Source organism: Alkalibacterium putridalgicola (genome assembly GCF_040959045.1).
Lineage (GTDB): Bacteria > Bacillota > Bacilli > Lactobacillales > Carnobacteriaceae_A > Alkalibacterium > Alkalibacterium putridalgicola.
In genome coordinates this window covers 2306449-2364119 of record NZ_CP162615.1, presented here as the reverse complement: position 1 = coordinate 2364119, position 57671 = coordinate 2306449, and the positions used below count along the sequence as shown (strand labels likewise).

The window sequence follows — 57671 nt, the reverse complement described above, 5'->3', positions numbered from 1 at the left end:
CGCGAGATCAGGAAGTGTCTGAAGGTCACGCAAAGGGTCGTCGCGTGCCCTTCGCAAGCTCAGAAAGTGTCCGAAGGTCACGCAAAGGATCGGCGAGTGCCCTTCGCGTGTTCAAAAAGCAGCTGAAGGGCAAGCCCAAATTCAAAAGCTTAAAAAGGAAACAATCGCCGGGCGATTGTTGACCGTTCTCATTACATAAAGGGCTTATTTTGATATACTGAAGCTACGAGAAAACGACAGGAGGACAATCATGAGAATCTTACATACGGCAGACTGGCACATCGGGAAAATCGTCAATGAGTTTTCAATGCTTGAGGATCAGGAAGCGGTGCTGCATGCGCTGGTCGACCGGGTCAAAGAGCTGGATGTCGACGTGTTGATCATGGCGGGGGATCTGTATGACCGTGCGATTCCTCCAAAAGAAGCGGTGACCTTGGCCAATGATATTTTTAACCGACTGATCAGAGAAGCGGGGATCCCAGTCCTGGCGATCGCCGGGAACCACGACAGTAATGAACGCCTGGAATATGGCTCCGAACTGCTTGCTGGGAGCCAGCTGTATATCGAAGGAACTGTGAAAAAAGACATCAGAAAAGTCACGATCGGCGAGGTGAACTTCTACCTGCTGCCGTTCGCGGATCATGTCACGATCAGACAGCTGCTTGAAGACGATGAAATCAAGGATTTGCAGGATGCGACGCGTAAACAGATCGAGTCGATCAAAGAGGCAATAGATCCGGATGAAGTGAATATCCTGATCGCGCACGGTTATATCGTCAATGGTGCCAAGGATTCGGTGGAAGCTTCAGATTCCGAGCGGCCTTTGAGTATCGGGACAGCCGAGTACGTGGATGTGAACCTCTTTGATGACTTTGACTATGTGGCTTTGGGACACTTGCACAAGGCGCAGAAGGTCAAGACCGACCGGGTCCGTTACAGCGGTTCGCCACTCAAGTATTCAAAATCGGAAGTCCGTCATAAAAAACAGCATGTCCTTTTAGATATAACGAAAGACGACTTCAACTTTGAAATGATCGAAGTGAAACCGGAAAGAGATATGAAAGTCCTGAAAGGTACCTTTGACGAGCTGATGCAGGATGAATCGGATGATTATATCTTCTTTGAGCTGGAAGACCAGAATTATGTCATGGATGCGATGAATCAGCTGCGCCGCCGCTATCCGTATGCGATGGGACTGGAATACACTGCTCAGAAAGAACGCCAGAAGTCTAGTCAGGCAGCGAAACAGGAAGCCATAGAGAAAAGAAGTCTTTTAGATCTGTTCGATGATTTTTACTCTAAATTCAAGCAGAATCCGCTGGACGATAACCAGAAAGAAGCCATCCATGAAACGTGGGAACAGGCACTGAAAGGAGAGAAGTAAATGCGTCCGTTAAGACTAGTGATGAATGCCTTCGGGCCGTATAAAAATAAAGTGGAAATCGACTTTACCCAGTTTACCCAGTCTTCTCTCTTTTTAGTCAGCGGACCGACGGGGGCGGGGAAAACGACCATTTTCGATGCCATCGCCTATGCCTTGTTTGATTCGGCGAGCGGTGATGCCCGAGGGAAAGACACCTTCAAATCCGACCATGCGACCGATCTTGACTTATGCTATGTCGAGCTGGAATTTGAACTGGGGAAGAAAACCTATAAAGTGCGCCGCGAACCGGAACAGACAGGACCGGGGACCCGGACGAAGACCAAGCAAGTCAAGTCAAGCGTCGAGTTCCATAATGAAGACAGCGTGACCACGAAGATCGCCGAAGCGAATCAGGAGATAGAGGAACTGATTGGATTATCCTATGACCAGTTCCGTCAGATCGTGATGCTTCCGCAAGGGGCCTTCAAAAAGATGCTGGAGTCCAACAGCCGTGAAAAAGAAGCGATCTTCCGAAATATTTTCGAGACCGGCATTTACGAACGTTTTCAGGAAGAATTGAAGAAAAAGTCAAAAGAGCTGTCGGACCAGCGAAAGGAATATGAACTGGCGCTGCAGGAAGCCTTCAAGCGCATCGATGATGAAGAGAATGAAGTTTTAGTGAAAGCCATCGAACAGTTTGATGTCAAAACGGTTTTGAGTGAACTGGACCAGCTTATTCAGACTGAAACTGAAGAATTAAAAGCAGCGAAGACCAAGCTGTCCCATCTTCAGGATGAAAAAGTCAGACAGACCAAGCTTATTGAGATGCTGACGAAGCAGGAAGCCCTTCAAAAAGAGAAAAGTGAACTAGATGAAAAAGAAGGAAAAGTGGCTCAGTTTAAAACGCAGCTGGATCAGCACAAAAAAGCCGAAGCTTTAGTCCAGGCTGAGAAAAATGTAGAAGAAACCCGTGCCGAAAAAGAAGCGAATCAGAAACGGATCAAAGAACTCACTGAAAAGATCCAGCAGGTGAAAGACGACTTGGCAGCAGTAGAGGAACGCTATCAGGCTGTTTCAAAAGACTATGCCAAGCTTGATGACATAAGAAAAGAGATCCAAGACCTTAACGATGAACTGAATCGGTTTGAGACGATCAAAGAACAGAACGAGCGTCTGACTGCCCTTGATAAAGAGGCAAAAGAGACCGAGACTGAAAATAAACAATTGGCTGAGCAGCAAAAAGAACTCAACACGCGACTCGAAGACTTGAAAGAGACATTGCAGGAAATCACAAAGACACGCGAAGAATTGACGGCTGACTATAAAGTCTTGAGTACGAAAAAAGACGAGCAGTCTCAGTTGAATCAGCGCCTGAATGCCCTCACAGAAGTCTGTCAGTGGCGCGAACAGGGTGTGGAACTGAAACAAGACTTCCAGAAAGCCGAACGTCAGCTTAAAGAGACGAGAAATGACTGGCAGACAGCTAAATCGGCTTACTTCAGTCAGCTGTCCGTTGTGCTGGCCGGTGAACTGCTAGAAGGCGAGCCGTGTCCGGTCTGCGGATCTAAAGAACATCCCGAAAAAGCTCATGCCAAGGCCGAAGACGTGACGAAAGAACAGGTCGCCGAGCTGGAAGCGAAGAAAGAAGCGGCCGAGTCGACGTATAATCGCTTAGTCAGCCAGTCGGAACACCTTTTTGCTCAAGTGAGTGAACGGTGTGAAGCCTTGAGTGTTTCACCTGAAGACGCAAAGACAGAAAAAGAATACGTGGCAAGAAAGACTGACGAAGCCACAGAAACCATCACTGCCCTGCAGACGGAAATCGAAAAGAAAGAGAAAACCGTCAAGCAAGAAGCAGCCTATACCAAGCAGCTGAACGATGTAGAGAAACAGGAACGCGAAACATCTGAAGCGCTGTCGAAAAACATGTCTAAAATAGAAAATATAGAAACGCGTACAAAAGAAATCCGTACGGAAATCGCTGGGCTGGAAGAGAAACTGGCTTATGAATCGAAAGAACACGTTCAAGAGCTTATCCAGACGAAAGAAAAAGCGATCAAAGAAACAGAGAAGCAGGAGAAAACGGTCCGTGAAGAATTGAATACCTTGAAGAACACGCTGGCCACTTCTGAAACCGAACTGAACTTGACCGAAAAACGCGTCGGAGAACTGAGTGAAAAAGAAGAGAATCTTGAAGAGATGTTCAAAGAACAACTGGAAGCAAGCGAGCTCGGGGAAACCTTTGCAGAATGCGTGCTGGAAGAAAAAATCGTTTCAGAAATGCAGGAAGCGATCCAGACCTACGGCGAAGCGCGCGCGGTTTATCAGAGTGCAGAAAAAGAAGTGACAGCCTTTCTTGAAAAAGCAGACGATGTCCAAACGAAAGCAGAACACGAGACCCGCTTGTCTGAAATCGAAGCAGTCTTGCCTGAGTGGGAAGAGAAGCGCGATGCCTATGTCCGCTTGACGAGTCAGAACACCGAAGCCCAGAAAACGATTCTGCAGTATCAAAAACAAAGCGAACACATCGAGGCAGATTACCAGCTATACGGCGAACTGTCCCGCATGGCAAACGGCGCGAAAGAGACCGACTATGTCTCCTTTGAACGCTACGTTCTGGGGATCTATTTTGAAGAGATCCTTGAAGCGGCCAATATCCGTCTAGCACAGATGACCAACAACCGTTACGAAATGCACAAAAAAGTAGAAAAAGCCAAAGGAGCCGGGCCGCAGGGACTGGACATCGATGTCTTTGATCACCATACCGGGAAACCGCGCGGTGTCCATACCTTGTCCGGTGGCGAAACCTTTAAAGCTTCGCTGGCACTGGCATTGGGACTCAGCGACGTCATTCAAAGTCAGAACGGCGGGGTGAGTGTGGACACGCTCTTTGTGGATGAAGGCTTCGGGACGCTGGATTCAGATTCCTTAGACAACGCCATTCAAACCCTTCTGGACCTGCATGAGCGTGGGCGACTGGTCGGCATTATTTCCCATGTTGAGGAACTGAAGACCCGTATCCAGTCACACATCATTGTCGAGAAGAAAACAGACGGCAGTCACGCCTATATTCAGGCTTAAAACTTTAATAATACAGAAACCAAAGGAGAAATCATCATGACAGACTTCACTAAGCAGATCCTTAAATCAGACAAGGCCCCGGCAGCAATCGGACCTTATTCACAGGCGATCAAATTCGGCAACACCGTATACGTCTCAGGCCAGCTGCCGATCGACGCGGAAGCCGGGAAGATCACTGAAACGACTGCGGCAGGACAGACCCGTCAGTCGCTCAAAAATGTCGAATACATCTTAGCCGAAGAAGGCTTAGACTTATCAGACGTACTGAAAACGACTGTCCTCTTGAGTGACATCGGCAACTTCCAGGAAATGAACGGTGTCTACTCAGAATTCTTCAAAGAACCCTATCCGGCCCGTATCGCCTATAAAGTCGCGTCACTTCCGGCCGGTGCATTGGTGGAAATAGATGTTATCGCGGGAAAATTAGAGAATAAATAAGTCGTATTGTTTACTGCATTTTAAAGATAAAAGATGCCCCTTATAAAAAAGGAAACTGCTTCAGAAAGGGTAACCTTACTTAACTAATAGTCAAAAGGTTTTCGATAAGATGGCAATTTTTTTCTTTGTCGAATCAATTGTCTTTCCCTATGAGTTCTTAAATAAAGTCTTATATATAGAGGATGAATAATATGTTTTTTTTCGAAACAAGTAAATTATTTTTTGACAAAAATAGCCGTAAAGATTTATGGGGATTGATTGTAGGATTAGTAGTTCTCTTTACATTTGCAAATATTATGATGCCAGATTGGCCATTTATGTTTTTCTCTGCAGCTATGATGTTTTCAAGCGCCTTATATCGTTTTGTCATGGTAAATGATGACTTTGTGAAGAATGATATGAAAAAATTGACTAAAAATAATGTCACAGATTTTGTTATCAGTAAAAATATTTTTGTTGTATTATTTTCAATTAGCATATTTATAGGTGTAATATTAATTAGCAGCTTATTCGAAAATGAATTATTAAGTACTGATTCTTTAGTTAAGATACTAATATACACCTTTATAATATTAGGTTCTGAAAATATAATTTATATCTTCCATAACAAACCAGTTGAAGGTTATGCGAGTGGCTTCAAAAGAGATGAAATGGATGATATACAAGTTGGATTTAAAAATTTTAAAGATCAAATCCCATCCTTGATGGTTACTTTTTTCTTTATTATCCTATTCTTTGTAATTGGGTTTAATCCGAATGTATATCTCTCAATATACTATTATGTTATTTGCATAATTACGCTTATATATTTTAAGAAACTAAAATTAAAAAAGAAGGAATAGAATTTAATTATAGTTGTTGTTAAAGTGTGTTATATGGGATTTGCGTGACTTTAGTTGAGATCTACGTGATCGTCGGGAAATCAGATAATAAATAAATGATTCAAAATGAATGACCCTCTTAAGCAGAATTTCTGCATTAAGAGGGTCATTTCTATAGGGTTAAGTTGCTTTTCTGGTGTTGAAGCTGAACGGCGCAACTTCGTCATTCAAATTGCGGCTGTATCTGTAGACGATGAACAAGAAGACAGGTAAAGCTATGATGAATACAAGGAGAAAAATGAGTATAAAAAAAGGACGCCCTCTCCAAAGTTCGCTCGTAAAAAATGTATTATTTTCTAAAGGTGATTATACTTTATGACTACTAAAATTACAAAGGCTAGAAACTACATACATACATCTTTACCATATTATTTCGAACGTTTCCATTTTTTGTTATAGTTAATATATAAATAAAAAGAAGAGTGGTAATTTTGAAGAGCTACGTATGGATTAAGACAAGCATTTGGATAATCTAATGATTGGAAAGAGTTGTGTAATATGAAATATGGGAAAAAAATGAAATTTTCAAAGAATGGTTTTTTTTTAAGCTGTCTTTTATTTGTGGCGCATATTGTTGCATACCAGTTACTCATTGGAGATATATTTGAAAACTTCTCTACACGATTGCTTTTTGTGTATCTTGTTTCGTGTGTATGGCCTTTTTCATGTCTCATGAGTGTATTGTCTGACTTAGAGGATGATAGCAAGTTTATATTTAATAGAACATTACCTGGAATGTTTCTTTTTTCACCATTTGTATATTTTTGGGTGAAAAAAGAAAGATAACAAAATTTTTATTTTTTATTTTGAAACAGTGGGACATTTAGATGAAGAAGGAAACTATGTAGTCGATAATGAAGAAATTTTTGTTCAGCAATTCTAAAAAGACGCTGACGTAGATCAAGATGTTCTCGATACATACTAAAACCAACAGAACGCTGTATATAGTACAGCAGCTAGAGGTAGTATTACTGAATATGGTACATGCATTATTGTAAATTCCGTACCGTTTGGCGGTGTAGCATGGGAGTTAGCTAATGCTGTAACTGCGGATCAAGGATTCATTGATGCTGTGACAGCTCTAAATTATCAAGTGGCTGCTGATTTAATAATAGAAATTGGGAGAAGAGTTTTACCACAAGCTGCTTTCAAACAAAGAACACAACTCAACCTAGCTACAAGTATAGTAGCTGCTATATGGACATGCTCAACAGTATAGGAGGACTATGAATAATAAAATTAACACTTTAGAACAAGAAGAAGATACAGTTAAAAACATTTTAAAAGAGTTGGATATAACAATAAATAACAACTATTTTAGAGCAGAAAAAGGCGTTAGGCCTGCTCTTCATAAATTATTTTCCTACAGTATGATATATTTAGGATATATAATGAAATTTTATTATCTCACTTTTACTAATGACCAATTAATTTTGTTTGAAGCACCTGATTCACGAGACACAGTTAAAGAAAACATTACTAGGATAAAGTATGAAGACATAGAAAAATTTACTGTGGAGAAAAAATTCATAAAATACTGCATTCAATTTAAATACGACAGTAAACAATATTATTTTTATATTGATGCTGATGGAGCTTATTCCTTTACAGGCCTTAATACCTCAGATACCAACTTTCACTCATTAAAAGAAAGATATTTTATGGGGCTATTAAACAAGTAAGAATCTTCTATAAATAAAGATACACGCATAGAATAACATGTGTTTTTTTCAAAAGGAGCTTTATTTCATGAGAAAGAGTAACCTGTTCTGGGTCTTCTTAATTGCCTTGATTTTACTTCGAGTAATTTGGGTTTTACCCATAGGTCAATGGCTTGATCCTATTCTTGATTTGTCGATTGTAGATATGCTTGTCATATTAATTCTCACAATTCTATTCTGGGTTTTGCTCTATTGGTATTTGAGAAACCGACGTAATTAAAGTAAGTTTGTTATAAAACACTGACAAGGTAAGAGTAAGAAACTAAAAATAAAAAAGAAGGAATAGAATTTAATTATAGTGATTGTTAAAGTGTGTTATAGGGTATTTGCGTGACTTTATTGGAGATCGACGTGATCGCAGGGATATCAGATAAATAAACGATAAAAAATGAAGTGACCCTCTTAAGCAGAGTTCCTGCATTAAGAGGGTCATTTTTATACGATTATATTGCTTTTCTGGTGTTGAATTTGAAAGGTGCTACTTCGTCATTCAAATTACGGCTGTATCTGTAGACGATGAACAAGAAGACAGGTAAAGCTATAATGAAGACTAGACTTACGACATTCAGTACCGGCGTCAATTCTGCAATAAGTTGAGACACAGAGAAAGCTTCTGTGGATTCAGGCGCAGGAATCAACATTATACCGACCGGGATCAGATTGTTAAGGACGTGCATAAGTATCGGATAAATCAACTTTTTAGTTTTTATATAAACGATACCGTAAAGCAGGCCGCCAATAAATTGAGGAATTATGAAGGAACCGATATGCAAGAGCCCGAATAACAAAGAACTGATGATAAGTGCCCGGGTATTACTGCTTTTCTCAGCCCATTTATTTAAGATGATCCCTCTGAAAATAAATTCTTCTATAACGGGTGCCAGAACCACAGTACTGATGATCAGCCACCTGTTAAATTCTGGTGGGCTCGTGTCTTCCATAACTGACTGAGCGTCAGCCGCAAATTCCGGTTGAGTGATAAAAAAACGTAGAACTAGTCCCGCGAATAAGAAGTAAAGAATAAGTTTACCGATGGTCAGAGAAGATGAGAACAACAGCATCTTCTTACTGACAGAGGTGTCTCCGACAATCGATCGGAGTGAAACATCCTTCTTATTGAGATGTCTGACAATGAATAAAGAGACTGCCAGCACAATCCCTACTTCTGCCAGGAACCTCAGAAAATCATGGGCACTTTCGGGAAAGAAGGGCGTTATAAAAACGACAGTGATGACGCTAAGTACGAAAGCGAAGGCTGAATAGAGAGCTATCTTTATCAATGAAACAGTATGTAGAGAATCGTTCAATGGGTACACTCCTTTGGTTGAGTTGGATAATATACTATTTTAGCTTAACCTGATTATACTTATAAACAATGCGGAGGACAATATAAAGTTGGCTTTAAAACCTTATACTGAATAAAACTTGCATAAGTCTGTTGCTCATTTCCATTAATGAGAGTACACTAGTGAATAAATTATGCATAAGGGGAGAAAGCTATGACTCAAGACGGGGATAAGAAAATCAAGGCATTAATAAAAGAATTAAGACCAGAACTGCAGGAATTAAGTGAATATATTTATGAGCATCCGGAGCTGGGACATGAAGAAGTAAAGTCCTCAAAAGCGCATGTGGAGCTTTTAGAAAAGCACGGCTTTCAAGTGGAGTATCCGTACCTAGGTATCGAGACCGCTTTTAGAGCTGTTTACAAAGGAAAAAAAGAAGGGCCGAGTATCGCTTACTTGTCCGAATATGATGCACTGCCTGGCATCGGGCACGGCTGTGGCCATAATCTTTTAGGCGCAACAGATACCGGCGCCGGCATCGTTTTGTCGAAACTGGTGGATGACATCGGAGGAACGGTTATCGTCTTAGGCACACCGGCAGAAGAAACGAACGGGGACAAAGTGACGATGGCAGATGCCGATACCTTCGAAGCTGTCGATGTGGCCTTCTGCACGCATCCGTCTGACGGCTATTATGCCAGCGGGACATCGATGGCGATGGAAGCGATCGACTTCCGTTTCTACGGCCAAACGGCTCATGCGGCTGCGGCTCCGTTTGAAGGAAAAAACGCCCTTGATGCCTGTATCAACTTCTTCAATAACGTCAGCTCCTTGAGACAGCAGATCCACCCGACCGCTCGCGTGCATGGCGTGATCAAGGACGGCGGGGAAGCAGCCAATGTGATCCCGGACTATACGCGTGCTGAGTTTTACGTGCGTGCCATGGACATGCCCTACTTGAACGAACTGAAAGAAAAAGTCATCCGCTGCGCTGAAGCAGGGGCTCTAGCCGCTGACTGCAGGATGGAGTGGGGGCATTACGAAGCGAGCTACAAAAACCTCATCACCAACGAGACGCTTTCTTCACTGTATAACGAAAAGATGCAGGAAATGGGCATCGACATGATCACGGAGGAACGCGATTCCATGGGATCGATGGATATGGGGAACGTCAGTCAGGTCGTGCCGGCCATCAACCCGTATTTTGAGATCACTAATGGGAAAGCTGTTTCTGCCCACACTACGGAGTTCAGGGACTGCACCTTGACCGAAGAAGCCTATCAGGCGATGGAGAAAACGATTGAAGCACTGACCTTGACGGCGACAGAGCTTATCACAGATCCGGAAAAGCTTGCACAAGTGAAAGAAGAATTTGCTCAAAACATAAAATGATACAGAAAAAGGACGTGTACACCCACACGTCCTTTTTTCGCTCTATATCGTTGGTTTCCTCAGCTATCCTTTAATTCTTTCTTCCTTTTTAAGAGTTGTTTAAACTCATCGTCTTTTTCTTCTGAATAATCCAGTGACAAGGCACCAAGGACTTCAGCGATCTTGTTTTCCACCCGCATGAGTTCTTCTTCCTTAGCCGTTATGCTGCTGGCATGGGTTTTCGCTGCTTCCCACTCATCAAGATTCCCATCAAATTCACTGATTTGTTTATCTTCGATTTCCCAGATTTTTGAAGCAGTCGTGTTGATGAAGGAACGGTCGTGGGATACGACCAGTACACTGCCGGAGTACTCTTTTAGCAGGTCTTCCAGGGCTTCAACGGCCTGAATGTCCAGAAAGTTTGTCGGTTCATCAAGGATCAGCGTGTTATAGTTGCCGGCAAGCAGTTTGGCCAGCGAAACTTTGACACGTTCTCCACCGCTCAACACAGAAACAGGCTTGTAGACGTCATTTCCCTTGAAAAACAGCTGGGCCAGGATGATGCGAATGGTTGTTTCAGACTGCACCGCATCTTTCTTTACATTATCTAAAATCGATTCGTCAACGTTTAACGTACTCAAATTTTGAGAAAAGTAGCCGATCCTGAGTGAAGGGGACAGCTGAACCGCTTCATCTTCTCTCAGGAGTTTGTTGATCAGCGTGGTTTTTCCGCTGCCGTTGGGACCGATCAAAGCGACTTTCTCCCCGCCTTTAATTGACAGGGTCGTGCGCTTCCAGAGGGTTTTCCCCGGTACTTCGCCAGTACTGTCAGTTAATCGAATGATGAACCGCCTGTTCAATTTATCCATATCCGGAAGCTCGATTTTGATTGCGTGCGAGTCTGTGGGTTTCTCTACTTTATCAAGCTTTTCTAGTCGAGAGTCCATGGCTTTCTGAACCTGATGCAGTTTCTTTGATTTTTTCTGAAAATAAGGAGCTGAGCCTTTCAGATTATATTCAGAGTCGCCGACCGGAACGTTTCTTTTCGTCGCATTTACTGCCTGCCGCGTTTTTCTGTCTCGGGCTTCTATCAGCTGGTTTCGTTTGCTGATGTACTTTTCATACTCCGTCTCCTGATGCCGTCTTTCCTTAGCCTTCTGCTCTTTGTAGGATGAATAGTTTCCCTGATAGACAGTGATTTTCTGCTCATCCAGTTCCCAGATAGACGTACAAACCTTGTCAAGGAACGTGCGGTCATGAGAGACGACGATAAACGCACCACTAAACCGCTGGAAAGACTTTTCTACCCAGTTGATGTGAGAAATATCCAAGTGAGTTGTCGGTTCGTCTGCCAAAAGCAGTTTCGGCTGTTTGTTGAGTGCCTGAATAACGTATTCGGCCGTAGTTTCTCCGCCGCTTTTTGTTGCATGATTTTCTTTTAATTGAGGAAGCAGTTCGGTAGGATACTGCCTTTCGATCGAACCGGAGTCCGGCTCTTCCTGTCCAGTAATCAGACGGAAGAGGGTCGTCTTCCCGCTGCCGTTGGCTCCGACTAATCCAATACGGTCTTGTTCTTCCACTTGCAGATGATCGATTTCATAAAGCAGTCGATCACCGTAACTTTTTTTAATTTGATTTAATGTAACTAATGGCATACCAATCATTCCTTTATTTTTAATCTGTCGTTGGTTCATTTACTTACGCATACAAAAAACCTCCCATTCTGTTTTCAGACAGAATGAGAGGGATCAGACAGATCAAATAAAAGACTTGGATATACAGAAGTCTTGAATCCAGTGCCGAATCGTATAGCTATCTCATTTCAGTCTGAAAAAGTCATGACAAATAAGACCGGTCGATGATCTTATTCAGCTTCTTTTCGACTTATAAAAATGAGATTAGTTACGCATTGGCCCAGATAACACTCCAGTCCTGATTGATTAAGAGTAGAATAACGCAGCAAACGTTGGTTGTCAAGGGTTGTGGTAATTGTGGTGTGTTCTACTTGATTGTCTAAATCAGCATAGTCAATTATTTACTCATTCGAATTATATATGAAAATTGATTAAAAATAGTAAGAATGTATAATAACTATATTAATGATATAGATGGACTAGATAAAGTAAGCCAATAAGCGGTTTTCGTGGTAAACTTGAATCAGTTTAATATCTCCAGTAGCTATTCAAATAGGAGAACCGTAATTTTTTAAAATAATCAAGGAATTGACATTAAAATTACTGGTACTAGGGGGAAGACACATGTTTATGAATCAGCCATTTTACGCTATTTTATTAGGAATGATTTATATAGGGATCGTATATTTATTCGTCAGAAAAGAAAAAAAGGTTATCACATATAGTCTCACTATTTTATCTAGTCTTCTCCAGCTCTCCTTTCTCTATCTCTGGCTGGAAAAAGCAACGTTTTTAATGAGAAGTTCGAATCTAGGTTTTGAGGTTTATAATAGTTATCTGAGATTTATCCATATGTCCTATTTCATACTTATGATACCTCTTGTGCTCATATGTGTGTGGTTTGGTATTAAAAAGATTATATCGCTAGACTTCTTTTCATGGTTCAAAATATTATTTAGTTTAGCTTATATCGGTGCATTACTGGGAATATCGATCATTGGAGAATTTGTTTTTGTACTTTTATATTATGGATTTGCGCCTTAACAGTACGCAGATAAAAGAGAATTTACCATATAGCTAGAAACATCTCTCTGTTATGATTTGTCATATTCACTTATACTTATTACTAAATAACGTTCCAAGAAGATTACTAAGTGAAAATGTGTGGAGGATTCTAAATAAATGAAAAAATTTCTTGCTTATACAGCTATAGCCATCGGGTCACTAGCTGTGCTTGTTATCATCGGTTTCTTTGTTGTCTCGCTGTTTCAGGCACGACTGGAAACGTCCAATGAACGTCTGGAGTCCCGGGAAGAAGAACGCTCTTCTCTTGAAGATAGATGGCTGGATGCCCATGAAAACGATGAAAGTGTCACGCTGGTCATTGAAGATGTGAGTATCGACCAAAGCAGCGGGACTTTGGAATGGTCAGACTCGCAGGGAGAAGGTGGCATTGTTTATTTTTCGATCGCTTCCGATGATTCGATCACTTTTTCAGAAGCGGAAAGCACGTTTCCAGAGAATATGCCCAGTTACCCGCGGTACTTCCGGGAAGCCATTATAGAAGAGATGAATAAGTAGAGCCGATCACCTGAAAAATTTAAAGGATGGGTCAGCTTTTTTTAAATGACTTTACAGGAAGCTGTGTTATACTCAATTAAATCGATAAATATGAAGGAGTGGATGGATAGTGACTGAAAGATATCTGGATAAAGAAGTATTTGATGCTATCGAGTTAGAAAAGCAGCGTCAGGAAGAAAATATCGAACTAATCGCTTCAGAGAATTTCGTTTCTCAGGCAGTGATGGATGCACAGGGAAGTGTATTGACGAATAAGTATGCGGAAGGCTACCCAGGCAAACGTTACTATGGCGGATGTGAATTCGTCGATATCGTGGAGAATCTGGCGATCAATCGTGTGAAAGAACTGTTCGGAGCTGACTATGCCAATGTCCAGCCGCACTCCGGTTCCCAGGCCAATGCAGCAGTGTTCCAGACTTTTTTAAAGCCCGGTGATACATACATGGGGATGGCTCTGAGCCATGGGGGTCACTTGACGCACGGCTCTCCGGTAAACTTCAGCGGCAAGCTTTATAATGTTGTCCCTTATGAAGTGGACAAAGAAACAGAGACGATCGACTTCGATCAGGTCAGAGAACTTGCCATCAAGCACAAACCTAAAATGATCATTGCCGGCTACAGTGCCTATCCAAGAATGATCGACTTCAAAAAGTTCCGTGAAATCGCCGATGAAGTAGGGGCGATCTTAATGGTCGACATGGCCCATATTGCCGGACTGATCGCGGCAGGCGTGCATCCGTCACCCATCTCTTATGCCGACGTCGTCACGAGTACCACACATAAAACGCTTCGCGGGCCAAGAGGCGGTCTGATTTTAGCGAAGGAAGAATACGCCAAACAGCTGAACAGCGCCATCTTCCCGGGCACACAAGGCGGTCCGCTCGAACATGTCATCGCCGCAAAGGCCGTAGCATTCGGAGAAGCGCTTCAGCCTGAATTTAAAGACTATGCCAAACAGATCGTCAAGAATGCCAGGGCAATGGCCGAGGTATTTGCAGGGTCAGCCGGCCGCCTGATCAGTGGCGGGACGGATAATCACCTGCTGCTGATGGAAGTCACGGATTTTGGACTGAACGGCAAAGAGGCCGAAACGCTGCTGGATAAAGTCGGGATCACGGTGAACAAGAATTCGATCCCGTTTGAGACCCTGAGTCCATTTAAAACTAGCGGGATACGAGTCGGCACACCGGCGATCACGACGCGCGGATTTAAAGAAGACGAGTGCAGACGCGTTGCCGAACTGATCATCGATACCTTGAAAGCTAAAGATAACGAAGATAAACTGGCTGAAATCAAAGAGTCCGTTCGTGAGTTGACTAAACGTTTCCCGTTATATAAGTAAGTGTTGCGGGAAAATACAAATACATCTAAAAAGGCCAGCTTCGATATACCGGAGCTGGCCTTTTTATTGAAGTTTTATCTTAATGGTGTTAAGTGTCTGTCAACTTAACAGTTTTTCTCGATTGCATTTAAGGAGTATCTGGAGCATCCGTCTATCACGACTTAAAACGAATAATGTCTTCAGCCAGATCCACCAGATTTCCGCCGGCCAGGTCTGGTTCCAAGTAATAAGGGTTGTATAAATCTTTTTTGCGTTTGATATAAGCGGTAGTGAGCCCCGCTTTTTTGGCACCGTATAGATCCCAGTCGTGGGTGGCGACCATGACCGTCTCATCGGCTTTTATTTTTTCTTCGTTAAGCACATACTGATAAATCGCTTCAAAAGGCTTGTATCTCTTTACGGAATCGACAGAATAATACACATCAAACAGATCCTTGAGGCCGGAATTAGTCAACTGTTTCTCCAACATTTCATAAGAAGAATTCGTTACTGCAATCACTTTTATATCGTGTTCCTTCAGCAATTCAAGAGCTTCCGTCACATCATCATAGGCAGGAAGTTTTCTAAACGACCCTAAAATATCTGTTTTGATTTCATCGGTCAGTTCTTTGTCATCTTCTAAAAAGATGCTTTCTAATGCTGCTTCTGCAAGTTTTCCGAAATCAGTGTAGTCATCCATACCGCCGATGACCGTAGACGAATGAAGGAGTTTAGCAAACCAGTACTTAACGACATGTTTATCTTCAAAATGTTCAGCGAACTTTTCTTTTAATAAGCTTAAATCCAAAACTGTCTCGTTCATATCGAATAATACAGCGTTGACCATCTCTTCAGCTCCTCGTGTATTCTTATTTCTGATTTCTACTTATAGAATCATTTGCTAAAAAACCTTCCCGGGATTCAAGCGGTTATCCGGATCAAAGACACGTTTGATCTGGCGCATGTAGTCCAGATTGATGTCTTTGGTCATGGTATCCATGTAGTCTTTCTTGACGATACCGATGCCGTGTTCAGCTGAAGGCAGTCCACCCAGTTCGTCCACTTTCTGATAGAGATCTTTAAGCAGAGCGGCGCGTCGTTTTGTCCACTGGTCTTCGGTCAGGTCATCTTTCATGAGCAGGGTATGCACGTTGCCGTCACCGGCGTGCCCGAAATTCAGGACGTTCAAGCCGTGTTTGTCCTGCATGGCTTTCGTTGCCTCGATAAGCTCGGCGAACTTATTGATCGGCACGACTTCATCTAAGAGTTCAAATTCGGTAAATTTAGTCAGACCAAGCAGGATGTTGTCGCGCAAAGCCCAGTTTTTCTTCGCTTCGTCTGCTGTCAGAACGTGACTTTCCAAAGTCAGTGCACGTGTCACGGCTTCGGCCAGCTCGATGCGGTGATCGAGTTCGGCCTGGTCGTTTCCGTCCAGACTGATCATGAGATAAGCTTCACCGACTTGCGATTTCAACGGATACCCTAAGTTCTGTTCGGCGTAGTACAAGGCTGAACGTTCAAAAAGTTCCACACCTGACGGGTCTGCACCGCTTTTCAGAATTTCCAGGGTCGCCTCCGTTGCCTGCTGGGCAGTTTCGAAGGCTTGTAGGATCGTGACATTGGCTTTAGGAAGAGGAATCAGTTTCAGACGGATGTTTGTCGTGATCCCAAGTGTGCCTTCCGAGCCGATGAACAGATCCTTTAAATCATACCCGGAGCTGCTCTTGATATTCAAACTGCCTAGAGTCATGTCTTCACCATTCGGCAATACGACGGTCATCTCACGGATATAATCCCGGGTCGTGCCGTATTTTACTGCCCTTAAACCGCCGGCATTGGTTGCGACGTTCCCGCCAATAGTCGAGTGCTTGGAGGCAGGGTCAGGCGGATAAAAGTAGCCTTTTTTCTCAACATAGTCATGGATATCACCTACCAGTACACCAGGTTCCACGGTTAGAGTCAGTGTTTCTTCGTCGAGCTCAATGATTTTATCCATCAAGTGGACATCGATGATCAGTTCGTTTCCCTGAATCGGGACTTGAGCTCCAGCCACACCGGTCCCGGCACCGCGCGCAATGATCACCAGATCTTTTTCGATGGCAAACTGAACGAGTGCTTTGATTTCATCATGTGCTTTAGGCAAGGCGACGGCGTACACCGGTTTGATATTCTTTACATACGTATCATGGTAATAAAGGTCTGGCACAGTATCACCGACAAAAAGACGGGATGTGTCATTAATAATTTCTTTTAATTGTAGCATGTGATTCCTCCTGATATTAGAAAGCGTTTTATTCCTAATCCTATCTTAGCCTAATCACGTGCAGGATGTCTAATGGATAAGGCCATTCCGGCAATAAAGGTACAAATGACCACGAAGTGAAACTTTTTTGAAGTATGAAAAACACCCGACTGTCTTCTAATTCAGGCGGGTGTCGTTTAAAATATGATTGATAGGTTGCATATAAACAGATTATAAAGCCTCTAGGTCCAATTCTTCCAAAGTGGCATCGATGAACTCCCGACGCATTTTGAAGTCGCTGCCGTATTGTTTGACCGCGGCGATTTCGCCTTCATCGGAATAGAAACCGGCATATTTTTCAGGCTGCTGTACGGCTGAGACGATGGACTGTGCGCCTTCTTCCAGCGTTTTGAAGAAGGGATCCAGCAGCATAAACACAAAGGTACCGACACTTTGACTCACGTTGTTTTTGCCGATATTTGTAGAGACCATCCCCGGGTGGACCGCCGTTGTTTTGAGACCTTTGCGGGAATACTGTTCGTGCAGTTCCTGGGCCAGATAAAGGGTCCCCAGTTTTGAACGCCCGTATCCAGTGACAGGAGTATAGCGCTTCGGTTTAAAGAATGGTCGTTTCATCGGCGCAAACTTGTAGGCCCCGGAAGAGACGACAACCACTTGTTTACGTTCGCTGTTCATGACCAGCGGAAGCAATTCGTGTGTGAGTAGGAAAGGACCGAGATAATTGGTTGCCATCATCAGTTCGTATCCGTCAACGCTCTTTTCTTTTGACGTTGAGACCATGCCGGCGTTATTGACCAGACAGTCGATGTGATCGAATCTGTTTTTAATCGTTTCTGCCGCTTGTCTGACGGAAGCCAAGACACTCAAGTCGCATTCGATGAGATCTATGTGCAAATCTGGGTTCAGTTCGAGTAACTCTTCTTTCAAAACTGCCCCTTTTTCCAGATTACGGGCAAGCAACAGCATTCTGTCAAAGTCATTAACAAGGGCTTTGACAGCCCCGCGACCGATGCCAGACGTCGGACCAGTGATCGCTAGAATTGATTCAGTCATTTCTATTCCTCCTTGAATAATCAGTTAAAGTTAATCACTATCGTTTTCATTTCTTTTTTTATCTACTAACTGTCTCGTGAAATAAGCAACTGGTAAAGACGTCCAAATCAGACCATTTACAAGCTTAATAATGTTTGATGTGAGCAACCCATCAATTATGAGTGGTGAATATGGAGAAATAGAGAGATAAAAGTTAGCTATACCAATAAATAAGAAAATAACGGCATACATATTTGAATTTTGTTTTTTGGTAAAATAAGCGCCTTTATAAACATTCATCACTATGGAATAACCTGCAGCTAGAAAAATAAATAACATGAACTCAAGAGATTTCGTTTCAGCCCATTGGATGTCGTAAAAAAGTTCGAGGTTAAAATTTATAATTGATAAAGCGACTATAATAAAAAACGAATGATAACCATATTTATAACGCATAAGTTTCTGATATTCATCGAAGTTGTCCATTTTAATTTTCCTCCCAGAATAAGTCGTTGAGTGTCACGTTTAATGCTTTGCATATCCGTATGCATAAATTGATGGTTGGATTGTAATCGCCCCGTTCAATGGCACTGATCGTTTGCCGGGTGACATCTACTGCGTCTGCCAGATCTTGTTGGGACATATCCAGTCTTGCCCTGGCTGTCTTTAATCGCAAGTTTTTAGCCATTGTTTGCTCCTTTTAAGTAATCTATATTGTTCATTGTGTAAAGTATATCTTACATAGTAGGTGGTGTAAAGGATTATTCATTTATTAATTAATTTATCTTGAAGGACTGTGAGACATTAAATGGAAAGGTGGATAGTTTGAGGCGAAACAAAAAACAGATCATGTGAACCGTCCTGGTCTGCATGATCTGTATTATAATGTCTATGAAAGACATCATTCGGTTATTCGTTAATTGTAGTCGAATTATTTTTAATAACATCAACAATCTGTTCTTTTAATTCGTCAAATGGCTTGTCCCAAGTTGCCACCATCAGACACGTTTTGACAGCTTCATCAGTCGGTAGAGCAAGTTTCATCCCATTAATACGCAAAAAGTAAACGAGCGTCATGAAGGCTGTTCGTTTATTTGCATTATGGAAACAATGCTTTTTAACGAGATTGATGAACAGGATAGCTGCTTTTTCTTCTAAAGTTGGATAGACTTCTTCGCCGAAAGCAGTCTGATGTATGGACTGAAGGCACATGTTCAGAGCAGTGGGTTTTTTGACACCAATAAGTTCTTGTGGAGAATCCTTTTTTATCAAATAAACGTTAAAGAAAATGACTTGTTTCTCTGAGAGTGTAATCATTTGTCCACCAGTGATTTAAACGTTTCTTTATGTTCTTCATAAATAGAATCTACCATATTAATAAAGTCTTCGTTTACCACGTCCGGATCCTGTTTAACGAGTTCAGCACGCTTTTGATCGCTCGTAATTGAGACTGTATCTCCTTCTTTTAAATCAAGTGCTTCCATCACAGCGGGTGGAATAGTCAGTACATAACTGTTTCCGCTCTTTCGAATTTTTCGTACTTGTTTAGTAGTCATTACAATACCTCCTCTGTATATACATCTAATCTTGTAAATACATTATAGCATAATAAGACTTGGTTTGCTTCTTTTATGAAAGTTTATTCGGTACTTCATTATACGATAATATGCTATTGTATGGGTAAATACGGATACCAGAAAAACGGAAGGCAAGGTGACTTTAGAAATGGCAGAAAGAAAAGTAGTCTTATTCATTGCATCGAGTCTGGATGGTTATATTGCAGATGAAAATGAATCACTGGAATGGTTATTCAGTGTAGAGGGAGAAGGTGATAACGGGTATGCTGACTTTTATGAAACTGTAGATACAGTAGTGATGGGAAACAGGACTTACAAGTGGCTCTTAGATCAAAATCTCGAAGAGTTCCCTTACGAAAACAAGGCCTGTTATGTGTTTTCCAGGACTACAAAAGAAAATAATAAAAACGTAGAATTTATCGATCAAGACATTAAATCATTTGTTGAAGAGTTAAAAGAAAAACGAGGCAGGAATATCTGGCTCGTGGGCGGAGGCGATCTGCTGCGTTCATTTCTAGAAAATCAGTTAATTGATGAGATGATTGTGACCGTGGCACCCAGGATGCTGGGCAAAGGGACTCCGCTGTTCAAACAAAGTGATTACACATACGAGCTCTTACTGAAAAGTGTTCAAACATTCAATCAGTTCGTGGAACTGCATTATACAATCCTGTAATGTTTTGATGTTTTTTTATATAGAATAGTGTCAACGTCAGCTGTCTCTCTCTTTTTTACCAGAATTATTGTATGGTATAGTTTAATCAGGAATCAAAAGACTAAGCTTCTTTAAAATAAATATAGAAAGGGTAGCGACCATAATGACTAACAGAGAACAAATAGAAAAACTTATCGATGCAATGAGTGCCGCCTATTCTGATCCAGAAGTAAAAAAAGATAGTCATATGCACCAGTTATTGTTTGATTCTGCGAAACAATTAACTAACGGAAACGATCATCGTGTTATTTGTGTTCGCCTCAGCAAAGAAATTGGACGTTTTTCGTTGAGAAATAACTTGAAAGCTCCTCAATCTTTGAACGATTTATATGAACTGGTAAGAAAAGAGCATATGTCTTATAGAGGAACGATCGCTGCTACAACGTTATGGTGGCGGCGGTAACAGACAAGGCACATCCTCCTATTGGGTGGAACTAAACGGTAATGCCCTGCTCAGTCCTATAGGTTCGATTCCTGTATGCCCCATCGGTAATAGAGAGGCCAAACTACATAATGATCTAAGAATTTGATTTTTTCAAGTAAGCAGCTTTTCATCACTTTCGCTAGTAAACCACTAAACAACTAGATTGATAACGCATTTTATAACTCATAAATTATTCCGTGTAAAATATAGCAGCGGATCTTTTTGTATTTATTCACACTGATCTTTTTTCAATGGGCGAGTGAAAATAACATATAGCATCATATTTATTGCCCAGACGATTATAAGCACTCCAGAATGTGTGTCACCAGTAAGATAGAGTATTAAAGTTTGTATCAAAAATATTCCTATAAAGATGGGAGCCCACTTTATCTGTTTTTTTCTTACTTCACCCCAATCAAACTGATTTTCTATATTCCATAGTTTGCGTATTTTATAATCTCTGTTGATACTCAACATAGTACCCAAGCTTTTTTTTGCTGCGCGGTATTGGATTCCGCAAATAAGAATAGTCAAAAGTAGTATAGCCATTAACCCACTATAGCGATCTAGTTCAAAAAGATTAAACACGTCAGCTATAAAAGATAAAATAAGCAGGGCTGCAAGCAATAAATAAAATTTATTCTTAAATGTTAGATTAAACATAATCTCTCCCTTCAAAAAACTCGTGGCAAAGTAATTTTTCAAAATCATTCAAGTTAAATCACCACTTCAAATTTCTTATCCAAACTAATAGGTAATAGAATGAGGGTTTTTCTGTAGGAACAAATACATATCTGCTAATCAAACTAATTAAATTTCTGAAAACACCGATCATATCTGTCAGTTGGTGTTGAGAACCCCCCAAAACATTTACGCACTTTTTAAATGATTTTTTCTGTTCTATTATCTGCATTTTTTAAATAAAATTGTCCTTCGTCCGTTTCTCCAATGACATTTAAAACATGAGCGGGAATGCCTAGTCGTAATACACTTCATCCAAGAACAAGCCTTGCGAAGGGACTGCCATGCCGGCGTCGCTTCTTACACCGGTCTCAAATACTTCATCGATCGCATCCAACTCCAGAGTACCGGTACCGATTTCCAGAAGTGTCCCTGTCAGGATCCGGACCATTTTGTACAGAAAGCCTTCGCCGATAAAGGTAAAATGCACCATATCGCCTTCTTTTTCGATCGTGATTTTATCCAGTTTACGAACGGTCGATTTTTTTGACTTTTTAAGTGCTGAGAATCCAAGAAAGTCGTGGCGTCCAGTCAGTTTTCCTGCAGCCTTTCCCATCTTTTTCATATCCAGCTGTTCAGGGTAATGGAAGCTGTAGTTGCGCTCAAAGGCAGAAGGGATGGTCTGGTTCCAGACATAATAGCTGTACTGTTTCCCGCTGGCATGATAGCGCGAATGGAACCGTTCAGGCACTTCTTCCAGTTTTTTGACGATGATATCTTGAGGAAGGTTTTTGATCAGCACGTCCTGCATGGCCGAAAGATCCATATCGGACTCGGTCTTGAAGTTGGCAACTTGACCTTTAGCGTGGGTCCCGGCGTCTGTGCGGCCTGAACCGACGATCTCAACTTCTGTGCCGGTCAGCTGTGACAGCACGTTTTCGATTTTTCCCTGTATCGTCTTGTCTGTATCTCCAAGGCGCTGCCAGCCATGATAGCGGCCGCCGTCATATTCGATCGTCATTTTAATGTTTCGCATAGTATCCCTCTTTATCTTTATAGTTTATTCTTCGGTTTAAACTGAATCCATGTAATCTAACTTTCTTATCTTCTCATAGAAAAGCTAAAAAACCTAACGGATCCACTGTTCTTAACCATTATACCTTTTATAAGCCAAAGTCGCATACCTCTATGCTATACTGGACCTAAATCTTTTTAAATCAGAACGCTTAATAGAAATGAGGAGCTTAAATGAAAACACATGTCGGAAGCGAGAACTGGAACCGGGCGGCGGCTTTGTATGTACGTATGCAGGTATTCGTTTTAGAACGTGAGATATCACTAAAGGAAGAATTTGATACAGAAGACACAGACGGGACCGTTTATGTGGTTCTTTATGATGACGACAAACCTGTGGCCACCGGTCGTTATAAGGAGATCGATTCAGATACGATCAGACCAGGACGTATCGGAGTTTTGAAAGAGTACCGTAAGCAGGGATTAGGAGAACGTGTCGTTAAAGAACTGGAAAAACTCGGGCAAGAGAACGGCTGTACGACATCCGTCATACATGGTGAATTGACAGCGGCTGAGTTCTATGAAAAACTGGGATATTCACGCGTTTCGGATGTTTATTATGAAGACGGGGCCCCGTGCGTGACCATGAAGAAAAAGCTGAGCAATGAAAAATAAACCGAGATATTTACTCATACGATTCAAAGCAAACTGAATAAGCAGAACAGAGGGAGTGAACAAATGTCTAAAAGAGATTCTAATTTAATAGGACTGAAGGTAGGGATAACGGTATTCATTATTCTGATGCTGCCTCAAGCAGATACAGTGTGGTGGATGATACTCCTGATCGGGACGATTCAAGGCGTCGGTATTTTCACTATCCTCGACAAAGTTCTCGAACGGTTTCATACGGATGAATACAATGAGAAACAGAAATAGGGTTACTTAGCTGATATGAGTTTATTGAAGGCTCGAAGATACCAGAATAAACCAAATAATTAGAAGAGGAGATGATGAGCCAAGACTTATCATCTCCTTTTTAGAAAGTATCGTTAAATTTAAGCCGTCTATGTCTATCATTTAAATCAATCAGGAATGAATACCACTCAAAATGATTTGAACTCTTCTAAATTGATATATTCATAACTGAAATGTGATTTCCGATATTAAGACCATCATATTTTTGACGATCAAGCAAAGAATTTGAACGATATGTCTATCTATGTTATTATCATGCTTGTGCGTGTCTAAAAGGTATGTTTTTTCAAAAAGAAAAAATAAAAACGATCAAGTCGTTTACTTTTAAACAGGCTAAATAAATAGGAGGCAAAGAATGAAGAAATCAAAATATCGTAGACTGTTAACCGTGTTACCTGCAGCATTTTTACTGTTAGGCTGTGAAGCTGGAGAGTCTGAAGAAGAACCAGCTGACGTCGGAGAAGCGATGGATCATACCATCGTTGGGATCGAAGCCGGCTCCGGCACGACTGAAATGGCAGAAGACATGCTGAACGACTACGATAATTTAGAAGGCTGGGAGCTTCAAACAAGTTCCACAGCGGGGATGGTCACGGCACTTGAACAGGCCATTGAAAATGAAGAGCCGATCGTAGTGACTGGATGGACACCCCATTGGATTTTTGAGGAGTTTGATCTGAAGATATTAGATGATCCGAAGAACTCACTTGGAGAAGAAGAATTTATCCACACCATCGTCCGTCAAGGATTGGAAGAAGACATGCCTGGTGCCTATACTGTAATGGAGAATTTCAGCTGGGAAGTTGAAGACATGCAGGAAGTTATGTTTGCTGCGCAGGATATTCCTTTTGAAGAAGCTGCTACAAACTGGGTAGAAGATAATAGAGATATGGTGGATGAATGGACGGCAGGAGCCGAACCCGTAGACGGTCAAGAATTTAGATTAGTCTCTACACCATGGGACTCCGAACGTGCTTCCTCTCATGTGATGCAGATCGTATTAGAAGAACTGGGTTACACCGTAGATATCACGAGTGTGGATCCTGTTGTCATGTTTCAGGCGATCGCTCACGATGAAGGAGATGCCAGTTTAGCTCCATGGCTGCCAATGACTTTTGGCGCTTATTATGATGAATATGAAGATCAGATCGTTGATTTAGGGCCGAATATGTCAGGAGCAATGAATGGACTGGTTGTCCCAGCCTATATGGATATAGATTCGGTAGAAGATCTGCCGGCAAAAGACTAACTAAAAAATGAATTTTGAATTTAAACTAATCTTGATGACTTATCCTGCGACGGCTGACCGTTGCAGGGAGTCGTCGGGATTTTTCGTTTATCCAGGCTTTTGTATAGGGTTAGTTATGTATAAATATACTAAAAGGGATAATGATAGCACGTCCAAAGGTTTCACGGTAGAATGAAAAGAAATGAAATCTTTTTGTATCTTTGATATAGTTCAGGAAAGCGGAGAGGCGGGAATGACATGAGAAGTTTGAATATCGCACATAGAGGATTCAGTGGTCAGTATACAGAAAACACCATGACAGCCTTCGAAAAAGCTTATGAAGCAGGCGCTGACGGGATAGAACTGGATGTCCGTCTGACGAAGGACGGGGAAGTCGTCATCTTCCATGACGCTAAAATAGACAGGATGACGGAAGGAAAGGGTGCAGTCAGCGATTATACACTGGAAGAACTGCAGTCTCATCCGATCATCACTCACCCCCTGCAGAAAGCGATCAAACAGGCAGTGATACCGACGCTTTCAGAGTACCTGAAATGGGCAAAAGACAAACCGCTCGTGACGAATATCGAACTGAAAAGTATCAAGAAAAATTACCGCCTGGAGCTCCGAGTAGCGGAAGCCATTCAGGTATATAAAATGGAAGAGCAGGTCATTATTTCATCGTTTCTTGAAAACAGTCTGATCCGTATGAAAATACTGGCGCCTCGTGCAAAAACCGGACTGCTCCTTTCAAAATATAATGAGTCGACCATTCAAATGGCCAGGGAACTCAAATTTAACTACGTGCATTTAAAAGCAATCAATCTGACTGAAGAAATTATCGAGTCAGCTCACGCTCACGGTCTGGGTATCAACACCTGGACAGTCAATGAACTGAAGGATCTGGAAAAAGCTAACGGTTTAGGACTGAACGGGATCATAACGGACTACCCGGATCGGCTGCGTACGATTCAGTATAACAGTAAGTAAAACGAAGGTTTGAACATTGAATTTTTTATAGAGAGCAAAGCATCGATCCTGAAAGCGGGAGAGATGCTTTTTTAATGCTGTAATATACGAAAACTCTTTTAATAAGTAAGGAAAACCTGTTATGATAGATAGGATGAATAATTATTTAAAAAAAGTATATAGATGAATGAGAGATAAGGAAGTGTTGATTTGTTACATAAGCAATATGTACTTGGTATGATGAGTGCCGCCGTACTTCTGGCCGCGTGTGAACCGGTGGATGAAGCCGTGGAACGGGAAGAGATAGCTACAGAAGAGGCAGCGACAAGCGAAGCTGCAGATCTGCCAGAAGAAGAGAATAAGGATACTACCGCTTCTGAAGAAATAGCCAGTAACGAAACAGATAAAACTACTGATAATTCTGATGATACAGAAGAAGTTGCTGCCGACGTATCGGAGGATAAAGTGGCAGAAGAGGATGCGACATATGAAGTGTCGGCGAATGCTGATGATCTAGAGGCATCTGGAACGGAATCAGCAGATAACGAGACTGAACCGGAGACAGAGGAAGCAGAATCTGACTTAGTCTATGATATCGAAGCCTTGGACTTGCCCAGTCCGGAAGACCTGCCGCTGGACGAGGTTTATATCGAAATAAATGATAATGTCCCACTGTTCACGAATGAAGAACTGGAAGTCAGCGAACCGTTTCATTCATATGAAGCAAGAGATGAATTAGGCCGTGTCGGTGTAGCGGATGCTCTTTTGGACGTTGAGCTAATGCCGGCAGAAGAACGCGGATCCATCAGTCACGTCGATCCGACAGGGTGGAACCAGGGGAATTATGATGTTGTTTCAGGCAACTGGCTCTATAACCGCAGCCATCTTATCGGCCACCAGATGACTGGGTACGACGGAAAAAACAACCTGATGACCGGGACCCGTCAGTTCAACGTCGAAGGCATGCTGCCGTTTGAGAACTTTGTGGCCAGTGTCGTTGAAGACACCGAAATGCAGGTCCGTTACCGTGTCACTCCGCTGTTTGAAGATGACAATATGCTTGCTCACGGCATCGTCATGGAAGGCTTCTCAGTTGATGATAACGGCGAAACATTGACCTTTAACGTCTTCGTCCCGAATCAGCAGGATGGTATCGAGCTGGACTATGAAACCGGCGACCATGCGCGAGTTGAATAAAGTAATATAAAAAAAGCAAGAGGCTGGGGAAAATCCCGACCTCTTGCTTTTTTAAGTACATTTTATGGTAGTCAGAAGAAATATGAAGTTGCTGGTGGTTTCTTTACCATCTCAAAGGTGACTTTTCTATCGAGATAGTACGGGAATATGAAAGCCTACTGACTGGATGTCAATTATTCTAGTGAGTAAGTATGCGTCGAGCTATGCATACCATCTCGATCAGCTTTTTACTCCTCGTGTTAGTACGCGGTTCCCTGGGCTTACCATCTCAAGTACCATCAGCTAGTCCAGTTAGTATTTAAGTCGATTCCAATGCCCATTCATCTACATTTTCACTCTTGAGTGGGACATATTCTTCGCCAAAGATGGATTTACTTTTACATAAATAAATAGGTCACTCTTTATTCCTCTTGGTTAGTTTAATTGATTCAACAAAGTAATTGAAAACGAAATAACCTACTATGACGAGAGCATAGCCGGTCCATACGGCGGGTCCCTCAAAGCTGCTTACTATGATACCTAAAATAAATAAACTGACGAATTCCCAAAAAAACCAGGGCGCATTACTTATTTCGATATAGTCACCATCATTTACAACTAGTTTGTTGCTCCTGCTGCCAAATTGTTTGATCTGCAGGACTGATTCTTCTTCAGGAAGAGTGAATTCTTTCTCTTCCCCCTGTGCAATTTTTCCAACATCCTCATTATTGATCTCGATTTTGAATTTTATAAAAGAAGCTGCAACTTCTGTATCCCTTATAAGTATAAAAGCCATATAATTTCCTCCTAGGTTATTAAAAAAATCTTCATCATCTTCAAGGTTTTCACCACGGACCAGCCGGACGGTACCAGGCTGGAAAATGATACCGTTACACATATTCCAGTGGATTGATTAAAGCCAAAAGGGAGCGTGTACTCTTGGTTGAGGGAGCGTTTGCCTTGGCGTGGTCATGGTGTGAACTTGTTATTGATCTTCGTTAATTTTAATGAGTCAGTCTTTATAAGTAAGATAAAAAAGCATGTAATCGCAACGAGTAGACTGATAAATATGGCGAGTGCTTCAAGGAGAGTGACTATAGGTACAAATAATACTACGAGCAAAACCATCCATCGAAGTCCCGTTCCGTTGGATATTTCCACTTGATCGCCATCGTTGACCGTAAGTGTGTTGCTTTTTCCGCTGAACTGCTTTATCTGAATTATGGAATTATCTTCTGGAAGAGTGATCGTCTTCTCTTCACCTAATGCTATTTTTGTAACTGGCTTATTGTTTAGCCATATTTTGAATTTCAGCAATGAACCAGCGACATAGGGATTGCGTGTCAATGTGATCGTCATTTTCGTCTCTCCTTATCATTATTTTAAGTCAACAGCAGCAAAATACTGTAACCCACTACGCCAGAAGCAAAAGCTGCAAAACTACTTTTTCGCTGCTCTGGTAGTTCTTCTTTCAAGATATTAAGGATGATCCCGCCTGCTAGAAAAGCGAAAAGTGCGGACATGAAAACTTGATTGATTTCAAAAGCGTATCCTAAGAGAAAACCGGTAATACTTCCTAAAGACAGGACCCATCTTCCGTATTTATCATATTTGCCCTTGTAATGGACTCTGAGACCCTGATCAACGACAAAGAAATGGAGACCTAAAGCTGTTCCGTATAGCAGTAAAGAGGCTAAAGACTCCCTCTCCCTATTTACCAACAGATATCCCGTTACAGTATTGTATATAGCGGTAGATACGAGATGGATCCAAAAGGTGCTTTGTATATAAGCTGGATCCACTCCTTTTTTCTCTTTAGACAGCTTGCTCATTCGTTCCAGCCCATAAAAAATGGTCAATCCCAAAAGAGAGATGACATATATATGACTTTCTAATGATAGCAAAAAATTATTTGTTAAAAGCTCTTCGATAGTTTCCTGGTTTTCACTAAGTTCTGGAAGGATATGTATAAAAACATACGAAACTGCTACTCCTCCCGCAGTGGATAAGAATTTACTTCTGGGTACTCTGTCTAGCACCTTCAAATAGGTCGTACTTATATGTATGATGGTGAAAACGAACGTTATGAGTAATGGGATCAGCATGAAATCACTCCTCGTTATTTATATTTATGTAGGTATGACTGAGAGCCACTGATAGAAGTGCCCTCATAAACAACTTTACTATAGATATTAAAAAAACTCTAACTATAAGCTGGTCGAGCATTTTTAATTGCAATTTCAAGTCTATGCCTGCTGTGTTATGATGGACCAATAATTTGTAAGTTAATATGAACGTGAATGTATGGAATACATAGAGGAGGAATTGATCATGGCAACGATAGAGGATTTTATGAAGTTGGATATGCGTATCGGAACCGTTGTGAAGGCAGAGCCGTTTCCGGAAGCTCGGCAGCCCGCGATAAAATTAGACATCGATTTTGGAGAAATGGGAATCAAACAGTCATCCGCGCAGATCACCCAGAGATATGAACCGGAGCAGCTTGTGGGAAAACAGGTGGTTGCCGTCGTAAACTTCCCGCCCAGACGTATAGCGGGGTTTAAATCCGAAGTGCTGGTCATCGGCGGTGTGCCAACTGAAGGTGATGTGGTGCTCTTAAAACCGGACGAGCGAGTTGAAAATGGAACACCTATAGCCTGAGATTTTTTGTTATAAACCACGGGTGTTGACAAAACAACCACGCTCTTAGTTAAGAGAGCGTGGTTGTTTTAGGTTATTATAAGCTTTTAGAATCATCAAGTTTTTCAAGTTTATAGATATTCACGAATTGTAGGATCAGTAAGAATCCCAAAACAACAAGTGCAGAACCGATCCATCTGGCACTACCGTCAAATATGTTCAATACGGGGATCAGCATGGCTATAAAAAGAAGCATAAGTAGAAGCCCTGATCCATTGGTCACTTTAACATGGTCGCCGTCATTTACAATAAGTTTGTTGCTTTTACCATTGAACTGTTTAATTTGTAAAACGGCTTCCTGTTCTGGAACAGACAATTCTTTTACTTCTTTCTGTGCAATTTTAGCTATCTGAGTACCATTGACCCATACCTTGAATTTCATTGATGAACCCACAGCTTCTGTTTCTCGTTTAAGTGTAACCGCCATACTATTACCTCCTGATTATAATTAAGTATAGCATGGAGATGATATATATTTATAGTGTGTTTATGCAATAGATAGTAAAACTTTACCCTCTTATCATGACAATAAGAGGGTAAAGTTTATTTTTATTCCCACTCAACAGTGGATGGTGGCTTGCTGGTTATGTCGTACACGATGCGGTTGACGTGACTGACTTCGTTGACGATGCGAACAGAAATCTTCTGCAGGATGTCCCATGGGATACGGGCAAAGTCTGCGGTCATGCCGTCGATCGAGGTGATGGCGCGGATACCGATAGTATAGTCATAGGTTCTCGCATCACCCATGACCCCCACACTCTTGAAGCCAGGCAGAACCGTGAAGTATTGCCAGATGTCGCGGTCTAGGCCGGCTTTTTTGATTTCTTCGCGCAGGATTGCGTCGCTTTCTCTGACGATCTCCAGTTTGTCTTCGGTGATTTCACCGATCACACGGATACCAAGACCAGGTCCCGGGAAAGGCTGGCGCCAGACGAGAGATTCGGGCATGTCGAGTTCCAGTCCCAGTTCACGCACTTCATCTTTGAATAAAGTATTCAAGGGTTCAATTAGCTGGAAAGTCATGTCATCAGGCAGTCCACCTACATTATGGTGCGACTTGATGGTCTGAGCGGTGGCTGTGCCGCTTTCGATGACGTCCGTGTAAAGCGTGCCTTGCGCAAGGTAGTCGATTCCGTCGAGCTTGGCTGCCTCGTCATTGAAGACGTAGATGAATTCATTTCCAATGATCTTGCGTTTCTGTTCGGGATCGGAAACCCCTTCGAGTTTATTCAAGAAACGGTCTTTGGCATCGACGCGGATAACGTTCAGACCGAACTTGCCCTGCAGGCTGTCCATGACCTGGTCGCCCTCGTCTTTACGCAGGAGGCCGTGATCGACAAAGATACACGTCAGCTGGTCACCGATGGCTTTATTCAAAAGTACACCGACCACACTGGAGTCCACGCCGCCGGACAGGCCTAAAAGGACCTTCTTGTCGCCAACGAGTTCACGAATTTTTTCAACTTCCATATCGATGAAGTTCTGCATGCTCCAGTTGCCGGAACAATCGCAGACACCAAAGGCAAAATTGCGCAGCAGTTCATTGCCATGTTCGGTATGGCGGACTTCCGGATGGAACTGGACCGCGTGAAAGTTCTTGTCTGCATTTTCTATGGCGCTGATCGGGCAGTGTTCATTGGATGCCGTCACTGTAAAGCCTTCTGGAAGATCTGTGACGTAATCGCCGTGACTCATCCAGACGTTTTCGCTGGCTTCAAGGGACGTAAAGAGGTCAGCCGTACGATCGCTGATTGAAATTTCAGCTTTGCCGTACTCGCGGTTCAGACTCGGCTTCACTTCGCCGCCGAGCATATAGGTCATCAGCTGCATGCCGTAACAGATCCCTAAGATCGGGATGCCCAGCTCAAATATCTCAGGGTCGATGGAGAAGGCATTTTCATCATAGACGCTCATCGGGCCGCCGGAAAAGATGATGCCTTTCACATTCATATTTTTCAGTTCTTCTGCCGTCGTTGTATGGGGAAGAAGCTCAGAGTACACACCGAATTCTCTGATGCGGCGTGTGATTAGCTGATTGTACTGGCTCCCAAAGTCTAAAACGACTAATTTTTCTAGTTTGGTTGTATCAATGACTGAAGTCACTCGTTTCCCACCTTTCAAAAGTAAAATTGTTTAACGCATGGTATAGTTGGGTGCTTCTTTTGTGATCTGAACATCATGCGGATGCGATTCTTTCAGTCCGGCACCGCTCATCTGAACGAACTGGGTCTCTTCGCGCAGGCCCTGGATGTCTTTGGCGCCGACATAACCCATGCCTGAACGGAGGCCTCCGAGCATCTGGAAGATGACTTCTTCCAGGCTGCCTTTGTATTCGATGCGTCCTTCGATGCCTTCAGGGACGAGCTTGTTGGCTTCGTTCACTGAATTCTGGAAGTAGCGGTCGCTGGAGCCTTTTTTCATAGCGCCTAAGCTACCCATCCCGCGATAGGTCTTGAAGCGGCGTCCCTGGAAGAGTTCGAATTCACCAGGCGATTCGTCCGTTCCGGCCAGCAGACTTCCGAGCATGACAGCATGTCCGCCGGCAGCCAGGGCTTTGACGATATCGCCGGAATATTTGATCCCGCCGTCTGCGATGATGGGCTTGTTGAATTCCTTGGCGACGGTCGCGGCATCGTAAATGGCTGTGATCTGCGGTACACCGACACCGGCAACGACGCGTGTGGTACAAATTGAACCTGGTCCGATCCCGACTTTCACGACATCCACGCCGGTTTCAAAGAGTGCGCGTGTGCCTTCGCCGGTTGCGACATTTCCAGCAATCAAAGCAACATCCGGGAAAGCTTCTCTGAGTTCTCTGATCTTACGGATCACGCCGGCACTGTGACCGTGAGCGGTATCGATGACGATCGCATCCACTTCAGCGTCTACAAGGGCCTGTGCGCGTTCGAAGGAATCACTCGTCACGCCGATCGCGGCACCGACAAGTAGACGGCCGTGTCCATCTTTAGCGGCGTTGGGGAATTGGACGACTTTTTCGATATCCTTGATCGTGATGAGTCCGCTGAGTCGACTATCATTGTCAACGAGCGGCAGTTTTTCGATTTTGTGTTTCTGAAGGATTTTTTCAGCTTCTTCTAAAGAAGTTCCGACCGGAGCAGTCACCAGTTCCTCATCTGTCATTTCTGTACTGATCTTTTGTGTGTAGTCTGTCAAAAAGCGCATGTCGCGGTTCGTCAGGATTCCGACCAGGACGCGGTCTTCCATGGTGTTGACCAGAGGCACGCCGCTGATACGGTAACGGGACATCAATTCTTCAGCGTCTGAGATCAGATGGTCAGGGGTCAGATAGAACGGGTCGATGATGACGCCGTTTTCCGAACGTTTCACTTTACGTACTTCCATCGCCTGATCTTCGATCGACATATTCTTGTGGATGATTCCAAGCCCGCCCTGACGTGCCATGGCGATCGCCATGCGTGAATCTGTGACGGTATCCATGCTGGCGCTTAAGATCGGCACAGAGAGTTTAACTTTCTCGGTGAGTTTCGTGCTCAGGTCCACGTCGTTGGGCAGGACATGGCTTTCCTGCGGCAGTAACAGAACATCGTCGAACGTTAATCCTTTTTTAGCAAATTTCGTTTCCCATTGTGACATAAATGAATAGCCTCCTTGGATTATATGTGTGACCGGCTTTTGATTTTAAGGACTAGTGTATCAAAGCGATCGGAGGCGGTCAAAGGGTATTTTCAAGGCTTTGTCATTATGAGAGGCTTATCATAAACGGTGATTGTGACTTTTCGAATTAATAACGGTTCCAAGTTTGATAATATCGAGTTCGTTTAAATTATATATGTTTAAAAATAAAACCATGAGTAGTCGATTCTAATCAAAATATTATAATTATTCGTGCACAGATAGTATTTAATGTTAAGTTTTTAAAACGAAAAGGCGAATGTTCGCCTTTTTCATCTGGATATAATCAGCAATATCCGAACATTGTTACGAAAATAAGAATACCCTTTAGAGTAGGATTTATGTTAAAATCGGACTATTTTGATCTGTTATCGGTTTGACTACTGTGAGTTCATCTGCCGGCCGGCCATCTGAACCGGAATCAAACCCACAGAAGGTGAAGTACAGCTCCTTTTGCAAGTCCTGAACTTCACATTTTGACGTTTTTGTTCAGTTCGAGCCATCATATAGAGGCTGAACTCCACTTTTTAATGAACAAGTGAAGTTTACGCCTTCCCAGAGCAGCTGAACTTAACTTTTTAGCATTTAAGTGAAGTTTACTTATGTTTAGAGAAGCCAAACTCAATAAATCGGGCTTAAACCTGTAAGTCCATAAGAAAAAGCAGTCCAGGCCCTGCTTTCATACAGGCTGAACTGCTTTCTGATCATTCAATTTATCTGGCGGGCATGCATCAGAGATTCGTTTATTCTTCAAGCAAGCCTTCTTCGATCAGGAACTCACGGGCAACTTCTTCGGCCGGCCGGTCTTCCACGTCGACTTCATAATTCATGGCCCGCATCTGGTCACTGGTGATCATGCCGTCTAAAACAGACAAGGCGTCTTCGATCTCAGGATGCTCTTCGATCAGTTCCGTCATCATCAAAGGTGCTCCTTGATAAGGTGGGAAGAGTTCCATATCGTCTTCCAGAACGACCAGGTCGTAGACTTCAAGCTGACTGTCTGTGCTGTAGGCATCGATCAGGTTGACGTCGCCCTGTTCGATCGCTTCATAACGGAGCTGAGGTTCCATGGTGATGACTTCACCGAATGTGAGGCCATACATGTCCTGGATGCCAGGATAGCCATCTTCACGGTCATTGAATTCCAGAGTGAAGCCGGCACTGACCTCGTTCTGTACCGATTCCAGATCGGAAATGGTTTCCAGATCGTATTCCTCAGCGAATTCTGACGTTACCGCCAGGGCATAGGTATTATTGAAAGCCATCGGATCAAGCAAAGTCATGTCGTATTCTTCCTGCAGACGGTCTCTAGCCTCCGCGTATACTTCTTCTTTCGGCGTACCCGGTTCAGGCACTTCTTCAAAGAAGTTAGTCAATACGGTCCCGGTAAATTCGGTGTAGATATCGATCTCACCAGAACGGAGGGCATTGAAGATAAAGGTCGTTTTTCCGAAATTCGGTTCCACTTCAGCCGACAGTTCGGTCTCCTGTTCGATCAGGAGTTTATAGACATTCATTAAGATTTCCGGTTCAGCACCGAGCTTGCCAGCGATCACCAGATCATCCTCTTCTGAATTGAACAGTGGGATGATCAGCAGGCCACCGATGATGACGATGGCAGAACCTAGAATAATAGCTGTTTTTCTGAAAGACGTGTGCTGCAGATAGCTGAGCAGGCGGTCAAACAGGATAGCCAGTAAGGCGGCTGGAACGGCACCTAATATGATCAGGTAATTGTTCCCGCGGTCGATCCCCAGCAAAATCAGGCTTCCTAAACCACCGGCACCGATCAAAGCCGCAACCGTTGCGGTACCGATGATCAGTACAGTGGCTGTTCGGATCCCCGCCATGATAACCGGCAGCGCTAAAGGCAGCTGGACTTTTCTCAGCTTCCGTGAGCGGTCCATACCCATAGCATCAGCCGCTTCGTTAAGCGAAGGGTCGATACCCGTCAATCCGGTGTATGTATTTCTCAGGATCGGAAGGAGGGCATAGATGATCAGGGCCATGATGGCCGGAATGGATCCAATCCCAACGAGTGGGATCAACAGACCCAGTATCGCAAGGGATGGGATCGTCTGAAAAATCGCAGTGACTTGAATGATCGGTTCGGCGATCTTCTTATGGTTCATCAGGAATATGCCCAAAGGAACCGCAATGAGTACCGCGATAAACAGGGAAATGAAGGATAACTGCATATGTTCGATCAAGGCGGTCCAGACGTCCTGCTGGCGTGCCTGCAGCGTTTCTAAAAGGCCACTCATGCGTTAACCTCCTTTTTTGACTTTTCTTCAGCGAGGGTGTCATCTGCATAATAATGAATCAGATGTTCTCGCTTGATATAAAGCGATTCACTGTCTGCGGCTGTTTCCACTTTAACCGCACCAGAACGTGCCAGGGCAAGGGTCAAGTCATCCAGAGAGGTGTCGAGCGTGACGGTCTCCTCGAAAGGCGTTTCTTTGTTCGTACAAAAGCCTTTGTCGATAAAGGTCTGTACGGTTTTTTCTCCTTCATAGTAAGGGAGACCCGTACGAAGGAAGTCTTTGACAAAGTCATTGGCTGGGTGTTTCAGTATCTCGTCAGCTGTGCCGACCTGTTCGATCTTTCCTTTATTCATCACACAGATGCGGTCACCGAGCTGAATGGCTTCCTGTATATCGTGAGTCACAAAGACAACCGTCTTCTTGAATTTACGCTGCAGCTTCAGTACATCCTGCTGCAGGCTGTTTCGCGTGATGGGATCCAAAGCGCCAAACGGTTCATCCATCAGAATGATATCCGGATTAGCCGCCAGTGCACGGACGACGCCGACACGCTGCTGTTCCCCTCCGGACAGTTCCGAGATTTGACGACCTCGGTATTTATCCGGATCTAAATTCACACTCTCGAGCAATTCGGTCACACGGTTCCGCATGTCTTCTTTCGACCACTTCAACATTTCGGGAACGATCGTGATGTTCTCTTCAACTGTCATATTGGGGAAAAGGGCGATCTGCTGCAGGACATAACCGATATTCCACCTGAGCTCCTGGATGTCATATTCACTGATTTTTTCGCCATCGATGTATAAGTACCCTTCGGATAAAAGGATGAGTTTATTGATCATTTTTAACGTTGTTGTTTTGCCGCTGCCACTTGGGCCGATGAGGACAAAAAATTCGCCTTCATTGATTTCCAGATCGAAGTCAGAAACCACAGCTGTACCGTCGTAACGCTTGGTTACATTATCAAAACGTATCATGTTCCACCGTCCTCCTTCTTCTTATTATCTAAGTATAACAAACTATATTAATTATTATGTAATCATATACTCAATGATATTGAAGAAACCTTTAATAAACGGTATACTTTCCTGTAAGTAAAGGGGAGAAGCCGATGGTTGAATTACGTAAAATCGCAGAGAAAGATAATCAGGCAGTGGGAGAGATCGTCCAGGAGTCATTAAAGAGCAGAGGACTGAATTTGCCGGGGACAGCTTACTTTGATCCGCATCTGTTTTCGCTCTATGCTTATTATCAGGAGCCTAAACGCGCTTACTGGGTGCTGGAAGAAGAAGGTAAAATTGTAGGAGGCTGCGGCATCGGTTCATTCGGGGAAAGTGAAACAGTTGGGGAACTGCAGAAGCTTTATATCCGTGATGAAGCGCAAGGAAAAGGTTATGCGCATGTATTGATGAAACAGGCGCTGGCCTTCGCTGAAGATCATTACGAAGCTGTTTATATCGACACGTTTGCTTCATTGAAGGAAGCGAACAGGCTGTATGAGAAATATGGTTTTGTGAAGCTGAGCGAACCGATCGCAGGCTCCGAACACAACGCCTGCGACACCTGGTTTTTGAAGGAGTTTTAGTGGACGCAGAATTAACATCAGTTAACTCAGATGTGATTTTCCGCGAGTGCGTCGAATGATCATCACAATAGCAGTACTCACACGTCAAATCACGTGAGTACGTCGAATGAAGGGGACAATGGCAGTACTCACTCGCAAAATCTCGTGAGTACGTCGAAAGAAGGGCACAATGGCAGTACTCACCTGCAAAATCACGCGAGTACGCCGAAAGAAGGGCACAATGGCAGTACTCACTCGTAAAATGACGCGAGTACGTCGAATGATCATCATAATGGCAGTACTCACCCGCAAAATCTCGTGAGTACACCGAAAGAAGGGCACAATAGCAGTACTCACTCGAAAAACTGCGTGAGTACGCCGAAAGAAGGGCACAATGGCAGTACTCACTCGCAAAACCGCGTGAGTACGTCGAAAGAAGGGCGTAAAGGCATTACTCAACTGAGAAATCTCGTGAGTCCGTCGAATGATGATCACAATGGCAGTACTCACACGTCAAATCACGTGAGTACGTCGAATGAGCAGCGCAATGGCAGTACTCACCCGCAAAATCGCGTGAGTACGTCGAATGAAGGTCACAATAGCAGTACTCACTCGCAAAACTGCGTGGGTACGCCGAAAGAGCACTACAATGGCCCTGCTCAAAAGCAATCGTCTTTGGGTGAGCGTTAAGAATGATCAACGTATGGTAAGAAAGCTTTAGATCGGAAAATCCTCGTCGCAGGACGAGGATCACCTCTAAATAAAATCAAATTTCACAATACGTGAAAAAGAAAGGAGGGTCAAAATGACGAATTTATGGTTCTCAGTTTTTCCGCTTATAATGATGCTCTTCAGTCTCTTGATTGCCGGTGTGTTCATTTACGCTTTACTGTCTTTGGCACAAAGCAACCGTCAGCAGGCAGAGTCGTTAAGAGAAATCGAAAGAACGCTGAAACGCATGACAAATGTCAAAGACTGATGTAGACGTTCAGAAAATGATTCTTTTGCAGCACTTTATATAAAATATAATCCGGTTAATAAAAAACTGCTGAGCTTACTGTTCTGCAGTTTTTTGCGTTATAACCGCTCATATTATGAAGAAAGTATGAAATCCCCTTGAGATTAGAAAAAAATGATAAAATGTCGGATGTTTATGATTTTTCTGTGATAAACTAGTTAGACAAGTAAAAAACTATACAAACAAAGGGCGATCATATGATAAGGCAAGTAATGAGTGAAACGGTCACGTACATGTGGCGGAACAAGAAGAACAGGTTAGTCATGATCTTATGCCTGGGCGCTGTTCTTTTACATAGTCTATTTATTTTACCGAATACTCCGGGAAATGAGGAAGTGGATCTAACGCAGCTGGAACGACAGATGGAAGCGAACCGGCAGACGTTCGAAGATCAGCTGGCCAAAGGGCTCACGGTCCCGACCTTCTTCACCGGGACGAGTGCGTATGAAACAGCACGTAATGAGTATGTCAATCAGCGGGAGCTTCTGACAGCTCTGAATAACGGAGACGTCAGACGGTATCTGGAGATCCCTTACCGGCCGACAGCTCAAGGCTCGGAAGAGGGAGGCGGGAATGCGTTCAGTGTGCCCTTTAGAGTCCTCGGGAATGCGAAAGAAATGTTCTTTTCCAGCCAGAAAACAGATTATTACTTGAATGAAGCGGAACCGCTGACCTTTCATATGGTGCATGAGCGGACGAGCCTGCAGCAGCTCCATCTCTTTCTGATCGGACAGGGACCGTACATACTGCTACTACTCCTGCTGTTCATGATCAGCGATGTCATTACCAAGGACCGGTCACTGCGGACACAAAAAGCCGGGGTCCCTCTGAACTGGTTTGGCTATCTGTTCATCCAGTCGGTGACGGCACTCGGTTTCGTCACACTGTTTTTTGTGGCATTATCGGGTTTCTTCATTCTCCTGAATGGCCTGCTCCACGGCTTCGGTTCGATAGCCATGCCGGTCGGAGCTCTGGGTGAAGCCGAAAATGCGTATGCCATGCTGCCGTATATCACGATGGAAGTCGGGACTTTCCTGCTTCGAAGCCTGCCGTATGCGCTCCTTTTGATGTACGGCTTTACACGATTGAACACGCTGTTCAGTCTGATATTCAGGCACGATATCGTGACGTTTATTGCATCGGTGTTCGTTCTTTTGTTCCCGCAGCTTTATTACAGCCCCGGAACAGAAGAACTGCTCGGCATCAATCTGTCTTTCTACCCGCAGACCTATTACCATTTCGGTGATGTGGTGACGAGCAGACTGAACGTGCCTTATGACAGAGGCCTGTTGGTCCTGGCAGTCACTGTCTTAGTGATCGAACTGCTGAACGTTGGTGCCGCCAAAGTGATCAAACGCCAGAGCTTCGTGAGATAAGGAGGAGAAAAATGAAACGTGTATTGAAATGGAACGGACGGCTTTTACTGCGTGACTGGAAAACGCGCCTGCTGCTCATCGGCTTTTTTCTTTTCCTGGGGACGTTTTCCCTGCTCTACCGCCAGCAGAATGTGGTTTTGCCGGAAACTCAATTGCGTTCGGAATATAGTGACGCGCATAACATCTTCCGGCTGATCCCGGATGCTCATTTCGAAGGCGAACTGGGGGAAGAAGTTCAGCAGCGCCTCGGCCGGAATTCGACTCTGATCGGATTGAACCGGTACATACTGACGCAGCGTGAAGGGAATACGGTCGACGGACTGGAAGACGTCGTGTCTGATTACCTCAATAATGGACGGGATATGGCTGAAAACAATCTGTTTTTACTTGAAGCCACAGAATTTGAATCGCATGAACTTCTGACCTCCGTTTATTTACCGTCTAGAAGTGAAATCGAGCGCGAGATCGCTTTTTACGATGCATTAGAAGAAAGTGATTTGCCGATCGAATGGAACCCTTATGCGTCGTCCCAGATCCTGGAGCAGCAGCTGGAACTGTTCGTGTCGGTCGTCTTGTTCATTGCGATCGCACTGTTAGCCGGCGATCACTTTACAAAGGATCAGGAAAATAATTACAGTGTCACACAGGGCCTGCCTTTGCCGATGAAAATGCAGTGGCGCGGACGAAGTTTTCTGCTCTGGCTGATGACCTGGCTGGCCGCTCTCCTGGGGATCGGTGCGAGCTACGGTCTGTCTTTATTCTTTGAAACGACCGGCAGTCTGAACTATCCGGTGGAACTTTATGTCGACCAGGCTGTCACCTACATCCCGTTATGGCAATACGGCTTACTGCTGACCGGACTCGGTATGATCGTCAGTTATTTGTTCCTTTTGATCATCACCGGACTCAGCTGGATGATCCGAAACATTTACCTGACACTCTTTATCGTCGCCGCGCTCGTCTTTCTGCCTCAAGTATGGACCCTGCTGGACCCTTGGACCTCCTGGCAGCCGTCCTTTTATACTGAAGTGGTTGCGGTAGTCTCAGGACAAAGTGCCATGCAGTTTGATTTGCCAGGGATCGTCTACTGGAAACTGCCGATCGTCGCACTGGGTGTCTGGCTGGCCCTTGAAGGCGTCTTCCACATCATCTTTAAACTGATACCGACCCAGCGTTCCGGACTGAAAAGGAGAGTGATCGAATGACTTTAGAAGTAAAAAATATAACCGTGGCTTATGGCGATAGGGAAGTCCTGAGCGACATCTCGTTCAAACTCGACAACAGTCAGATCATCGGCCTGGTCGCACCCAACGGGACCGGAAAAACGACTTTATTCAATGCCATCATGCGCTTTATTCCTGTGAAAGCCGGGCATGTGTATGTCGATGATCAAGAATACACGGCAAAAGACAAAGATGTGTTAAAACTGCATCAGCTCATCACTTTTTTCCCGGATCAGGCCGATCTGCATGAGAACTTCAGCGGGACCGAACACATCGAGATGTATGCGGATATGTGGGCCGGCAAAAAGGATCATGTGAGAGACATCATTAATCGGCTGGAAATGGATGATTATGTCGACCGCAAAGTCAGCACCTATTCTTTAGGCATGCGCCAGCGTCTGTGTTTTGCCATGGTGATCGCTTCCGACACACCGATCATGTTCATGGATGAAGTGATGAACGGTCTGGATCCGGAGAACGTTTCTTTAGTCTCTGATATTCTGATCGAACTGAGAGATGAAGGCAAGATCATCATCGTTGCGTCCCATTTGCTGGACAATCTGGATGAGTATGCCAATAAAGTCTTTTTCCTGAAAGACAAGAAACTGCATTTCGTTTTCGATCACAGCGATGAAAAGATCGATTACTTCAAACTCTTATGCACGGAAGAACAGGTGCAGTATCTGGAAACACACGTCACCCTGCCGGAAGAAACGATCCATTTGGGCAACAATGTCTTGTGTATCCCGCTCAACGACCTGAGCGAAGCCGAACAGCTGGCGATCTATAAACATCTGCGTCATTTAAAGGATGTTGAGATCACCGTCGGACCTTTAGGTACATCCGAATATTATTCTCATTTGTATGGGCTGAAAATCCATTCATTCAACAGGGGGCACCAGCATGACGAACCTGTTTCAAAGTAAAAAGTATCTGATCCTGTCACCTTTGCTGCTTCTTATTTTGTCAGGCTGTTCAAATTTTGCCGGTATAAGAACGCCGTTATATGACGGCGAACCGGTCGAACCGAATGAAGAAGCCATCGAAGAGTACGCAAAGACCCAGAAGATCAATGAAGAAAACGAAGCCCATTATTACAGGTATCCGTTGAGCGAGACTTTGTTCGAACCGTCGCTGGACTTTTCCGATGAAGAGATGGTCACCCTGGAAAAAGGGGCGTATACTGTAGGAGAAGACCTGCCTTCAGGACGGGTCATTTTCGAAGGCCATCCAAGTGACTTCAGCCCCGACGTCTTTATCATCCGGGCCGGGAATGTCACCGTTTATGACACAGAAGGAGTGGTGACCTTTGAAAACCACTTTCAGGAAAACAGCGGAGTGATGCAGGCGGTCGTTGATCTGCGCGAAGGCCAGACCATTCAAGTCGAAGGCGAGACCCCTGAGATCTTTGTCCACTATAATGAAGACGCCGCCGGAACTGATCCGGAATCTGAAACGGAAATGGAAGCAGAAACTGACTCGTCCCGGACCGTCGCTTTAATGGCGGGACACTATGAAGTGGGCAGACATATTGATGCAGGGACATATACTCTGGAGACGATCGAAGCGCCACGTACACCAGTCCTCTATCACTTCACAGACGGGGACATCGAAGTCGTCGAACTCACCCAAAATAGAGGGGCGAGCCCGAGGGTTCCTCCCGATGTCCTGGAAGAGTGGTTCGAACTGGGCCGTATCACGGAAGATGAATATGAACAGAACAAAGAGCTGATCGAAAATAAGCCGGACAAAGCGGTCATCGAATTGACCGACGGAGATAAACTATACCTTCCGATGCTGAACCGGCTGGAACTGGAAAAACACTGAGGAGATTAAAAGATGTATGCATTTTGGATGAGAGCCGAGCAGTTTTATACGTATACGATGCCATTGATCGTCATGATTCTATTGTTTTTAGCGATCGTGTTCGTCTTTGCCTATTCCTATATTGATCCCAACAAGCCTGTGCGCAAATATGTGACAAGAGGCTTTTTGGGTCTGGTCGGTCTCTGCGCCCTTTATTTTCTGTGGGGGCATTTGACCTATAATCACTGGGTCGAGCAGAACGAGTATATCACGCCCGGTATCCGTTCCTATCAGACGATATTAGGCATCAGAACTTCGGAAGACCCGTCGATCGTCAAATCATACCGCCGTTCGGATTCTTTGAAAGAGAATCTGCTGGCGCTTGAAATGTATGAAGCGAAGGAAGTCACCAGGCCATTCGACTATACCTACGCGGGATCACTTGAGAATAATCACTACTTTACTTACGGTGACGAAGACCAGTATGTGTTCACTCTGCAGGGTGACATCAACTGGACGGACAGTACGCGCGAACTGGTAGGGCTTGAATTCAGCCTGACCGATGAACGGTTTGCAGATATCGGTTTCTATAACGAACCGGATATCATTTTTGATTCCCTTTCCCTGCCGGAATCGGAACAGAAAGAATTATCGGACATCGATACGAACGATGCGTTATCGATCAATGACATGATCGGTGGCTGGAACTTTGGACGCCAGTTCTATTAAAGGCTGTGAAGCGAAAGTGAATAGTGATATAGGCGTTGTGTTTTGCCTTTGAGGCTTGTAAAATAGGAAGAGAAATAAAAGCAAAGGAGATCACTATGAATATAGAAGTATTTACACAATTTCGTTTAGTTTTTGGACTCATTCTTGTTTTTCTCGGCCTCTTTCTCGTCTTATCTATTCTACCAAAAGGACGCGATGCTATCGTTACTTTCTTTTCGGTCCTGGCCGTTTCCGTTACGCACGCGCTGATAGCCATCGCCTTGATCATCACAGAAAACATGTTCCTGGAAGACTTTGCCCTGGAAGGGGATTCCATCACGTTTTACATGTTTCTGGCCATACTGGCACTGGCCATCATCAATCCGATCGTCTATAAATTGCGCAATAGATCAAATCGTCGCGGGTCTTCCTACTCGTTTAGATAATAGAAAATATAATTTCAAGCGAACGTCCCTCTCACTGTATTGTGAGAGGGACGTTCGTTTTTTTGTCTAGATAAAAATGTATCACTGAATTGGAAATATTTAAATAGAATCGCCCTTATAACATTACCAGGGAGCGTCTTTAACCGTAACTCAAAAGGTTTTAAGCGCTTGAGATCCTATTACTGCGACTGATAACTATAACTCAATAGATTGCTGGCCAACGAGTTCCTGTTATAACGCGCATTAACCCCAACTGGTGAGTTCTAAAGGGTCTGGGTTCCTATTATAAGTGACGATAGCCGGAACTCGCGGGCGCTTTGAGTTCTGAGATCCTGCTATAGCGGCCTATAACCTGAACTCGCAAGGCTTTTGGGCTTTGAGTTCAGGGAATAGAACGGTATTCCCTGAAGTGGGAGAGGCAGCAGCGTTTGAGTTCCTGGAATAGGGCGGTATTCCCTGAAGTGGGAGAGGTAGCAGCGCTTGAGTTCCGTTAATAGAACGGTATTCCCTGAAGTGGGAGAGGCAGCAGTGTCTGAGTTCCTGGAATAGGGCGATATTCCAGGAAGTGGGAGAGACAGTGGCGTTTGAGTTCGTAGAATAAGGACACATTCCCGAAACTGGGACTGACCCCGGTTTACGAGTTACGGTAATAGGCAACAAAACAGCACAGCTACAGCATAATCCTATCTTTTTCAAAGAAAGGATTGAAGGATCACCGGAAAAAATGAAAAAGAAAGAAGCAATAAGGATAGAGGTTGAGCCAGGTGGTTCAACCTCTTCATTTCTTGTTCGATCAAAATGAATAGGACATTGACCTTGCTTTCAAGGTGCTATCCTTTTAGAAAAACAGCCATTTTGAGTAAGATATATGTAACGTTAATATGAAGAAATAGAGTTTTTCCATCCTTAACGACTGATGGCAGAAGGGACAAGGGGGGGACAGTCATGCGGCCTAAAAAAATCTCACATAAAATTTTTCTGGGAAGTGGTGTAACGACGGTGTTGCTGCTGGGTATCGCTGTCTTTGAACACCTGACCAACTCGCCAGATTCTTCCATAGAATTTATGGAAAACAAGCCGGAAGTGGCAGAGGTCCAACCGACTACTGTTCCGAACAGAATAAGCGTGACCTTTAACGGAGACACCCGGACCCGGATGGGGTTTAACTGGTACACCGGAAATCACTATGAAGATGCCAGCGTATGGATCAGCACATCTGACGATCTTCAGGATCCTATCGTTTTTGATGCAGAAGGCGAAGCGGTGACGAGCCGGTATGCTGAACGAACGGAAGACGGTTTTTTTATCTTTTTTGACGATGAACTGGGTTACTATACAGATCAGGATAAAAAAGGACCGGAATGGACAAGCGGAGCAGCGGTAGGCTATCTGGAACTTACAGACGAAACGGAATATGTCTATAAAGCACTGGCGACCGACTTGGAGCCGGACACGACCTATTATTATCAGGTGGGGAGCGAGAGTAGTGGGAAAAGTGCTGTCGGGAAGTTCACGACCTCAGGTGAGACAGGAGATGACTTCACATTCGTTCAATACACAGACACGCAAAATGCCTACTGGAACGAGCATGTGCATAATGAAGCCATTTATGGGGCCGATACACTGGAAAAGGCCATCGACACCGCTGATGGCCCAGAATTTATCCTCCACACTGGGGATGTCGTGGAAACGGCAGAAGTGGAAGACGAATGGGTAGATATCTTCTCAAAATCTCAGCGGCTCTGGATGCAGCAGCCACTGGCCGTCGCTCCCGGCAATCATGATGAGCACGCCTTGCATGAAGGCACACCACTCCAAATCGATGCATTTAATGCCCATTTCAATGTACCGGTCACGAATGATGCCATAGATGGGGGTTCGTACTACTCGTTTGACTATAACGGTGTGCACTTTGTCGTAGCCAACACGAATGACAATAAAGTATCCGCGGACAATCCCGAAGGTCAAGCCTTAGGAGAAGAGCAGCTGAACTGGATCAGAACAGATATAAAGCGGGCCAGAGATGCGGGAGCTGAGTGGGTCATATTGAGCTTTCATAAACCCCTGTACTCCAGATCCTATCATTCACTAGCGGATAATGATGTCCAGAAAGTCAGGGATGAGTTCATGCAGACGATAGACGAATTGGACGTCGATTTAGCATTACAGGGCCATGATCATGTATTTTCTAGAACCGAGCCGCTTGCTTACGTGTCGAGTGAAGAATCTGTGTTCAACGCTAGGGTGAGTGAAGCCGGTGAAATCATAGAAGAGGAGAATAAGTCGACGTATATCAGCCCCGAGGGGACGATTTTTGTGCTGCCTCATGCCGCCGGGACCAAGGCTTACGTCGATTTGTATAGCCGATCACTGGCATACATTCATGATATGCGTACGGATCTACGGTGGATGACACAGGAAAACGTGAATGCGTATAATGATTTATTCGCTTTCGGCGGGCAGCCGCAACAAGAAGAAGTGTTTTCAGACTCTTATGCCAATGAACGGCAGTCACTAGTGCAGAGTTTTGCTGTCTATCATGTTGAAGATAAAATACTTACAGTAGAGATGTATGAAGTGAGTGGGGACCTTTCAGAAAATGTGGAACGATCTGTCGATAAAGTGCATGAATTTGAAATCATCAAAGAGTAATGAATCAAAACCAAATAATTTTATTGAATAAACAGTCATGCTACAGTTGAATTATAGAGCAGTTTATAGAATAGACTTTAAAAGTTTGATCAGACACTAATTAAATCTAACGAAAAGGGTGAAGACATATGACTGAACAGAAAAAAACGATCGAAGCGGGCGTTGCAGCAGTCAAGGTGATGGAAAGCTGGGGCGTGAAAAATATCTACGGTTTACCGGCAGGCACACTGAATTCGTGGATGGATGCGCTGAAAAAAGAAGAAGAGAACATCCGCTTTATCCAGGTCAGACATGAAGAAGTGGGTGCTCTGGCCGCTTCGATGCACGCCAAGTTCACCGGTGAGATCGGTGTGGCTTTAGGATCAGCCGGCCCAGGTGCGACCCATTTAATGAACGGTCTGTATGATGCCCGTGAAGACGGGGTACCCGTGCTTGCGATCATTGGTCAGCGTGCAGAAAAAGAAATCAATATGGACGCTTTTCAGGAGATGAACCACAATCCGCTGTTTGCCGATGTCACGGTGTATAACCGCCGTGTCGCTTATCCTGAACAGCTGCCTAAAATCATTGATGAAGCGATCCGTACGGCTGTTGCCAGAAAAGGGATAGCGGCTGTGGAAGTGCCTGTGGACTATGGCTGGGTCGAGATCGACGAGGACAGCTGGTATGCTTCCGCGGACTCGTATAAAGAGCTGCCGCATCCAGTCCTGAATGAAACAGATATAGACGAAGCTGTAAAGCTTCTTGAAAACGCTGAACGACCGGTCATTTATGCAGGGATCGGCACGCGAGGCAATGGAGAAGCCGTGATGGCCTTGTCCCGTAAATTGAAAGCACCCGTCGCCATCACTGGGATCAATTACGATACCTTCCCGTATGACTTTGAAGCCTTTTTAGGATCAGCTCACCGGGTGTCCAGAAAACCGGCTGTGGAAGTGTTTGAAGAAGCCGATGTGGTCCTGTTTGCCGGGAGTAACTATCCGTTCTCGGAAGTCACCGATATCTTCGACGGGATCGATAAATTCATCCAGATCGACATCGATCCGCACAAACTCGGGAAACGGCACAAAACGGACGTAGCGATTTTAGGTGATGCCGGTGAAGCGATCCGGCTGATGACAGACAAACTGCCAGAAAAAGAAGAAACGGCCTGGTACCGTGCGAACCTGAAAAATATAGAAAACTGGAAGACCTATACAGACAAACTGGAACAGAAAACAGAAGGCGAGCTGCAGTTCTATCAGGCGTATCACGTCCTCAATCAGGTGGCGGACGACGATGCCATTTATTCTGTGGACGTCGGCAATACCACACAGACGTCTGTACGCCACTTGCATATGACACCCAAAAATATGTGGCGGACCTCAGGTGTATTTGCCACGATGGGCAATGGACTGCCGGGTGCGATCGCGGCCAAGGCCGATTTCCCTGAGCGGCAGGTATGGAACCTGACTGGTGACGGAGCCTTCTCGATGGTCATGCAGGACATCATCACGACCAGACAGTATCAGCTTCCCATGATCAATGTCGTCTTCTCGAATACGGAATATGCCTTTATCAAAGATGAACAGGAAGACACGAATCATGCCTACTTTGGCGTTGACTTCAAAGGGGTGGATTATGCGAAAATCGCTGAAGCCCAAGGAGCCATCGGGTATACGGTGAGAGAGATCAGTGAACTGAAAAAGACATTCAAGAAAGCCGTTGAACATGAAAAAGCGGGCCGTACCGTCGTGATCGATGTGAAAGTCAGTACGGATCGGCCGATCCCTGTGGAAGCACTGGAACTGGATCCGAGACGTTTTTCTGAAGAAGAGATTCGTGCCTTCAAGGAACGGTTTGAAGCAGAAGAGCTGGAACCGTTCCTCACGTTCCTTGAACAGGAAGGTCTTGAGTCAAGAGCACTTAAAGACAACAGTTAAAGAATGAAAAAGAGAACTGCTGCCGGCAGTTCTCTTTTTTTACAAAAAAATGCTCTTAAAAAGCAGGAGAGACAGTTTTCACGTCCCCCTGACTTAGTAAGAGCTTATTTCTTATTCAGTTTATGAGAAGGTGTTACTTAGCTTTGCCGCCAAAGAAGTAAAAACCACCTGACACAGAGAGGATAACGACGACGACACTGCTCAATACAACAGGTAAGCCGGAAGAATTCCCGTCGAGAAAGGCAGATTCATCTTCTTCCTCGGTCTCGACCGGTTCTGTCTCCGGTTGTTCCGGTTCACTGACAGCAGGTGCTTCCTTCTCTGCTTCAGCATCTGCTCGTGCGGACGCCAGTTCTTCCGGGTTGAAGACGGCAAGCGTCGATGTCTCAGTCGTCACCCCTACGACACCGCCTTTGGTATAGGCATCTCCAAGCAGTTCCCACGATTCATCGGTTTCGTTCCATTGGTATAAGTTGTCCTGATTATATTCCGCTGCCGGGGTAAAGAAGCGGTAAGTCATATGTGACGGGAAGGAAGCCAGTTGCTGGCCTTCCTGTTCGATACCGAAAGTCAGGATCTTGCCTTTCGTGATCTCTTCAAAAGTCACGGCCTGTCGTGTCGGTTCGAAGGTCAGCAGCGCATTGCCTTCTGAGAGATTACTGGCCGGAATGACCCATTCCAGATCGACACGTGCGACTAAAAGGGCGACATTCTTCTCTTTAAGCGTCTGGATCTGATCGCTTGACAAACTGATGCGATCGATATGTCCAAGTGAAGCATCGAAAGATACAGCGAGCACGCCATTTTCAGCAACGGCTTGGATATCTTCTTCCGCTATGGTAGCGACACCATTGGTTTCTGACGGACGGATCCAGACTGTTCTTTGTGGTTCCGGTGCTTCGGTTTCTTCACTGTCTTCAGCCGGTGCTTCATCATCAGATGAATCCGCTGGTTCATCTTCGTCAATTTCTTCTTTCGACTCAGTATCCTCATTGTCTGCAGGTTCTTCTTCAGCAGTCTCTTCGGTTTCGGAACTGTCCTCATCCGCCGTCTCTTCAGGAGCGGGGTCCTCGGTGCTGTCTTCTTGTTGAGATCCATCTATTTCTTCAGAACCGGTTTCGCCTTCAACCGGCGTCTCATTGTCGGATTCAGGAGCTGTGCCCTCTTCCGACTCGTTGGGGTCGTCTGTGTTATCTGTGTTTCCTCCCGGCGTTTCTTCGTCCGTTCCCCCTGCTGTTCCTTCATCCCCAGGAGCTGGTTCTTCTTCAGAAGGTTCTTCAGTCGGCTCTTCTTCAGGCACCGTTTCGTCAGGGATCTGTTCGGCATACTGAACGAGTCCGTAGCCATAAATGACGTCACGACCGGTTTCGCCCAGGTCAAGGGCCTGATCGGTCATGCGCTGGCGGATAGCACTGGCGCTTTCATTCGGATATTTATCCATTAAAAGGGCTGCCACACCGGCAACGTGCGGAACGGCCTGAGAGGTGCCGGACATTGGGACGTGTGAACCGTCTGTGCTTAAACTTAATATATTCTGACCGGGAGCGGCCAGTTCGTTTTCAGAGGCTAGCATGGAATCACTGACATGGGCCTGACTCTGATTGACACCAGAAACGGCAATCACTTCAGGGTGGGCAGCCGGATAATCGATCGATGCATTATCTTCGGTCATATTCCCGCTGGCCGCAATCGTCAGGATGCCCTGACTGGCTGCCAGTTGGATCATTTCGTGGACTTCGTTATTGGGTTCGGCATAGCCTGAACTGATGACGATGATGTCACTCTCGTTTTGAATTGCCCATTCAAGACCGGACAATAAATTTCCGACGCGTGTTTTGCCGCCGTTATCTTCGTGATACACCTTAACACCGTAAAGGTCGATATCTGGAGCTATGCCCTGCGCGCGGGTCCCTTGCTCTGCGCCCAGGATACCGGCGACATGGGTGCCGTGTCCGGAGTGGTCATTCGTCCATGGGTCGTCATCTTCACCGAAAATACTGTAGCCACCGGCATAGGTGATTTCCGGATGCTGATAAAAACCTGTATCCAGTACGGCCACATTCACGTTCTGACCGGTATAGCCGTCTTCCCAGGCATCGAATGTCCCGATCATGTCCTGGTTCCAGTCATCGATGGAGACGTCATAAGTGGATTGGCTTGTTTCCACTTCCTGGTTATAGGTGATGCGTCTGACGTTTTCCTGGAGACTTACTTCCTTGACTGCTGATACTGGGACCGACATGGTCTGGATCGGCAGGACGTCCATCGTTTCGATATTTTTAAAACGGGGATCCAAAGAGGCTTCATCTGGCACCGTCTCTTCATAGCGAACGATGATTTCTATATAGTCTTCATTATCTGTGCGGTCGTCTTCGGCAAAAATTTGTCCGGCCGGTAAAACCGTGGATAAGAGGAATATAAGCAGCGTTCCGACTGCCCCTCTTTTTATATGCTTCATTCTCACTCGATCGGTCTCCTTCTTGTTTCACTGGTTTTTAGTTGATCCGTTAGTTGTTTATCTTTGATTCATTTTGCAACATTAATAATATAGTATCATAAGCACAGATGACAGGCGTGTCAAAAGGCCTTCTAAAAGAGGAATACTTGTCGGGAATGTCACATTTTGTTAAAAATCTGAGATATTCACTTAAAAATGGTAGAATAAAAGAGACAGAACAGAGAAGGAAGTGCTTGGAAAGATGTTTAGCCGTGAACACCTCCTCAATGAATTACAAGAGGAATTTCCGCTGGTCAGAGACTGGCTGATTTATATAAGAGACAACGAGGAAGACACCAAATGGATCCATGACTTGATCGATGTGTCTCCGAAACAGTTTGAGCAATGGGTACTTTATTTATCCGAAGGAATCCGCCTGCTCCCGACACGCCCGGTCCGGCTGTCTGTATTCAGCCAGATCATTACACTGGATGCGAATGCCTTTGATCCGGCGTCGTCTTTAGGAAAACTGTGGCTCCACGTCTTAGCTGAGACCAAACGTGTCCATTCGAAAGAACATATTGTTATGCCGACCGATCAGAAAGCTGTCAGCGATCTGCTGGAAGATTATCATTTGTACCGGGAAGATATCTCCGATTCTGTGACAGCCGTGAATTTATTCGCTGAAACAGCCTCCGGTTATCATCCAGTATGGGAAGCGGCAGTCCACAGCCATAGTGTGCTCACCGTTCCTCTGAGAGAAGTCGTGAAGCTGCGCGCCGTTTATCCTGCTCATGAGCAGCCGATCGTGTGGATCATCGACAATGCCGAAGTGTTCAGCCGGATCGCCGACAGAGTGCCGACACTGCCGATGATCTGTACGAAAGAGAAATGGACACGTACAGCCTGGGAAGTGTTCGACCGTCTCATCGCCAATGGTGCCGAGCTGCGGTTTGTGGGTGATCTGACTCCACAGGGCATCGTTAGAGCTGAAGAACTGCTGCTGCGTTACCCGGACAGGACACGGACGTGGCAGATGGATGTCGAAACCTATCTCAAGGCCAAAGACGAAACACTGGACCTGACTGACTCAGATTATGCCTTACTCGACAAGCAGCATGTCGACTATCTGGCTTGTCTGAAAGATGAAATGCGCGATCAGGGACATCCGGGACACCTTATGACAGTTATTGATGAATTAATAGAAAAATTGAATCATTATTACCGAAAATAATGAAACGAGAGGACGATTCATATGACTAAGAAACGTGTAACAGATGAACAGCGCCTGCTTCACGGGGGAGATTACAACCCGGATCAGTGGCTGGCTTATCCTGAAATATTGAAAGAAGATGTGGTCCTGATGCAGAAAGCCCACACGAATACCTTCTCCATCGGCATTTTTGCCTGGGCAGCTTTGGAGCCTGAAGAAGGAAAGTATGACTTCGAGTGGCTGGATGAGGTCATCGAACGCATTCATTCTTTCGACGGCCGTTTTATTCTGGCAACGCCAAGTGGGGCACGTCCGGCCTGGATGTCCAAAGCGCATCCTGAAGTCCTGCGTGTGGATGCCAGCCGCAGGAAACAGCTGCACGGTGGGCGCCACAATCACTGTTTTTCTTCTCCTTATTACAGGGAGAAAACGCAGGAAATGAATACAAAACTGGCTGAGCGCTACGGAGAGCATCCGGCACTACTCATGTGGCATATCTCCAATGAGTTCGGCGGCGAATGCCACTGTGACTTGTGCCAGCAGAATTTCAGAACGTACTTAAAAGAAAAATACGAGAATGACTTGGATCAGCTGAATGATTCCTGGTGGGGACCTTTCTGGAGTCACACGATCAGTGACTGGGAACAGATCGAATCACCCTCGCCGATCGGGGAAAGTGCTGTACATGGGATGAACCTTGACTGGCGCCGTTTCGTTTCGCATCAGACGATCGACTTCTATAAAAATGAGATCGAACCATTGCGAGACATCACACCCGAGATACCGATAACGACGAACTTCATGTCGGACAATCCTGAGTTCACGCCTTTTACGGGACTGGATTACAGCAAATTCGCCAAAGAAGTGGATGTCATCAGCTGGGACGCTTATCCGGCCTGGCACAATGATAAGGAAGACACCGCCACACTGGCTTCAAAAGTGGGCTTTTTGAACGATCATTTCTACGCGATGAAAGATCAGCCTTTTCTTTTGATGGAGTCGACACCAAGTGGCGTGAACTGGCACGACGTCAATAAAGCCAAGCGTCCGGGGATGCACTACTTGTCATCCATGCAGATGCTGGCCCATGGATCGGACAGTGTGCTGTATTTCCAGTGGCGCAAATCACGTGGATCTTCTGAAAAATTTCACGGGGCCGTCGTCGATCATGACCGTTCGCCTGAAAACCGCGTCTTTAAAGAAGTCGCGCGACTTGGTAAAGCGATGGAAGACATTTCGGATAAAGTCGTCGGTTATCAGCGTAAGGCAAAAGTAGCCATCATTTATGATGTTGAAAACGAATGGGCGCTGAACGATGCGCAGGGATTCGGCTTGAAGACGAAGCAGTACGGTGAAACCCTCGAGAAGCATTATCAGGCTTTCTGGGATAAAAATATTCAAGTGGATGTCATTTCTAAAGAAGCGGATTTGAGTAAATTTGACTTGGTGATCGCCCCGATGCTGTATATGATGTCAGAAAAAACAGCTGAAAAACTACAGGACTATGTGAAAAGTGGCGGCACGCTGGTGTCTACTTACATCACTGGCCTTGTGAACGAGTCGGACCTGACACATATGGGCGGCTGGCTGGCACCTTTGAAAGAAACCTTTGGCATGGCGCCTCTGGAAACCGATACGTATTATCCTTCTGATGAGAACAGCTTGGAGTATAACGGTAAAATCTATGCTATCAACGATTACGCAACTGTGATCGAAGCGAATGCGGCCAGCGAATTGGCTGTCTACCAGAGTGACTTTTACGCGGGCAAACCGGCCGTTACAGTCCATGCGTATGGGAAAGGGCAGGCGTATTACATTGGCGCACGTTCGGAAGAACCATTTTTAACGGATTTTTACGGTGAGCTGATCACAGATTTGGATCTGAAACCGGCACTTGATGTCACACATGAACGCGGTGTTTCCGTGCAGGCCAGAGAAGCTGATGGACTGAAAACTGTCTTCATCATGAACTTCACAGAGGATCTGCAGGTCATCGAGATCAACGAAGAAGTGACGGACATTCAGTCCGGTGAAACTGTGCATGGGCGCCTTGTTTTGCATCCCTATGAAGTAAGGATCGTTGAAAAGTAAGTGTGATTTTTAGATGAATTTATCCTGAATAATGACGGATCAGCATGAATCAAGCCACGGTTACATGATATAATCGAATGGACAAGTAATGAGACACCCCTGTGCACGAGCAGGTTGAAAGGAGAAAACGTTTGGCTACATTAAACGATGTTGCAAAGAAGGCGAATGTCTCGAAAATGACGGTATCGCGAGTCATCAATCATCCCGAACAGGTCACGGATGAACTGAAAGAACTTGTGTACGAAGCCATGAGAGAACTGAATTATCGCCCGAATGCAGCCGCAAAAGCGCTGGCGAACAATCGCACGCAGATCATCAAGTTACTGATATTAGAAGAAATGGATACCACTGAACCCTATTACATGTTCCTCCTGACAGGGATCGCCAATGAACTGGACAAGTACGCCTACAGTCTGCAGCTTCTGACACATCAGAACGTGCAGATCGGGGATTCCGACGGGTTCATCGTCTGCGGCATGCGTCAGGAAGATGAAGAATTGATCAAGTCTCTGGACAAACCGACCGTGCTTTTCGGCCAGAATGAGATGGGGATCGACTTTGTGGACAGCAATAATGAAGAGAGTATGGCGAAAGCGACGGAATATGCCATTGAAAAAGGCTATGAGAAGATCGTTTATCTCGGTATCGATGTCGATGAGCCTTTCGCCCGTTCTAGAGAAAAGGGCTATACAACGGTAATGAGTAATCACGGAAAAGAACCGTGCATCTTTAACCTTGAAAACCGTTCACGCTACTCGGCAGCCTTCATCAAGGAGAACTGGGACACCTTTCCGAAAAACACCTTGTTCCTGTGCGCCTCGGACCGGTTAGGCCTTGGGGTCATCCGTGAAATCAAGGAACACGACGGTGATATCCCGGGCGATTACGGTGTCATCGGTCACGATGGCGTCTTCCTGGATCAGATCGCGTATCCGAACCTGACGACATTGAAACAGTCGATCACGGAGATGGGGGCGGCCTGTGCCAGGATGGTCCTGAAAAAAGTTAATGAGAACGGGAAACCGCAGGGGGATCAGCTGTTTGAAACAGAACTGAAACTCGGCGGCACGACCCGCTGATAGAATAAAACGTCCAAGCCTGACTGCTCCAGTTGTCAGGCTTGGACGTTTTTGGTTTACAGTTTTTATGACGGTTCGGTCATTAGAAATAATGGTGGAAAACGTAATAGCCGAAGATTTGAAAATTCGGTCGTTTCAACAGGACGCGCCGATCTAACTTACCGAAGTAGGACCTGGTTCGGCAGTTTAGACTGATGCAAGGCCACCTACTTACCGAAGAGGAGCTTCTTCGGTAAGTAGGTGAGGTACAGATGTATCTAAGTGTCGAATAACCGTCAACTTCGGTAAGTTGATCAGAGTGAAGGGAAGCTAAGTGCTGAAGTTAGGGAACTTCGGTCGGTTCGGAAACTGGGCGCCGTCGAATCGACCGAACCTCGGCAAAGTTCAGTTTGTCTGTGAAAAGAATACGGACGAATAAGCCGAACCTTCTGTAGTTCGGCTCATTCAACTGGAACAACACCTTATATGAATAAGCCGAACCGGTTCAATTCCAGCCAGCCGAAACAGTCAACCCGGCAACCGGAGGAAACGAGCTGCAGCTCGTTTCTTCTTAACTAGTCATTCTGTTACCGATAACACCGCGATTAGCCTTGTATAATTCTCTCCAAGTGCTAGAATCAGAGTGAAACCGCTTTAAGATGAATATATAGAAAAATAAATTAATCATAGCGAGAAAACTTAATAGAAGAAGGGGTATTTTTATGGATACAGCAGCAATTTATCACCGTTCCGAGAGTGAATATGCTTACTTATACGAACGCGGGCATTACCATATCCGTATTCGGACGAAAGCCAAAGACGTGGACAGCGTCGAGCTGATCAGTGGCGATCCTTACGCTCTGGATGAACAGAAATGGTATACAGACGGCAAAGAAATGAAGAAAGTCGCTACAACGAACATGCATGATTACTGGATGATCGATACACATGAGCCGACCAAACGCATGGCTTACGGTTTCCGTGTGATCGGCAAAGACGGCATTGAGATTTTTTATTCCGATCAGGGCGTCTATCCGTTTGAAGAGACATTTCTTGAGCAGATGAACTTTTATTTCCGTGTGCCTTACATCCACGAGATCGACGCCTTCCGGGCACCGAAATGGGCCAGCGAGACGATCTGGTATCAGATCTTTCCGGAACGTTTCAGAAATGGTGACGAAAGCAATAACCCGGAAGGAACCCTTCCGTGGGCGAGCAAGGAACATCCTTCCCGTGATGATTTTTACGGCGGGGATCTGCAGGGTGTCCTGGACGGTCTGGATTATCTGGAAGAACTGGGGATCAACGGCATCTACTTCACCCCCGTCTTTGAAGCGCACTCCAACCATAAATACGACACCATCGACTATAAAGAGATCGATCCGGATTTTGGTGACAAGGAACTCTTTAAAAAAGTCGTGGATGAAGCACACAATCGTGGCATGCGTGTCATGATCGATGCCGTTTTCAATCATGTCGGCATCCAATCGGGACAGTGGCAGGATGTGCTTTTAAATCAGGAAAACTCTAAATATAAAGACTGGTTTTATATACATTCCTTCCCGGTCGAAGACGTCAGCGACCTGAGCACGGAAGAACTGGAAAATGTCGGACGTGTGAATTACGATACCTTTGCCTTTACCGGCCACATGCCTAAACTGAATACAGCCAATCCGGAAGTGCAGGAGTACCTACTGGATATCGCAACGTATTGGATCAAGGAATTCGATATCGATGCCTGGCGTCTGGATGTCGCCAACGAAGTGGACCATTTCTTCTGGAAGCGATTCTTCAAGGAAACCACAAACATCAAAGAAGACTTGTATATCCTGGGAGAGATCTGGCACTCCTCACAGAACTGGCTGAACGGCGACGAATTCCATGCCGTCATGAACTATGCCTTTACGGATAATATCGAGAACTATTTCTTCAAGAAGATTCTGTCTCCGACGCGTCTGGTGTCCAGCCTGAACAGTCAGCTGATGCTTTACCGTAAGCAGACGACAGAAGTCATGTTCAATCTGCTGGATTCCCATGACACGCCGCGACTATTGACCAAAGCCGGTGGGGATAAAAGTCTCGTGAAATCAGCGATGGCCTTCCTTTATTCACAACCCGGTGCACCGTGTATGTATTACGGGACGGAAGTGGGACTCGACGGCGAAGGGGATCCGGACTGCCGCAAGTGTATGATCTGGGATGAGAACAAACAGGATCATGATATGCTGCGTTTTTCAAAAGACCTGATCCGTTTCCGTAAAAAATATCAGCCGATCTTAAGTTATGGCGAAACCGAGTGGCACGACGTGAGAGACGATGAGCAGTTCCTTGGCTTCAAGCGTAAACTGGGCAATCAGGAACTTTACTTCTTCTTTAATCAGGATGAAGACGAGGCCTTCCTGCCGCTTCTGCCGCATGGCGCACATAAAGTGTTCGGTTTTAATGACGAGTCGTATGAAGAGGACGAGATTTTGCATCAGAATGGTTTTTCTGTTTATTACTATGTCGATAACGAAGAAGAGAAGAAACAGCGTCTGATGAAAAAACGCAAGCGTGCGAAAAAACGTAAAGTCCTGCTTGAAGCGATCAAAAGCAGCTAGTTTAAAATAGAGAAAATATAGATTGGGATGTGTATGAGAATGAAGAGAATAGCAAAAATCGACCCGTGGAAAGTCATCACCACGGAGGTAAAGAAAGACAAGCGCGTACAGGAAAGTCTGACGGCCATCGGCAACGGCTATATGGGGCTGCGCGGAAACTTTGAAGAAGGATATTCCGGCGATTCACATATCGGAACGTACCTGG

The 57671-nt window shown here is 44.7% G+C and carries 52 protein-coding genes (1 of these 52 running past the window's edge); 32 read left to right on the top strand and 20 right to left on the bottom strand.

Annotation, left to right across the window (positions count from 1 at the left end; genetic code table 11):
* Positions 1-250: 250 nt before the first annotated feature.
* From AB4027_RS11190 to AB4027_RS11170, 5 genes are all read left to right on the top strand, one after another.
* Positions 251-1384, top strand: coding sequence for an exonuclease SbcCD subunit D (locus AB4027_RS11190; protein ID WP_368645405.1), 1134 nt, complete (start codon positions 251-253; stop codon positions 1382-1384).
* Positions 1385-4444, top strand: coding sequence for an AAA family ATPase (locus tag AB4027_RS11185; protein ID WP_368645404.1), 3060 nt, complete (start codon positions 1385-1387; stop codon positions 4442-4444).
* Between the two features lie 36 nt (positions 4445-4480).
* Positions 4481-4882: a RidA family protein gene (locus AB4027_RS11180; RefSeq protein ID WP_368645403.1), complete on the top strand. Its 402-nt coding sequence runs from the start codon at positions 4481-4483 to the stop codon at positions 4880-4882.
* Positions 4883-5073: 191 nt separating this feature from the next.
* Complete coding sequence (locus tag AB4027_RS11175; protein ID WP_368645402.1) at positions 5074-5724, top strand: hypothetical protein; 651 nt, start codon at positions 5074-5076, stop codon at positions 5722-5724.
* A 1265-nt stretch (positions 5725-6989) separates the two neighbouring features.
* Positions 6990-7445, top strand: a complete 456-nt coding sequence (locus AB4027_RS11170) for a hypothetical protein (protein ID WP_368645401.1) — start codon at positions 6990-6992, stop codon at positions 7443-7445.
* Between the two features lie 482 nt (positions 7446-7927).
* Here AB4027_RS11170 and AB4027_RS11165 read toward each other — a convergent pair whose 3' ends face one another.
* On the bottom strand, positions 7928-8791 hold the full coding sequence (locus AB4027_RS11165; protein WP_368645400.1) for a lysostaphin resistance A-like protein: 864 nt from the start codon (positions 8789-8791) through the stop codon (positions 7928-7930).
* Positions 8792-8983: 192 nt separating this feature from the next.
* Here AB4027_RS11165 and AB4027_RS11160 point away from each other — a divergent pair, with 192 nt between their 5' ends.
* On the top strand, positions 8984-10162 hold the full coding sequence (locus tag AB4027_RS11160) for a M20 family metallopeptidase (protein WP_368645399.1): 1179 nt from the start codon (positions 8984-8986) through the stop codon (positions 10160-10162).
* Positions 10163-10221: 59 nt separating this feature from the next.
* Here the strand turns inward: AB4027_RS11160 and abc-f are convergent, their stop codons facing one another.
* Positions 10222-11796, bottom strand: a complete 1575-nt coding sequence (gene abc-f, locus AB4027_RS11155; protein ID WP_368645398.1) for a ribosomal protection-like ABC-F family protein — start codon at positions 11794-11796, stop codon at positions 10222-10224.
* A gap of 1161 nt (positions 11797-12957) precedes the next feature.
* Between abc-f and AB4027_RS11150 the strand changes: the two genes are divergently transcribed.
* Positions 12958-13356 carry a hypothetical protein gene (locus tag AB4027_RS11150; RefSeq protein WP_368645397.1) on the top strand — a complete coding sequence of 133 codons (399 nt, stop codon included), beginning with the start codon at positions 12958-12960 and terminating at the stop codon, positions 13354-13356.
* Positions 13357-13465: 109 nt separating this feature from the next.
* Positions 13466-14698, top strand: coding sequence for a serine hydroxymethyltransferase (gene glyA / locus AB4027_RS11145; protein WP_368645396.1), 1233 nt, complete (start codon positions 13466-13468; stop codon positions 14696-14698).
* 154 nt (positions 14699-14852) lie between these two features.
* Here the strand turns inward: glyA and AB4027_RS11140 are convergent, their stop codons facing one another.
* The 7 genes from AB4027_RS11140 to AB4027_RS11110 all read right to left on the bottom strand — a co-directional run bounded on the left by AB4027_RS11140 (position 14853) and on the right by AB4027_RS11110 (position 19528).
* A complete protein-coding gene (locus tag AB4027_RS11140; protein WP_368645395.1) occupies positions 14853-15524 on the bottom strand; it encodes a haloacid dehalogenase type II in 672 nt (223 codons plus the stop codon).
* A 54-nt stretch (positions 15525-15578) separates the two neighbouring features.
* Positions 15579-16940: an FAD-binding oxidoreductase gene (locus tag AB4027_RS11135; protein WP_368645394.1), complete on the bottom strand. Its 1362-nt coding sequence runs from the start codon at positions 16938-16940 to the stop codon at positions 15579-15581.
* 210 nt (positions 16941-17150) lie between these two features.
* Positions 17151-17993, bottom strand: a complete 843-nt coding sequence (locus AB4027_RS11130) for an SDR family NAD(P)-dependent oxidoreductase (protein WP_368645393.1) — start codon at positions 17991-17993, stop codon at positions 17151-17153.
* Positions 17994-18023: 30 nt separating this feature from the next.
* The gene (locus AB4027_RS11125; protein ID WP_368645392.1) at positions 18024-18458 is read right to left on the bottom strand and encodes a hypothetical protein; all 435 of its coding nucleotides are present in this window, start codon (positions 18456-18458) and stop codon (positions 18024-18026) included.
* A gap of 1 nt (position 18459) precedes the next feature.
* Positions 18460-18660, bottom strand: coding sequence for a helix-turn-helix transcriptional regulator (locus AB4027_RS11120; RefSeq protein WP_368645391.1), 201 nt, complete (start codon positions 18658-18660; stop codon positions 18460-18462).
* Positions 18661-18881: 221 nt separating this feature from the next.
* Positions 18882-19289, bottom strand: a complete 408-nt coding sequence (locus AB4027_RS11115; RefSeq protein ID WP_368645390.1) for a type II toxin-antitoxin system death-on-curing family toxin — start codon at positions 19287-19289, stop codon at positions 18882-18884.
* Positions 19286-19528, bottom strand: coding sequence for an AbrB/MazE/SpoVT family DNA-binding domain-containing protein (locus tag AB4027_RS11110; RefSeq protein ID WP_368645389.1), 243 nt, complete (start codon positions 19526-19528; stop codon positions 19286-19288). Before AB4027_RS11110 ends, AB4027_RS11115 begins: the two co-directional genes overlap by 4 nt.
* 169 nt (positions 19529-19697) lie before the next feature.
* Between AB4027_RS11110 and AB4027_RS11105 the strand changes: the two genes are divergently transcribed.
* Together AB4027_RS11105 and AB4027_RS11100 are read left to right on the top strand one after the other, a co-directional pair.
* The gene (locus AB4027_RS11105) at positions 19698-20225 is read left to right on the top strand and encodes a dihydrofolate reductase family protein (protein ID WP_368645388.1); all 528 of its coding nucleotides are present in this window, start codon (positions 19698-19700) and stop codon (positions 20223-20225) included.
* 142 nt (positions 20226-20367) lie between these two features.
* Positions 20368-20667 carry a bacteriocin immunity protein gene (locus tag AB4027_RS11100; protein ID WP_368645387.1) on the top strand — a complete coding sequence of 100 codons (300 nt, stop codon included), beginning with the start codon at positions 20368-20370 and terminating at the stop codon, positions 20665-20667.
* Between the two features lie 249 nt (positions 20668-20916).
* On the opposite strand, the gene AB4027_RS11095 is transcribed toward AB4027_RS11100, so the two are convergent.
* Entirely contained in the window at positions 20917-21351 is a 435-nt protein-coding gene (locus AB4027_RS11095) for a hypothetical protein (protein WP_368645386.1), read from the bottom strand.
* A 313-nt stretch (positions 21352-21664) separates the two neighbouring features.
* Positions 21665-22405, bottom strand: coding sequence for a tRNA pseudouridine(38-40) synthase TruA (gene truA / locus AB4027_RS11090; RefSeq protein WP_368645385.1), 741 nt, complete (start codon positions 22403-22405; stop codon positions 21665-21667).
* 212 nt (positions 22406-22617) lie between these two features.
* On the opposite strand from truA, the gene AB4027_RS11085 reads away from it, so the two are divergent.
* From AB4027_RS11085 to AB4027_RS11065, 5 genes are all read left to right on the top strand, one after another.
* Positions 22618-23058 carry a GNAT family N-acetyltransferase gene (locus tag AB4027_RS11085; RefSeq protein ID WP_368645384.1) on the top strand — a complete coding sequence of 147 codons (441 nt, stop codon included), beginning with the start codon at positions 22618-22620 and terminating at the stop codon, positions 23056-23058.
* 63 nt (positions 23059-23121) lie between these two features.
* A complete protein-coding gene (locus AB4027_RS11080) occupies positions 23122-23319 on the top strand; it encodes a hypothetical protein (RefSeq protein ID WP_368645383.1) in 198 nt (65 codons plus the stop codon).
* A 394-nt stretch (positions 23320-23713) separates the two neighbouring features.
* Positions 23714-24607, top strand: a complete 894-nt coding sequence (locus tag AB4027_RS11075; protein WP_368645382.1) for a glycine betaine ABC transporter substrate-binding protein — start codon at positions 23714-23716, stop codon at positions 24605-24607.
* Positions 24608-24844: 237 nt separating this feature from the next.
* On the top strand, positions 24845-25576 hold the full coding sequence (locus AB4027_RS11070; RefSeq protein ID WP_368645381.1) for a glycerophosphodiester phosphodiesterase: 732 nt from the start codon (positions 24845-24847) through the stop codon (positions 25574-25576).
* Between the two features lie 189 nt (positions 25577-25765).
* Positions 25766-26752, top strand: a complete 987-nt coding sequence (locus AB4027_RS11065; RefSeq protein ID WP_368645380.1) for a DNA/RNA non-specific endonuclease — start codon at positions 25766-25768, stop codon at positions 26750-26752.
* 394 nt (positions 26753-27146) lie between these two features.
* Here AB4027_RS11065 and AB4027_RS11060 read toward each other — a convergent pair whose 3' ends face one another.
* The 3 genes from AB4027_RS11060 to AB4027_RS11050 all read right to left on the bottom strand — a co-directional run bounded on the left by AB4027_RS11060 (position 27147) and on the right by AB4027_RS11050 (position 28836).
* Positions 27147-27527 (bottom strand): hypothetical protein, encoded by a 381-nt coding sequence (locus AB4027_RS11060; protein WP_368645379.1) that lies wholly within the window; start codon positions 27525-27527, stop codon positions 27147-27149.
* 173 nt (positions 27528-27700) lie between these two features.
* Positions 27701-28090 (bottom strand): hypothetical protein, encoded by a 390-nt coding sequence (locus AB4027_RS11055; protein ID WP_368645378.1) that lies wholly within the window; start codon positions 28088-28090, stop codon positions 27701-27703.
* A gap of 23 nt (positions 28091-28113) precedes the next feature.
* Positions 28114-28836, bottom strand: a complete 723-nt coding sequence (locus AB4027_RS11050; RefSeq protein WP_368645377.1) for a hypothetical protein — start codon at positions 28834-28836, stop codon at positions 28114-28116.
* Between the two features lie 226 nt (positions 28837-29062).
* Here AB4027_RS11050 and csaA point away from each other — a divergent pair, with 226 nt between their 5' ends.
* Complete coding sequence (gene csaA, locus AB4027_RS11045) at positions 29063-29392, top strand: chaperone CsaA (RefSeq protein WP_368645376.1); 330 nt, start codon at positions 29063-29065, stop codon at positions 29390-29392.
* A gap of 76 nt (positions 29393-29468) precedes the next feature.
* Here the strand turns inward: csaA and AB4027_RS11040 are convergent, their stop codons facing one another.
* The 5 genes from AB4027_RS11040 to AB4027_RS11020 all read right to left on the bottom strand — a co-directional run bounded on the left by AB4027_RS11040 (position 29469) and on the right by AB4027_RS11020 (position 36329).
* Positions 29469-29858: a hypothetical protein gene (locus AB4027_RS11040; protein ID WP_368645375.1), complete on the bottom strand. Its 390-nt coding sequence runs from the start codon at positions 29856-29858 to the stop codon at positions 29469-29471.
* A 122-nt stretch (positions 29859-29980) separates the two neighbouring features.
* Positions 29981-31537, bottom strand: coding sequence for a glutamine-hydrolyzing GMP synthase (gene guaA, locus AB4027_RS11035; RefSeq protein ID WP_368645374.1), 1557 nt, complete (start codon positions 31535-31537; stop codon positions 29981-29983).
* Positions 31538-31567: 30 nt separating this feature from the next.
* On the bottom strand, positions 31568-33049 hold the full coding sequence (gene guaB, locus AB4027_RS11030; protein WP_368645373.1) for an IMP dehydrogenase: 1482 nt from the start codon (positions 33047-33049) through the stop codon (positions 31568-31570).
* Between the two features lie 782 nt (positions 33050-33831).
* On the bottom strand, positions 33832-35352 hold the full coding sequence (locus tag AB4027_RS11025; RefSeq protein WP_368645372.1) for an ABC transporter permease/substrate-binding protein: 1521 nt from the start codon (positions 35350-35352) through the stop codon (positions 33832-33834).
* The gene (locus AB4027_RS11020) at positions 35349-36329 is read right to left on the bottom strand and encodes an ABC transporter ATP-binding protein (protein ID WP_368645371.1); all 981 of its coding nucleotides are present in this window, start codon (positions 36327-36329) and stop codon (positions 35349-35351) included. The genes AB4027_RS11025 and AB4027_RS11020 overlap by 4 nt, the downstream gene beginning before the upstream one ends.
* A gap of 134 nt (positions 36330-36463) precedes the next feature.
* On the opposite strand from AB4027_RS11020, the gene AB4027_RS11015 reads away from it, so the two are divergent.
* From AB4027_RS11015 to spxB, 11 genes are all read left to right on the top strand, one after another.
* Positions 36464-36937 carry a GNAT family N-acetyltransferase gene (locus AB4027_RS11015; RefSeq protein ID WP_368645370.1) on the top strand — a complete coding sequence of 158 codons (474 nt, stop codon included), beginning with the start codon at positions 36464-36466 and terminating at the stop codon, positions 36935-36937.
* Between the two features lie 348 nt (positions 36938-37285).
* Positions 37286-37606 (top strand): hypothetical protein, encoded by a 321-nt coding sequence (locus AB4027_RS11010; RefSeq protein WP_368645369.1) that lies wholly within the window; start codon positions 37286-37288, stop codon positions 37604-37606.
* Positions 37607-37721: 115 nt separating this feature from the next.
* Entirely contained in the window at positions 37722-37895 is a 174-nt protein-coding gene (locus AB4027_RS11005; RefSeq protein ID WP_177165496.1) for a hypothetical protein, read from the top strand.
* A 251-nt stretch (positions 37896-38146) separates the two neighbouring features.
* Entirely contained in the window at positions 38147-39310 is a 1164-nt protein-coding gene (locus tag AB4027_RS11000) for a hypothetical protein (protein WP_368645368.1), read from the top strand.
* A gap of 11 nt (positions 39311-39321) precedes the next feature.
* Positions 39322-40515 carry a hypothetical protein gene (locus AB4027_RS10995; RefSeq protein WP_368645367.1) on the top strand — a complete coding sequence of 398 codons (1194 nt, stop codon included), beginning with the start codon at positions 39322-39324 and terminating at the stop codon, positions 40513-40515.
* Positions 40512-41459 carry an ABC transporter ATP-binding protein gene (locus tag AB4027_RS10990; protein ID WP_368645366.1) on the top strand — a complete coding sequence of 316 codons (948 nt, stop codon included), beginning with the start codon at positions 40512-40514 and terminating at the stop codon, positions 41457-41459. Before AB4027_RS10995 ends, AB4027_RS10990 begins: the two co-directional genes overlap by 4 nt.
* On the top strand, positions 41437-42360 hold the full coding sequence (locus AB4027_RS10985) for a hypothetical protein (RefSeq protein WP_368645365.1): 924 nt from the start codon (positions 41437-41439) through the stop codon (positions 42358-42360). The genes AB4027_RS10990 and AB4027_RS10985 overlap by 23 nt, the downstream gene beginning before the upstream one ends.
* 12 nt (positions 42361-42372) lie before the next feature.
* Positions 42373-43068 (top strand): hypothetical protein, encoded by a 696-nt coding sequence (locus tag AB4027_RS10980; protein ID WP_368645364.1) that lies wholly within the window; start codon positions 42373-42375, stop codon positions 43066-43068.
* Positions 43069-43163: 95 nt separating this feature from the next.
* Positions 43164-43493, top strand: coding sequence for a hypothetical protein (locus tag AB4027_RS10975; protein ID WP_091488356.1), 330 nt, complete (start codon positions 43164-43166; stop codon positions 43491-43493).
* 945 nt (positions 43494-44438) lie between these two features.
* Entirely contained in the window at positions 44439-46145 is a 1707-nt protein-coding gene (locus AB4027_RS10970) for a metallophosphoesterase (protein WP_368645363.1), read from the top strand.
* Positions 46146-46273: 128 nt separating this feature from the next.
* Positions 46274-48067 carry a pyruvate oxidase gene (gene spxB, locus AB4027_RS10965; RefSeq protein ID WP_368645362.1) on the top strand — a complete coding sequence of 598 codons (1794 nt, stop codon included), beginning with the start codon at positions 46274-46276 and terminating at the stop codon, positions 48065-48067.
* A gap of 133 nt (positions 48068-48200) precedes the next feature.
* Here spxB and AB4027_RS10960 read toward each other — a convergent pair whose 3' ends face one another.
* Positions 48201-50525 (bottom strand): S8 family serine peptidase, encoded by a 2325-nt coding sequence (locus AB4027_RS10960; protein WP_368646431.1) that lies wholly within the window; start codon positions 50523-50525, stop codon positions 48201-48203.
* 241 nt (positions 50526-50766) lie between these two features.
* Between AB4027_RS10960 and AB4027_RS10955 the strand changes: the two genes are divergently transcribed.
* From AB4027_RS10955 to AB4027_RS10935, 5 genes are all read left to right on the top strand, one after another.
* Positions 50767-51738: a DUF2399 domain-containing protein gene (locus AB4027_RS10955; RefSeq protein ID WP_368645361.1), complete on the top strand. Its 972-nt coding sequence runs from the start codon at positions 50767-50769 to the stop codon at positions 51736-51738.
* Between the two features lie 21 nt (positions 51739-51759).
* Entirely contained in the window at positions 51760-53808 is a 2049-nt protein-coding gene (locus AB4027_RS10950) for a beta-galactosidase (RefSeq protein WP_368645360.1), read from the top strand.
* Positions 53809-53939: 131 nt separating this feature from the next.
* Complete coding sequence (locus AB4027_RS10945; RefSeq protein ID WP_368645359.1) at positions 53940-54887, top strand: LacI family DNA-binding transcriptional regulator; 948 nt, start codon at positions 53940-53942, stop codon at positions 54885-54887.
* 701 nt (positions 54888-55588) lie between these two features.
* Positions 55589-57466: a glycoside hydrolase family 13 protein gene (locus AB4027_RS10940; RefSeq protein ID WP_091488366.1), complete on the top strand. Its 1878-nt coding sequence runs from the start codon at positions 55589-55591 to the stop codon at positions 57464-57466.
* 33 nt (positions 57467-57499) lie between these two features.
* A protein-coding gene (locus AB4027_RS10935) for a glycoside hydrolase family 65 protein (protein ID WP_368645358.1) crosses the window boundary here: on the top strand, positions 57500-57671 show its beginning. It continues 2105 nt past the right edge of the window; the window shows 172 of its 2277 coding nt (coding positions 1-172); the start codon lies at positions 57500-57502; the stop codon falls past the right edge of the window.

Bases quoted from the DNA above. Each gene is read 5' to 3' on its own strand.
- AB4027_RS11190 (WP_368645405.1), top strand. From the start codon at position 251: ATGAGAATCTTACATACGGCAGACTGGCACATCGGGAAAATCGTCAAT.
- AB4027_RS11185 (WP_368645404.1), top strand. From the start codon at position 1,385: ATGCGTCCGTTAAGACTAGTGATGAATGCCTTCGGGCCGTATAAAAAT.
- AB4027_RS11180 (WP_368645403.1), top strand. From the start codon at position 4,481: ATGACAGACTTCACTAAGCAGATCCTTAAATCAGACAAGGCCCCGGCA.
- AB4027_RS11175 (WP_368645402.1), top strand. From the start codon at position 5,074: ATGTTTTTTTTCGAAACAAGTAAATTATTTTTTGACAAAAATAGCCGT.
- AB4027_RS11170 (WP_368645401.1), top strand. From the start codon at position 6,990: ATGAATAATAAAATTAACACTTTAGAACAAGAAGAAGATACAGTTAAA.
- AB4027_RS11160 (WP_368645399.1), top strand. From the start codon at position 8,984: ATGACTCAAGACGGGGATAAGAAAATCAAGGCATTAATAAAAGAATTA.
- abc-f (WP_368645398.1), bottom strand. From the start codon at position 11,796: ATGCCATTAGTTACATTAAATCAAATTAAAAAAAGTTACGGTGATCGA.
- AB4027_RS11150 (WP_368645397.1), top strand. From the start codon at position 12,958: ATGAAAAAATTTCTTGCTTATACAGCTATAGCCATCGGGTCACTAGCT.
- AB4027_RS11140 (WP_368645395.1), bottom strand. From the start codon at position 15,524: ATGGTCAACGCTGTATTATTCGATATGAACGAGACAGTTTTGGATTTA.
- AB4027_RS11135 (WP_368645394.1), bottom strand. From the start codon at position 16,940: ATGCTACAATTAAAAGAAATTATTAATGACACATCCCGTCTTTTTGTC.
- AB4027_RS11130 (WP_368645393.1), bottom strand. From the start codon at position 17,993: ATGACTGAATCAATTCTAGCGATCACTGGTCCGACGTCTGGCATCGGT.
- AB4027_RS11125 (WP_368645392.1), bottom strand. From the start codon at position 18,458: ATGGACAACTTCGATGAATATCAGAAACTTATGCGTTATAAATATGGT.
- AB4027_RS11120 (WP_368645391.1), bottom strand. From the start codon at position 18,660: ATGGCTAAAAACTTGCGATTAAAGACAGCCAGGGCAAGACTGGATATG.
- AB4027_RS11115 (WP_368645390.1), bottom strand. From the start codon at position 19,289: ATGATTACACTCTCAGAGAAACAAGTCATTTTCTTTAACGTTTATTTG.
- AB4027_RS11110 (WP_368645389.1), bottom strand. From the start codon at position 19,528: ATGACTACTAAACAAGTACGAAAAATTCGAAAGAGCGGAAACAGTTAT.
- AB4027_RS11105 (WP_368645388.1), top strand. From the start codon at position 19,698: ATGGCAGAAAGAAAAGTAGTCTTATTCATTGCATCGAGTCTGGATGGT.
- AB4027_RS11100 (WP_368645387.1), top strand. From the start codon at position 20,368: ATGACTAACAGAGAACAAATAGAAAAACTTATCGATGCAATGAGTGCC.
- AB4027_RS11095 (WP_368645386.1), bottom strand. From the start codon at position 21,351: ATGTTTAATCTAACATTTAAGAATAAATTTTATTTATTGCTTGCAGCC.
- truA (WP_368645385.1), bottom strand. From the start codon at position 22,405: ATGCGAAACATTAAAATGACGATCGAATATGACGGCGGCCGCTATCAT.
- AB4027_RS11085 (WP_368645384.1), top strand. From the start codon at position 22,618: ATGAAAACACATGTCGGAAGCGAGAACTGGAACCGGGCGGCGGCTTTG.
- AB4027_RS11080 (WP_368645383.1), top strand. From the start codon at position 23,122: ATGTCTAAAAGAGATTCTAATTTAATAGGACTGAAGGTAGGGATAACG.
- AB4027_RS11075 (WP_368645382.1), top strand. From the start codon at position 23,714: ATGAAGAAATCAAAATATCGTAGACTGTTAACCGTGTTACCTGCAGCA.
- AB4027_RS11070 (WP_368645381.1), top strand. From the start codon at position 24,845: ATGAGAAGTTTGAATATCGCACATAGAGGATTCAGTGGTCAGTATACA.
- AB4027_RS11060 (WP_368645379.1), bottom strand. From the start codon at position 27,527: ATGGCTTTTATACTTATAAGGGATACAGAAGTTGCAGCTTCTTTTATA.
- AB4027_RS11055 (WP_368645378.1), bottom strand. From the start codon at position 28,090: ATGACGATCACATTGACACGCAATCCCTATGTCGCTGGTTCATTGCTG.
- AB4027_RS11050 (WP_368645377.1), bottom strand. From the start codon at position 28,836: ATGCTGATCCCATTACTCATAACGTTCGTTTTCACCATCATACATATA.
- csaA (WP_368645376.1), top strand. From the start codon at position 29,063: ATGGCAACGATAGAGGATTTTATGAAGTTGGATATGCGTATCGGAACC.
- AB4027_RS11040 (WP_368645375.1), bottom strand. From the start codon at position 29,858: ATGGCGGTTACACTTAAACGAGAAACAGAAGCTGTGGGTTCATCAATG.
- guaB (WP_368645373.1), bottom strand. From the start codon at position 33,049: ATGTCACAATGGGAAACGAAATTTGCTAAAAAAGGATTAACGTTCGAC.
- AB4027_RS11025 (WP_368645372.1), bottom strand. From the start codon at position 35,352: ATGAGTGGCCTTTTAGAAACGCTGCAGGCACGCCAGCAGGACGTCTGG.
- AB4027_RS11020 (WP_368645371.1), bottom strand. From the start codon at position 36,329: ATGATACGTTTTGATAATGTAACCAAGCGTTACGACGGTACAGCTGTG.
- AB4027_RS11015 (WP_368645370.1), top strand. From the start codon at position 36,464: ATGGTTGAATTACGTAAAATCGCAGAGAAAGATAATCAGGCAGTGGGA.
- AB4027_RS11005 (WP_177165496.1), top strand. From the start codon at position 37,722: ATGACGAATTTATGGTTCTCAGTTTTTCCGCTTATAATGATGCTCTTC.
- AB4027_RS11000 (WP_368645368.1), top strand. From the start codon at position 38,147: ATGAGTGAAACGGTCACGTACATGTGGCGGAACAAGAAGAACAGGTTA.
- AB4027_RS10995 (WP_368645367.1), top strand. From the start codon at position 39,322: ATGAAACGTGTATTGAAATGGAACGGACGGCTTTTACTGCGTGACTGG.
- AB4027_RS10990 (WP_368645366.1), top strand. From the start codon at position 40,512: ATGACTTTAGAAGTAAAAAATATAACCGTGGCTTATGGCGATAGGGAA.
- AB4027_RS10985 (WP_368645365.1), top strand. From the start codon at position 41,437: ATGACGAACCTGTTTCAAAGTAAAAAGTATCTGATCCTGTCACCTTTG.
- AB4027_RS10980 (WP_368645364.1), top strand. From the start codon at position 42,373: ATGTATGCATTTTGGATGAGAGCCGAGCAGTTTTATACGTATACGATG.
- AB4027_RS10975 (WP_091488356.1), top strand. From the start codon at position 43,164: ATGAATATAGAAGTATTTACACAATTTCGTTTAGTTTTTGGACTCATT.
- AB4027_RS10970 (WP_368645363.1), top strand. From the start codon at position 44,439: ATGCGGCCTAAAAAAATCTCACATAAAATTTTTCTGGGAAGTGGTGTA.
- spxB (WP_368645362.1), top strand. From the start codon at position 46,274: ATGACTGAACAGAAAAAAACGATCGAAGCGGGCGTTGCAGCAGTCAAG.
- AB4027_RS10960 (WP_368646431.1), bottom strand. From the start codon at position 50,525: ATGAAGCATATAAAAAGAGGGGCAGTCGGAACGCTGCTTATATTCCTC.
- AB4027_RS10955 (WP_368645361.1), top strand. From the start codon at position 50,767: ATGTTTAGCCGTGAACACCTCCTCAATGAATTACAAGAGGAATTTCCG.
- AB4027_RS10950 (WP_368645360.1), top strand. From the start codon at position 51,760: ATGACTAAGAAACGTGTAACAGATGAACAGCGCCTGCTTCACGGGGGA.
- AB4027_RS10940 (WP_091488366.1), top strand. From the start codon at position 55,589: ATGGATACAGCAGCAATTTATCACCGTTCCGAGAGTGAATATGCTTAC.